Origin of the sequence: Paraburkholderia sp. CNPSo 3076, assembly GCF_026343935.1 — a bacterium.
Taxonomy (GTDB): Bacteria; Pseudomonadota; Gammaproteobacteria; order Burkholderiales; family Burkholderiaceae; genus Paraburkholderia; species Paraburkholderia nodosa.
In genome coordinates this window covers 1-57,010 of the sequence record NZ_JAPMAL010000032.1, presented here as the reverse complement: position 1 = coordinate 57,010, position 57,010 = coordinate 1, and the positions used below count along the sequence as shown (strand labels likewise).

The window sequence follows — 57,010 nt, the reverse complement described above, 5'->3', positions numbered from 1 at the left end:
TGACCGCGCACCAGTTGCTCGGCGCGGGTGCCGAAGCCACGACCGCGGAAGACCTGAATGTCGTGCTGGTGGGCAGCGAGGCGGGCCTCTATGGCGTGGCGGTGGACCGCTTCGCGGGCGAGCGCACGCTCGCCGTACAGCCGCTCGACGCGCGTCTGGGCAAGGTGCGCAACGTCTCGGCAGCGGCGCTGCTCGACGACGGCGAGGTCGCGCTGATCGTCGACGTGGAGGACATCGTGACGTCGGTTGCGCGTCTCGTGCGCGACGGGCAGCTCGCGGGCGTGGCGCGCGGCGGCGCGCACGATGGAGCGCGCGCACGCAAGCGCATTCTCGTTGTCGAGGACTCCTTGACGGTGCGGGAGCTGGAGCGCAAGCTGCTCGAAAAACGCGGCTACGATGTCACGGTGGCGGTGGACGGCATGGACGGCTGGAGCACCTTGCGCAACGCGCACTTCGACCTCGTCATCACCGACGTCGACATGCCGCGCATGGACGGCATCGAACTCGTCACGATGATCAAGGGCGACGCGATGCATCGCAACGTGCCGGTAATGATCGTCTCGTACAAGGATCGTGAAGACGACCGGCGGCGCGGCCTCGACGCGGGCGCCGACTACTATCTGACCAAGGGCAGCTTCCACGACGTAGCGCTGCTCGACGCGGTGAACGACCTGATCGGAGAGGCGGCGGGATGAAAATCGGTATCGCCAACGACATGCCGCTAGCGGTCGAGGCGCTGCGTCAGGCCATTGCGACACGGCCCGGCCATCGCGTGGTGTGGGTCGCCGCGAACGGCGAGGATGCGGTGCAGTTCTGCGCGGCGCAGGTGCCCGACGTGATCCTCATGGATCTCGTGATGCCGAAGCTCGACGGCGTGGAGGCCACGCGGCAGATCATGGCGCGCTCGCCGTGCCCGATCCTGATCGTCACGAGCAGCGTGGGCGCGAACGCCTGGCGCGTGTACGAGGCGATGGGCGCGGGCGCGCTCGATGCCGTCGATACGCCCACGCTCGCGGGGCCCGATACGCGCCGCACCATGGACCTGCTGCTCGCGAAGATCGAGCAGATCGGGCGCGTTTCGGGCGCGCTCGATCTCGCCGCGCGCGCGCCGGCGTTCACCGCTTCCGGCATGGCGAAAGCGCCGCTCATCGCGATCGGCGCCTCGGCGGGCGGACCCAGCGCGCTCGCCACCGTGCTCGGTGCGCTGCCTGCCGGTTTCGGCGCGGGCATCGTGATCGTGCAGCACGTGGACCAGTCGTTCGCCGCGGGCATGGCCGCCTGGCTCGACGGCCAGACGCCGCTCACGGTGCGCATCGCGCTCGAAGGCGAGCAGCCCGAGCCGGGCTGCGTGCTGCTCGCCGCGACCAACGATCATCTGCGCATGACAGCGGGCGGCAAGCTGGCTTACACTCGCGAGCCGGCCGACACACCCTACCGTCCCTCCGTCGATACGTTCTTTCACAGCCTCGTCGAGCGCTGGACGGGCGAGGCGATCGGCGTGCTGCTCACCGGCATGGGGCGCGACGGCGCCATCGGCCTGAAGGCGATGCGCGCCAAGGGCTGGCACACCATCGCCCAGGACGAGGCGACGAGCGCCGTATACGGGATGCCCAAGGCGGCGGCGGCGCTCTTCGCCGCGCGCACGATCCTGCCGCTTGGCGCCATCGCCCCCGAGCTTGCGAGCCGGGTGAAACCACCGCATCAACCTGGCGGCTAGACGCCAGCCATCACGAGACGCGACCGATATCATGACCGAGAAGTCCACTCATCCAACCAGCACAAACGTTGTCGACGGCATCGGACCAGACGTCGGCCTCGACGCGGGTCTCGACCCCAGCAGCGCCGACGACGCTTCGCTCGCCGTCGCGCTGGAGGCCGTGCGCAGCGCGCTGGAGCAAACGCTGCCCGCCGCCGACATGCCGATGATGGTGCTACTGGTGGACGACCAGCCGATCGTGGCGGAGGCCGTGCGCCGGGCGCTCGCGAGCGAACGCGAGATCGACTTCCACTATTGCGCACATCCCGACCAGGCCGTGCGCACGGCCGAGGAAGTGCGCCCGACCGTGATCCTGCAGGACCTCGTGATGCCGGGCACCGACGGTCTCACGCTCGTGCGCGCCTACCGCGCGAACGAAGCGACGCGCGACGTGCCGATCATCGTGCTCTCCACCAAGGAGGAACCCGCCATCAAGAGTGCGGCGTTCGCGTCGGGGGCCAACGATTACCTCGTCAAGCTGCCGGACAGCGAAGAGCTTATCGCGCGCGTGAAATATCATTCGCGATCCTACGTAAACATGCTTCAGCGCGACGAGGCCTATCGCGCGCTGCGCCGCTCGCAGCAGGAACTGCTCCGCGCGAACCTCGAACTGCGCCGCCTCACGCATTCGGATGGCCTGACTGGCCTCTCGAACCGGCGCTATCTGGACGAATTCCTGAGCGCCGAGTGGAAACGGGCGGAGCGCGAGCGCACGGAAGTGTCGCTGCTGATGATCGACGTGGACTACTTCAAGCCCTATAACGACACCTACGGCCACGTGGCAGGCGACAACGTGCTGCGCTCGGTGGCGACGACGATTCGCCGCGAGATACGTCAGCCGCGCGACCTCGTGGCACGCTTCGGCGGCGAGGAGTTCGCCGTCGTGCTGCCGGGCACGGGCAGCGCGGGCGCGCGGTTGCTCGCCGAGAAAATGCGCCGCGACGTGGTGGGGCTCGCGTTGCCGCACGTGGGCTCCGCCGTGAGCGAGCACCTCACGATCAGCATTGGTGTGGCGACGCTCACGCCCGCGCCGGGGCTCGCGGAAACGGCGCTGATCGAGGAAGCCGACGCCGCGCTGTACCGCGCGAAGCGCGACGGCCGCAATCGCGTGGCGTTTTCCACGCACGTGTCGGGGCGGTCGTAAAGGCGCGAAGTGCCTCAACCCGGCGTCCAGTCGTACATCAGGATCTTGGCGCGCGCGTCGTCCTCCACGAGCACCACGTAATCGCCGTTATCGCGCTGCGCGGCGCTCATGCCCATATAGATGTCCACCCAACCGCTCGTGTTGCCCACGTTCGCACCGGGCGTCATCGAACCGACGATCTGGCCGCTGCGCGCGTCGTACACGTCGATCTTCTGCGTGTATAGCTCCGCGATGAACACATAGTTGCCGGCTACGGCGATCCCCACCGTCGTCACCTGCGGGCTGCTGCCCGTGTTCCAGGGCAACGACGCCTGCCAGGTGAGCGTGGGCGAACCGCTCGACCAGTTTTCGTAACGCGCGAGCACGGGCCCGGCTTCCTTCCAGTGCGACGCATCCCACGGAATGTTCGCGGTGAAGCCGGTGATGTACATCGTGTCGGTTTCGGCCACGTAGACGATCCGCGCGATGCGGTTGAACGGCGCCGGCATCGGGAACATCTTCGACGATGCGTAGGTGTACTGCGGATTTCCCTGCGCGTCGAGCCCTTGCATCGGCATCTCGCGAATCCCCGAAAGGGGCGTGGCGAGCCACACGTTGCCGGGCGTGTCCACCCACCAGTAGCCGTTGCCGACGGTCGCGCCCGTCGAGGGGTTCGAGGCGATCTCGCTCGCGTCCACGTGGCCGTCGCCGTTCGCGTCGCGCCACATCCACTCGCCGTAGGTCGGCTGGCCGGCGGGCCAGTTGCCCGGCATCGGATTCTGGGCGAGCAGGCCCGAGGGAATCGCGACTTCGCCATCCGTTGCGGGTGAGAAGCGGTAGATGTTCAGGTAGTGCGCGTACTGGTCGAGCGTATAGAGGAATGGCTGGCCGTTGAAGCGGCGCACCATTGGCGAGCCGCGCACGCCGCGCGTGGAGTGCAGCGCGGGATCGTCGGGATAGGCGAAGCGGTTGAGCGTGAAGCCTGCATGGGTCCATTGCTTGCCGGGCGCCTGGCGGTAGTCGAGCGTGAAGCGCTTCGAGCCGGTGAAGACGTTGGCGGTGTTGGCGGGGTCGAAGGCGGCGGCATCGACGAAGGTCAGGCCATCGAGGCGCCAGCCCAGCGTGCGCGTGCCCATCGCGTAACTTTCGAGCACCGCTCCCTGGCCTACTAGCGCGGTGCCGTACGGCCGCGGCCCCTGGCCGTTTTGCGCGACGTACAGGTTACCCGCCTGGTCGTAGCCGATGCTGGTGATGCCGTTGAAGCGCCAGTCGCCGGGCGTGCCCTCCACGACGTGGAAGATGCCCTGGCGCGTGCCCAGTGTGCCTGCCGCCGCCATCTGGCCGCTCGACGTGCGGGCGTAGAGCAGAATCTGCTGCGAGGCGCCGTTGTCGGCAATCGAGAGCTGGCCGGAAGGCGCGAAGGCGAGGTCGGTCGGCAGGGTGCCCGCGGGTAGCACGGGCGCATCGTTGAGCGCGGTGCCGTCCTTGCGGTAGTGACCGATGCTCGGGCCGTTCGCGTCCTGCATGCCCTGGATCACCCAGAGCGTACCGTCAGTGGCCAGCGCAATGCGGCCCGGCGTGGGCACGGTGAAAGAACGCAGTTGACGCATGGTTTGTGCGTCGTAGACCACGATACGGTTGTCCGCGGTATCGGTAACGTACAACTCGGCGTCGGTGGCGGCGAGGCCGCGCACGGCGCCGTCGCTGCTGCCCGGCGCGGCGAGCACGCGCAGAAAGCTGTTTTTCGTCGCGTTCGCGCTGTTGCCGATGCCGCTCGCGAAGGGGGCGCCCTGCGTCACGTTCGAGCGCAGTCGGCGCGTCACGCCGAACCAGGTCTGGTTGGCGGGCGGATAGTCCGCGCCCACGAGCCCGTTGCTCTGGTTGCCAATCGACATCGCGGCGTACACGTAGGTGCTGTTCGCCGCGATGGCGTCGCCGCCCGCGTTGCCCCAGCCGTGCGTGTTGCCGGCCACGGCGAGCTTGTCGCCGCCGCGGTAGACGCCGATCTCGCTGCCGCTTTCGTCCCAGGGCGCGTTCGCGTAGACGGTGCCGTCGGGCGCGACGGCGATGGCCTGTACGTCTTGCTGCATCCACTTGCCGTCGCCGAAACCGAAGCTGTTGCCGATCCAGGACGTGGTGTAGTTGAGTGTGCTTTGCGCGACGCAGGGTTGAATGGCGAGACCTTGCAGCGCTACCGACAAGGCAATGAGGCGAGCAGCATTTTTCACTTGATTTCCCATCAATCACGAACCTGCCGCAGGGGGCGCGGCAGTTGGGCGTGATGCTCGCATGCGCTTTTAAGGAAATAATTCAAATATTATTCAGTGCGGGTAATGTGGCGTTTTTTATGCGGATGCGATGAATGGGCCGCCCGCATCGCGCAAAATCGCTCGAGCGCCGCGCAAAAAGGGGAATTTCGCCGCCCGGCGGAATAATCCGCGCCCGCCGCGTGTTAGCCCCCGCATCGCCACCCAATCAGCATCGATTCACGATCATGAAGTTTCGCGGGCCGCTCCACGAGCCGCCGGTTTCCGAAGCCGATATCCAGGCCTACAGCGACGGCACGCTCGCCGGCGCGCGGGCGGCGCACGTGCGGCGCTACCTCGCGGGCAAGCCCGGCGAATGGCATCGCATCCTGTTCTACCGGCGCCTGAACGCCCAGATCCGCGATGCTTACCCGGCGCCGGGTGTGCCGACGGCGCAGACGGCGCACTCGCGCACTGCTCCAGCCCGAAGCAGCCGGGTGTTGCGCTACGCTATCGCTCTCGCGGCTGCGGTGGCAATGGCGGGCGCCGCAGTGGCGTGGATCGACGTGACCGAGCCGTCGCAGCAAGTGCTGAACAACGCCGCGGTGATGGCGCTGATGGAAGCCGAAAACGCGCAGCCGGAGGCGCTGGAAGCGGGCGCGGCGCGTGCGCCGTTCGATTTTGGCGCGGCGGGCCTGCATTTTCTCGGCGGCGGCGAAGTGCGGGTTGGCCCGTTCGCGAGCGCGCAGCGCTATGTCTACGAGAACAACCAGGGCGAGCGCGTGGTGCTGCTCGCGAGCCGCGCCTGGCTGGCCGGCGCCGCGCCGCAGTGGAGCGCACACCGCGCGGGTCCGCTGCGGCTCCTGATGTGGCGCGAGCGCGGCACGCGCTGGGTGCTCGCGGGCAACGCCCAAACGCGCGGCTTGATGCGCGCGGCAGACCTCGCGACGCTCGCCGCGCAGCCGGCGCGCGAAGGCGAAGGATCGTGAACCCGCCCGACGATGCAAACCGCGCAATGACCCTTGCGGCAATCCAGGATGAAACATGGACATCCGTGACGAGCTGATAGAACACGTGCCGCGCCTGCGACGCTACGCGCGCGCGCTGATCAACAACCGCGAGCTCGCCGACGACCTCGTGCAGGACACGCTCGAGCGCGCCATAGCCCGCACGGAGCTGTTTCGTTCGGGCACCGACCTGCGCGCCTGGCTTTTCACGATCATGCACAACCTGTTCGTGAACCAGGTGCGAAAGTCGGCGGCGCGCGGTGCGCACGTTTCCGTCGACGACGACAGCGTGCCCGAAACCGATTACGCCGTGCCCGCCACGCAGACGGGCGCGCTCGAAGTGCGCGATCTGGACTTTGCGCTGCAGCGCCTGCCCGTGGAGCAGCGCGAGGTGGTGCTACTGGTAGGACTGGAGGAGATGAGTTACGCCGATGTCGCATTGGCGCTCGACATACCGATCGGCACGGTCATGTCGCGTCTGTCGAGGGGGCGTGAGCGCTTGCGGGCGCTCATGGCCGGTTCCGTCCCGCGTGCGAATCTGAAGGTGGTGCGATGAGCGAGCAACAAAATTCAGTCACGCAAGACGAGATCCACGCCTATGTGGACGGCACGCTTTCCGAGGCGCGCCGCGCCGATGTGGAGCGCGAACTCGAGCGCAACCCCGAGCTTGCCGCGCGCGCGAGCGACTTCTTCTCGCTCAACAACCTGCTGCACGAGCGTTACGACCGCGTGCTCAACGAGCCGCTGCCTGCGCGCCTGCGCGTGGCCGCCCCTGAGCCCGGGCCGCAAACGGTGCGAAACGCTCGCCCAGCCGCGAACTGGCCGCGCTTCGCGGGCCTCGCGGCGGCGCTGGTGCTGGGCGTGGGAATCGGGTGGGGCATGCACTACGGCATGAGCGGCACGGGCGGCCCTGCAGGCGCGGCTGGCGGCGGCGAGCTGCATACGGTGAGCGTGGACAGCACCATGCGCTTCGCGCAGCAAGCGGCGCTCGCGCATGTGGTCTACATGCCGACGGTGGGGCGGCCCGACACGATGGACGACAGCCAGGAGCAGGACTTCGTGAAGTGGCTCGCCAACCGGCTCGGCACCAACGTGCGCGCGCCGATGCTCTCGAAGAGCGGCTTCGAGCTTTCGGGTGGGCGCTTGCTGCCGGCCGACGACGGCGGCGAAGTCGCGCAGTTCATGTATCACAACGCGCGAGGCGAACGTGTGACGCTGTGTATCTCGCACCGCAAGACGAGCGCCAACACCACTGCGTTCAAGCTTTATCAGGATGGACCTGTGAATGTGTTTTATTGGGTGGATGGGGACTTCGGGTATGCGCTTTCGGGCGGGATCGATCGTAAGGAGCTACTGCAGCTTGCGCATGATGTTTATGCGCAGTTGACGCCGCGGTGAGGGGTTGGGTTTTTTCGTTGTTCCTGGCCGGTTTGGCCTTTCCTTGTGTTCGCGTACCGACGCGAAAACAAGAAAAAGCCAAAGCACCAGGAACCGCGCGCAGCGCCCATCACCTGATCTTCACCGCAACAAAGCTCCGCGCATTATTCCGCTGAATCAGCAGCGACATGCTCTTTGTCGCCTTCGCTTCCAGCGCGACAGCTTGCTCCTGCGATTCGACCAGCGTGTCGTCGAGCGACAGCACGACATCGCCTGCCCGCACGCCCGCGCTCGCAGCGGGTCCAGTCGAGGCTTCCACCATCAAACCAAGCGGCAACCCGGTCGTGCGCTTTTCCTCGGCGCTCAGCGCATGCGCGATCAGACCGAGGCGGTCGGCGGCATGGCGCGCGGCCGGTGCCGTCGCAGCGGCGGGCTGCACGTTCGGGTCCGTCATCACCGCTTTGACGGCGTGCACGTCAGACGGCGGCGCCTTGCTCACCGGATCCGCTACGGCGGGCGCGACTGGCGCGTCGGTCTTCTCCGCCGCCTGCGCGGCTTCGGTTGCCTGTGCTGCCGTCGCCCCAGCGGCCCCCGCTGCGCCTGTCGCCGCCGCAGGCGCATCCGCATCCGCCGCCTTCGCCTCGAACGCCGTGTTCGAGAAGCCGGCCACCGCGGGCTGGCGATTGCGGATCACCTTCAGCGACGCTGGCGTGGCCGGCGGCACAGCCGCGAGCGCGGCGGCGAGCGTCGCGGCCCGGTCGACGGGTTTGGTGCCGACCTGCACGATCACGTCGCCGGTCCGGATGCCCGCTTTGCCGATGGGCGAGCCGGGATCGACGGCGTCCACGAGCGCGCCGCCCGCATGCGGCAAGCCGAGCGCCGCCGCAAGCCCGGGGCTCACGTCCTCGACCTGCATGCCGAACGTGCGGATCGTGCCGCCACTGCCCGCGCTTGCTGCATTCGCCGCATTGGCGCTGCCGGCGGGCGCCGCCTTGCGCGCCTGCAACTGGGCGCGGAACTGGTTGGCGGCGTCGATCGGAATCGCGAAGGTCAGGCCCTGGTAGCGGCCGCCGTCCGCGTAAATCTGCACGCCGATGCCGATCACCTCGCCCGCGCGATTGAAGATCGGGCCACCGGAGTTGTCGGGGTTGACCGCGACGTCGGTCTGCAGGAACGGGAACGCCTTGCCGTCGGGGAGCGTGCGCGACGTCGCGCTGAGGATGCCCGTCGTCACGGTGTTCTGGTAGCTGTCCGGCGACCCGATCGACAGCACGGGTTCGCCGGCGTGCACCTTCGCTGTTTCGGCGAGCTTCACGAACGGCAGATCGTGGCCGTCGATCTGCAGCACGGCAACGTCGCTTTGCGGATCGACGGCGACGACCTCCGCCTTGAACTCTCGCTTGTCCGTGAGCCGCACGGTCACCTGCTCGGCGTTGTCGACGATATGCGCCGTGGTGAGCACGACGCCATCGGGGCTGACGATGAAGCCGGAGCCCGCGCCCGTCATCACGCGCGGCCCGCTGGCTTCGGCGTCGGACGCCGGCTTCGGCGCGCGCCGGAAGAATACGAAGAAAGGATCGTCGGCGTCGATGGCCTCCTGCTCGGGCGGCGCGGACGGGTCGTCGGCGCTGCGCGCGATCACGTGCACGACGGCTGGGCCGTAGCGCTCGGCGAGCGAGAAGAAGTCGGGTGCGGCCACGGCCGCCGGCGCGGTTGCTTCGGCGGTGGCCTTCGGCGCGGCGGCTTTGTCGCCAGTGGCCTTGTCGCTAGCGGCCTTGTCGGCGGCGGCTTTGTTCGCGGCGGCTTTGTTGGCGGGCGGCTTGGTGGAGGCCGGAGGCGGCGTTGCGGCGTTCGCCTCGTAACAGAAAGCGCTGGCAAGCGCGAGGGCGAGCGCCGCCGCAGGGCGCGAAGTGCGGGCGAAGATCAGGCGGAGCACAGCACACCTCCCAGTGGTCATCGTGCTGGCGGGCGGCATACGAACGCGGATAGCAAACGAGTGCCGACGACCATAGTGTAGTCACGCCACAAGACAATTGGGGGGCAGGGTTTGTCCTGTAGCGCACGCAAATCCGCACGCAGCCGTCATGGTGAATGCGCGGCGCATCGAAGATGACGCCTGGCTGACTTTGCGGCTGGCCAGGACGCTCAGGGAAGGAAGGGGCGGCGCCGACAAGGCGCGCGAGATGCCCCGCTCGTCGCGAGCGGGGCGTTCGGCGGTGGCGGGGGCTAGCGGGATCCGGCGATCGCTTTCAGCTACCCGAATACAGGTTGCAGAAGCTCACCGGCCCGACACACGTCGTGTGCGGTGCGCCGGCGTCGCTCGTGCCCTGCATGGGCGCGCCCATGCCGCTGGGTTCCTGCTGTTGATGCTGTGCCTTCGCACGCGCGACTTGCTGCGCGGAGATGGGGCTCACGTCGGGATACGAACTATCGGTCACGAATTGCGAACCGTTGGCCTGCGCTTCGATCAACTGTTCGCGCACCTGGGCACGCGTGAGTCCCTGCGCGGACGCGGTGGATGCGGCGCCGATGCAAGCCGTCACGACGAGCAAGGCGAAAAGCGGGCGGCGGATGATCATTTCGAACTCCTGATTAAATAGCATGGTTCGGCGACCGGCTGGAGCACGGTCGAATCAACGGAGACTGCAATGGGTATACCGCCGCGGGTTGGCAGTTATTCCCGTGGAGTTGTTGCCGCGGGGAGTTTTTCTACGTGAGCTGCACCTGGAGCCAATGCGGCAGGCCCGTGCCGATCAGGCTGACACCAAAGAGCGCGAGCGCGCCGGCCAGCAGAAGAGCGAGCGGACTGACCCGCGTTTTGAGCAGCACGCAAAGCGACACGACGGCAATGGCCTTCGCGGGCAGGCCGCCATTGAGCGACTTGAGCAGCACCCAGCCCGCCGCGAGCATCATGCCGGCCGCGATGGGGCGCAGGCCGCGCTCGAGCGCCAACTGCCACGCCGCGCCCTGATAGCGGCCCCAGATATGCGTCACGCCATAGATGAGGATAGCGGTTGGCAGCAAGAGCGCGGCCGTCGCCACGAGTGCGCCCCAGAACCCGGCAACCTGCCAGCCGATCAACGTGACGAGCAGTGAGCCCGGGCCCGGCGCCATGCGCGAAATCGCGAAGTCGGCGGCGAATTGCGAATGCGTCATCCACGGATGCACTTCCACGACCTGGCGCTGAATCTCGGCGACGATCGCCTGGCCGCCGCCGATCGTCACGAGTGAAAGTGGCGCGAAAATGGCGGCTAGCTGACCGAGCAGGCGTGCATTCATCGTGCACCCCGGCGGATCGCCACGTATTCGTAGAGCACGCTCGCGGCGCCGCCTGTCACAACGACCCACACCAGCGACAAACGCAGAATGCCGATCGCAAGAAAGGTCGCCGCCATGAGCAGCAGCGGCAGCACTTGCCGCCGCACGCACCGTGCGGTGACGACTCCCATCGACAGCGACAGTCCCGTGGCCGCCGCGGCGGCGCCGGCGATCAGAATCTGCGTGAGCGGATGGAAGATGAGCGCGCCAACGACGCTGCCAATCACGATGATCAGGCACGCGGGCGGCACGACGATGCCCGTTACGGCCACGGCGGCGCCACGCCAGCCCAGCAGCCGGTGCCCGATCCAGATCGCCATGTTCTTCACGTTGATGCCGGGCAGCGCCTGCGAGATGGCGAGTCCGTTGAGAAAGTCCTCTTCGCTGATCCAGTTGCGATCCTGGACGAATTCGCGCAACAGCCAGCCGCTCAAACCGCCGCCGAAGCTCGTCATGCCGATGCGGCTGAAGATCAGAAAGAGTCCGAACAGCGTGGGGCGCGGCGAGGCGTTTGGCGTGGAAGCGGTCACGGGGATGACGGAAAGCGGGTAATGCCGAACAGTTCGGCTATCGTCTCGTGCGGCCTTTCTTTCCGGTTTCAGCGCGATCGAGTCGATCTTTTACCGGTGTTCGAATGGTCACCGCGGCAACGGTCGCCAAAATTATAGCGCCGCAACACGTGTGACGCGGAGGGCGCGCGGTCACGCAAAATTCAGCGCGAGGCCAGGACCGTTATGATGGTCGAACTCGCAGCGGCTCGATCGCTGTGATCGCTGTATTCGCGCTGTCCGCCGTGTGCCGCCTGGCGTGACGTGAACAAAACGCCTTGTCGCCATTGCTCATGCCCAGGAAAAAGACCAGCGTCTGGCTCAAAGGTCTCGAACTGCTCACCCGCATGAGCGCACCGCGACCGAAGAAAAAGGCCGCCGCACGCAAGACGGCGCCCGCCAAGGCCACGCAGGTCGCGAGGCCGGCAGCGAAACCGGCGAGGCGCGCCGCGAAGGCGCACGTGGGGCGTGCGCAGCCGGCGGGCACGGCCGGCAGGTGGATCCGCTCCTATCATTCCGCGCCTCCCAGGGCCGGGCATCTCGTCAACCATCTCGCGTATGCGCTCTATTTGCCCACCGGCGCGGCCATGGCCACGGGCCTGCCGCTCGTGGTCATGCTGCACGGCTGCAAGCAGACGGCGGAGTCGTTCGCCGCGGGCACGCGGGTTTGCCGGCTGGCGGATCGCGCAGGCTTCGCCGTGCTGCTTCCCGAGCAGGCAAAAACGGCGCACGCACAGCGATGCTGGCACTGGCACGGCGATCATGCGCAGTCGGAGGCGCCAGCGGTCACCTCGCTCGTCGATGCCATCGTGCGCGAGCACGGATTCGATCGCGAGCGCGTGTACCTCGCGGGCATCTCGGCGGGAGCGGGTCTCGCGTCCGTGCTCGCCATGCGCCATCCGTGGCGCTTCGCGGCCGTGGGCCTGCACTCGGGGCCGGTTTTCGGTGCGGCCAGTTCCACGATGAGCGCGATGAGCGTCATGCGCCACGGCAGCCGCGAAGACCCGGTGCATCTGGTCGATGCCGCTCTCGACGTCGCCGCCCATCCCGGTGTGCCGGCCTTCATCGTGCAAGGCGAAATCGACGCGGTCGTGGCGCAGCGCAACGGCGTGCAGCTCGGCATGCAGTTCGCGCGCGTCAACCGGCTGCTCGACGCGCAGGGCGAATTGCGCGTCGGCGAGATCCGGACCTATAGCCGCGACGCGGTGGCGTACACCGACTATGTCAAGTCGGGCAGGCTCGTCGCGCGGGTGTGTGTCGTTCGCGGGCTCGGGCATGCATGGAGCGGCGGCGATCCGCGCGAAGCGTTTCATTCGGACCGGGGCCCCGACGCGATGGCGATGATGTGGCAGTTCTTCCGGCGGCAGCGCCGAAGCGCGGCAGATGACATGGTGTGAGCGGGCCGTCAGCGCTCGTTTGCGCGGCGCACTCTCGCCGGGAGCTGCGTGGCCGCCGCGAAGCACAGGAGATGCAGCCCGCAGAGCGCCGCGAACGCCAGCAGGAATTGCCGCGGTTCGGCAGCGGAAGAACTCGGCACTGCCAGGGAAATGGCGATGGAGATGAGCGTCGTTGCGACCGGTCCGCCAATTCGCTGCACGATATTCAACGCGGTGTTCGCCACCGGAAGCCGTGCCTTCGGCATGCGGGCATACGCGGCGGAAATCGAAGGAATGCTAATGGTTCCCTGACCCACGCCCGCGATAAAGAGACTGGCCAACGCGAGGCCCGTGGAGAACGCGTTGCCGGCCATCCACAGGAACGGCAGCGTGGCGACGAGCGCCAGCAACGCGCCGCCTGCCGCGAGCGCCCGGCAGCCCAGCCGCTCGGTGAGAAAGCCCATGCAGGCGAACGAAGCCATCATGCCCGCGCCCGTCGCCGCGAGCAGCCAGCCCGCGTGCGCGGCGCTCAGGCCGCAGCCCGCTATGAGGTAGAGCGGAACGGCCAGCTGCCGTCCATACATGATGCCGTTGGCGAAGAATTGCGTGACGGCGGGAACCGCGAACATCCGGTCCGCAAAGAGGCGCACGTCGATCAGCGCTGTCGTGGGCCGGCGCACCGAGTGCCACACGAATCCCGCGAGCAGCGCGGCGCCGGCGAGCAGAAACTCCGCGCCTCCGGCATGCATGGCGCTCTGGAATCCATAGACGAGCGCGGCGAGCCCGGGTGAGATCAAGGCGAAGCCCGCGAAATCGAAGCGGCGCTTTTGCGATTGGGCGGCGTCGGGCGCGAGCAGGAGCGCGGCGAGCGTGACGCCGAGAATGCCGACCGGCACGTTGATCAAGAAGAGCCAGGGCCACGCCGCCCGCGCCAGCACGGCGCCGGCAAGCACCGGGCCGAGGATCGGCCCGAGCAGGATGGGCAGCGTGGCGTAGCCCATCACGCGCTCCATGTTCTTGCCGGCGACGCGCCCGATCATCATCTGCGCCATGGGCGCGAGCAGCCCGGCCACCAGGCCCTGAACAATGCGCGCGCCGATCAGTTCCTCCATGGTTTGCGCCGCGCCGCACAGCACGGAGGCGAGCGTGAAGGTCGAGAAGGCGAAGAGATAGAGCCGCTTCGCACCGACGCGATCCACCAGCCAGCCGTTGAGCGGAAGCATGAGCGCCATGGCCAGCAGGTAGCCGCTCATGATCCACTGCGTCGTGGCAACGGGCGAGTGGAGCGCATGGCCGATGGCGGAGAGGGAAACGTTCACGAGCGTCGAGTCCATCTGCGCCATGAACGAGCCGATGGAGACGATCACGGCGACCTTCCAGACGCACCGGGGAATCCGGTTATCGGGAGCGCTGCTATCACGCGTGCCGCTCATCGTTCAGCCAGCCTTCTCATGATGTCGCCCGCCTTGAAAAGCGTGGCGCGCTCGTCTTCGTCTAGGTCCGCGATGGCCTGCGAGAGCCACAGCTGTTTCGCGTCGCGGGTCTGCTTGCGCAGTTGCCTGCCCTTTTGCGTCAGTTCGATGAGCAACTGGCGGCCGTCGGTCGCATGCGGCGTACGCTTGACGAGGGCCATTTGCTCGAGCGCCGCGATGGTGGCGCCCATCGACTGGGGCCGCATGCCTTCGGCGCGCGCGAGCGCGGCAATCGTGGCGGGGCCGTCGTTGGCGAGCCGCGACATGACGACGGACTCGGTCATCGAGAGAGCGCCCGCATCAGACTCGTTGCGCGTGCGCCGCACGAGCATGCCGATCGCCTGCATGAGGTCGATGACGGCGGGTTCAGGGGTTTTGGCAGACATGGCGATCCACGCGGATTCGGCTGGGGTATGTCAGCGCATCATGAAGATAAACAGCTAAACTTGCAAGTTTGACTGTTGAAAATTTGGGACGCGAGGAGAGGGGGCGCCGGCCTGTCAGTGCGGACCACAGGCCATTGAGGCGTATGCTTGCCATCAAACGACGGCATTCAACCCCGATGGAGACACGCATGGCGGCACTTCAAATCGACGATGTCCCGGCCGCGATCCGGCAGGCCAAGCGCATGTTGCGCGCGCAACTGCCGAATTATCGCGAAGTGTTCGAGGACGTCGCGCAGGCCATTGGCGAAGAAGCGCGGCACATCGCCCGGCTGCGCGAGGCAGGCGAGGCCGTGATTCCGGAGATCGCGTTCGCCGACATTCAGGCGCAGCGCGTGAGCGCCGAGGCGATCGCACTCGTGAAAGCGCGCGGCGCCTGTGTGATCCGCCGCGTGTTCGAGCCGGAGCAGGCCGCGCGCTGGGACGCCGAAATTGCCGATTACGTGGCGCGCAACGATCTCGACGCGCGTGCCGCCCAACGCGCGGCGCAGCGCAATGCCCTCCCGCCGCAGGCGAGCCGCCCATTGATCTATGGCCTCTACTGGTCCCGCCCGCAGGTGCAGGCGCGCGAGTCCGCCGAACTGACGGCCGCGCGCGTCTTCCTCAATCGCCTGTGGCGCCACGAGAGCGAAGGGCGCGTGCATTTCGATCCTGATGTCGTGCCCGTCTACGCCGACCGTCTGCGGCGCCGGCCGCCCGGAACGGCTGCGCCCGGCCTCGCCGCGCATTGCGACGGCGGTGCAGTCGAGCGCTGGGTCGACGAGAATTTCCGCCAGGTCTATCGCCACGTGTTCTCGGGCGACTGGCGGCGCTACGACCCGTTCGACGGCGCGTACCGCACGCACGCGAGCGAGATTCCCTCGCGCGTGGCCTCTTCGATGTTCCGCACCTTCCAGGGCTGGACCGCGCTTACGCCGCAGGGCCCCGGCGACGGCACGCTGCAGATCGTGCCCATCGCCAACGCCATGGCGTACGTCCTCTTGCGCGCGCTGCAGGACGACGTGGCCGAGGACGACCTGTGCGGCGCCCAGCCGGGCCGTGGGCTGCCGATTAGTGCCGAGTGGCATGCGCCGCTGATCGATGCGTTGATATCGATTCCTCAGATGCAAGCCGGCGACACCGTATTCTGGCACTGCGACGTGATTCACTCCGTGGAAGACGAGCACCGCGGCAGCGGCTACAGCAACGTGATGTACATCCCGGCCACGCCGGGTTGCGCGAAGAACGACGCCTATTTGCAGCGCCAGCTGCCGAGCTTTCTCGAAGGCCGCAGTCCGCCCGACTTTCCCGCCGAGCATATCGAAGCCGATCTGGCGGACCGGGCCGGTGTGGCCGATCTCACGCCGCTCGGCCGCACCCAGCTCGGCTTGCCCGGCGTTGCCTAACATGGGCACATGACCCGCGCGTGTCGGCGCATCGATTCGCGTGCTTGCCTGTAAAAGCACGCGTATGGCATGCTGTGCGCCGATCAACCGGCCATGACGACCATGGATTTCGCTTCGTCCGTCGCAACGTATGGCGCCGACCTGTCGGGCCTCATTTGCGGTTTTCGCTTCACGCCCGGCCAGCCTGGGCAGCCCGTCACGTGCGACGACGTCCTCGAGGCGCTGCGGCGTACGCACGAGAGCGGCGAGCCGCAGGCTGTGCGCGACGACACGTTTTACTGGCTGCACTTCAATCTCGCCCACGCCGCGGCGCAACCGTGGATGCGCGCGCATCTCGACGTGCCCGACGCCTTCTTCGAGATGCTCGTGGAAGGCTCGCACTCCACGCGTATCGAACACGTGGACAACGGCCTGTTCGCCGTGGTCAACGACGTGATGTTCGATTTCGAACTCACGCCCTCGCAGATCGCGACGCTCTGGTCGTACACGCACGAGCGCATTCTCGTCACGGCGCGCCTGAAGCCGCTGCGCTCGATCGACCGTCTGCGCGGCTACGTGCGCAACGGCGAGACGTTCCGCTCGCCGGCCGAGCTGCTGATCCACTTGATGCGCGACCAGGCCGACCTGATGGTGGAGATCGTGCGCCGCACGAGCGTCGACGTCGATCGCGCCGAGGACCAGTTTCTCGCCTCGCGCCGCAATGCGAGCCGCCATGAACTCGCGGCCATGCGGCGCATCCTGGTGCGCCTGCAACGCATGCTCGCGCCGGAGCCGGGCTCGATTTTCCGTCTGCTCGCGCGCCCGCCCCGCTGGCTCCAGACACCCGACATGCAGGACCTGCGCGAGGCGACCGAAGAGTTCTCGCTCGTGCTGGGCGACATGGCCGGACTCGTCGAGCGCATCAAGCTCCTGCAGGAAGAAATTGCCGCGCGGCTCGAAGAGCAGAACAACCGCACGCTCTTCACGCTCACGCTCGTCACCGTGCTCGCGCTGCCGATCAACATCGTCGCGGGCTTCTTCGGCATGAACGTGGGCGGCATTCCGCTCGCGGAAAACCGCCACGGCTTCTGGCTCATGGTGGTGCTGGTCGCGACCTTCACGGCGCTGCTGGGTTGGTGGGTGTTCCGCCGGCGCGGCGACAGCTGAGGCTTCCGGGGTTGCCGCCGGACTGCCCGGCGCGCGCTATATACCAGGCGCTCGAAATTCCTGTTTGAGCGCATGCCATGACCGTCCCCTCGTCGATGCCCGAGGCCGTGCCGCCCGCCACCGAAGCCGGGTGCGCCGGGGTGAGGCAGCCGGGCGGACCGTTGCGCATGATCGGCACGACCACGGACATCACCTCGATGCGCGAGATGGCCGAGCGTTTGCGCGAGAGCCCGGCACTCATCACGAACCTCACGAACGAGGTGCCGGGCCTCGTGTTCCAGCGCCGCCAGTTGGCGGGCGGGCGCGCGTTTTTCTCCTATGCTAGCGCGGGCATTGCGGAAATCTACGAACTCACGCCCGAGCAGGCCGCGCACGACACGGCGTGCATCGACGCGCTGATTCATCCCGACGATCTCGACGCGTGGCGCGCTTCGTTCGAGCACTCCGCCACGAATCTCACGCCGTGGCATCTGGAGTTTCGCGTGCAGTTGCCGCAGCAGGGCCTGCGCTGGCGCCAGGGCGATGCGAGGCCGCAGCGGCTCGCCGACGGCACGACGGTCTGGCATGGCTTCATCACGGACGTCACCGAGCGCAAGCGCATCGAAGCGGAGCTGCAGGAATTCGCGAGCACCGACGGCCTCACGCGTCTGGCCAACCGCCGTCATTTCATGGCGCGTGTCGAGGCGCAACTCGCGCACGTGCGGCATGGCGGCACGGGCGCGGCCGTGATGATGTGTGACCTCGACCACTTCAAGTCGATCAACGACCGCTGGGGCCACGCGATCGGCGACGACGTGCTGCGCCATTTCGTCGAGATCCTGCGCACGCAGCTGCGCGCGGGCGACATGGCCGGGCGCATCGGCGGCGAGGAGTTTGCGATCCTGCTGGCAGCCGCCGATCTCGAGGGCGCGCAAAGCGTCGCGCGGCGCATTCAGGAGCGCTTCGCGGCGCAGCCGCTCGGCGTGGAGGGCGATGTGGTGGCGCTGACCGTGAGCATCGGCATCACGCTCATGAGTGCCGCCGACGTGAGCGCCGAAGCCGCGCTCACGCGCAGCGACTTCGCGCCCTACCGCGCGAAAAAGGGCGGCCGCGACCGCATCGAATGCGCATGATGGGCGCGTACGTTAGCTGACGTTTGCGTGTGCGGGGCACCGCGCGCGCCCGCTGCTGGCGCGTTGGTGTATGTTGGCGTCATGCCGTAGCCGCCCTCCCTGACGGCCCTGGTGCGGAGGACGCCTTGCCCGAAGTCTCGCCCAACCCCGGCGCGGTCCGCTCGCGAGTCTCGCGTTTGCTCGTGCTGCTGGTCGTGGCGCTGATTCCGATCCTGCTGTGTGTGGTGCTCGGGCGTTACGAGGCCGAGCGCATCGCGCAGCGTGAGGCGAGCCTCGCTTCCGCGTTCATCGTCGGGCAGGTGGTCTCGATCGTCGAGACGGCGCAGAGCGCGGCGCGCTCGTTCGCGCCGCGTGCGAACGAAGCGTGCGAGACGCTCTCGCCGTCTCTCACGCGCAAGGCCGCCACCGTGCCCTATGTGCGTACGCTCAACATCCTTTACGACGGCCGCATCGACTGCTCGTCCGCGTACCTGCAACAGGCGGTTCCCAATGGCGGCTGGCTCAATGGCAGCGTGCCGGCCTCGGAGAACGAATGGCTCCTGATCGTCAACGACACGCCGATGGTGCGCAACCGCCCCTCGCTACTGGTTGGCGTCGCGGGTGAAGCGGGGCGCGCGGTCGTGGCGGTGGTGGACGTGCAGTATCTGCTGGACTTGCTGCATGGCGCGGCGCCGCTCACGGTGTTTCGCCAGGCCGAGCTGAGGGTGGGCGACGGCACCGTGTTGCGCGAAGCCATGGCGCTCGTGAACGTGCGCGGCGCGCCGTTGCTGGTCGATGTGCAAAAGCGCATGTCGGGCGCCACGATCGATTTGAAGATCTACGGGCGGCCCGAGCGCATTCTGGAAACCTGGCGTGGCCTGCTGGTGCGCTATATGCCGTGGGCGGTGGCCTTCTCCGCGTGGCTCGTCTGGCTCGTGCGCCGCTTGCAGCAAAGCGGGCAGTCGCGCCGCGAACAACTGCTGCGGGCCATCCGCGCAAACGAATTTCATGTCGAATACCAGCCGCTCTACGGCGTCGAGACGGGGCGCTGCGAGGGCGTGGAGGCGTTGCTGCGCTGGGTGCGGCCAGGCACAGGCGCGATCCGTCCGGACGAGTTCATTCAGGTGGCCGAAGAAGAGCACGTGATCGTGCCGCTCACGCAGCATCTGCTGAAGCTCATCGAGCGCGACGTCGCCACGTGGGACGTCGCACCGGGCTTTCACCTCGGCGTCAACTTCGCGCCCGAGCATCTGTCGGGCGGACAGCTCGTGAGCGACGTGCAGGCGCTGCGCGCGGCCGTGGCGCCGCACGGCGCGACGATCGCGCTGGAGATCACCGAGCGCACGCTGGTGCGCAATACCGAGCAGGCGCGCAGCAATCTGGTGACCTTGCGGCGCGAGGGCGTGAAGGTCGCCATCGACGACTTTGGCATGGGATATTGTTCGCTCTCGTATCTCGAGAAATTTCCGTTCGATATCCTGAAGATCGATCGCGGCTTCGTGCTGACCATCGACGCGCAAGGCAGCAAGGCGGCCGTGCTCGACGCCATTATCGACCTCGCGCATAGCCTTGGTGCGCGGCTCGTGGCGGAGGGGGTGGAAACGCAGGTGCAGCGCGACTATCTGTGCGCGCGCGGCGTCACCTATATCCAGGGCTTTTTCTACGCGAGGCCCATGCCGTCGGAGGCATTCGTGCGCTGGTATCGCCTGAACGGGGCGCATATGTCGCCCAATCCGCACATGACGGCAGGCTCATAGGGCACACGCGAAGCGTATTCCTGCCGGCGTGATTTGCTTAGCGCGAAACATCGGTTCTGCGAACGCGTGCGGCCCGGTAGCATCAACGCTTCGATGGCTGCGCCGTGTGGGTGCATGCCCCACGCCAACACGGAAGCGCTGAAGATGACTCGCCCCACGCCGCCCAGGCCCTATACCCGCCGCCACTTCCTCGCCACGCTGGGCGCGACGCTCGCCGGCGCGGCGCTGCCCGCCACCGCGTTCGCCAAATACCAGCCCGACCAGTTCCGCATCGGCTATCAGAAGGCCGCGAGCACGCTCGTGCTGCTCAAGGCCAACGGCACGCTCGAAACGCGCCTCGCGCCGCTCGGTATAAAGGTGTCGTGGACCGAGTTCCCGGCCGGCCCGCAATTGCTCGAAGGCCTGAACGTGGGCGCGATCGACTTCGGCTATGTGGGCGAGGCGCCGCCCGTGTTTGCCCAGGCCGCGGGCGCGGATTTCGTCTATACGGCGTATGAATTGCCCACGCCGCATGCGGAAGGCGTGGTGGTGGCGAAAAACTCGCCGATCCATGACGTGGCAGGACTGAAGGGCAAGAAGATCGGCCTGAATCGCGGCTCGGACGTGCACTGGTTTCTGGTCGCGCTGCTGCAAAAGCAGGGCCTTTCGATCGGCGACGTGCAGCCGGTGTATCTGGCGCCCGCCGACGCGCGCGCGGCGCTGCAAAGCGGCGCCATCGACGCGTGGGCGATCTGGGACCCGTTCCTGGCGGCCGTCGAATCGCAGGACGGCGCACGCCTGCTTGCCGACGCCAGCGGCGTGGTTAGCCATCATCAGTTCTTCCTGAGCCAGCGCGAATTCGCGCAACACCGCAAGGACGCGTTGGCGATCGCGCTGGACGAACTCGGCAAGACGGGGCAACGCGTGCGCGCCAACACGGCGGCCGCGGCCGCGAAACTTTCACCGATCCAGGGCCTCGACGCGGCGACGATCCAGACCGGCCTCACGCACTACGCGCATGAATACCGGCCTATCGACGCCGCCGTAATCGCGCAGCAGCAGAAGATCGCGGACACGTTCTACGACCTGAAAATCATTCCGCGCCGCGTGGTGACGAAGGACGCCGTGCTCGCATGATTGCGCGAGCAGGGACGCCCCATGCTCATGCAACGCCAGACGCTCAGTGCTGCGACGACCAGCCCTTGTAGCTGGCCACGTTGTCGCGCGTGACGAGTTGCGGCGTCATTTCGATCATCGGGTTGGCGGGCTTCTTGCCGTTCATGATCTCGTAGCCCACCTGCACGGCCGTTTGCGCCATCTTCCACGGGTCCTGGCTTGCCGAGGCCTGCACCAGCGTATCGCTCTTGAGCGCCGTTTCGATATCGGGAGCGCCATCCACCGACGTAATCACGATGTTGCTGCGATGCAGCTGCTTCGCGGCAAGGTCGCTGCCAATGGCCTGCGGATCGTTGATGGCGAACACGCCGGCAATCTTCGGGAAGCGCGTGAGGTAGCCCTGCATCACGTTCATGCCGCCTTCGCGCGAGCCCTTGCCGTCCTGATCGTCGGAGAGGATCTTGATGCCGGGCGTCTTGGCGAGCACCTGCTTGCAGCCGTTCACGCGGTCGATCACGGCCGAGACCTGCGGCCCGTTCTGGATGATCACGTTGCCGGTGTTGTTGATCTTCTTCGCGAGGTATTCGCACGAAATCGCGCCGGCCTTCACGTTGTCGGTCTGCACGGTGGCGTCGGCGCCCGCGGCGGCCACGTCCACGGCCATCACCACGATGCCGGCCGCCTGCGCTTTCTTCACCGCCGGCAAGATCGCCTTCGGATCGGTCGCGTTCAGGAGGATCATGTCCACGTGCGCCGAAATGAAATTGTCGATCTGCGTGAACTGCTTGTTGAGGTCGTAGTCGGCGGAAACGGCCGTGACCTTCGCGTTCGGGTTGATTTGTTTGGCCTTCGCTTCCGCACCCTGCACGATCGTCACGAAGTACGGATTGCCGAGCGAACCCACGGTAATGCCGATCGACTTGAGCTGCTTGTCGGCGGCGTGCGCGCCTTGCAGTGCGAAACCGAACGTGAGGGCGGCAGCGGCGAGAACGGCTTTCTTCTTGAACATGAGGTTGTCTCCTGAGGGGTCCTGTTTGGGTGCTTTCCGGGCGAGCGCAGCAGGACCGCCTGCGCTCGCGCCTGTTTCTGGCTGATGCTGTATCCGGTGCTGCTTACGTGCGGGCCGAGCCGCGCTGGCGGTAGCGGTCGAGCGCCACGGCGCCGACGATCACGAGGCCCTTGATGATGTACTGCCAGATGTCCGAGACGCCGAGCAGCACGAGGCCATTGGTCAGGACGGCGATGATGAGCGCACCGATCAGCGTGCCGATGATCGAGCCCACGCCGCCCACGAAGCTCGTGCCGCCCAGAATCACCGCGGCGATCGCGTCGAGTTCGTAGGACTGGCCCAGTTGCAGGCCGTTGGCTGCGTAGAGACGGGCCGCCGACATCACCGCGCCGAGACCCGCGAGCAGGCCCGACACGGCATAGACGAACATCTCGATGCCCCACACCTTGATGCCCGAGAGGCGCGCCGCTTCCGGGTTGCCGCCCACCGAGTAGATGCGCAGGCCGAGCACGGTACGGCGCAGCACGAACCACGAGCCGGCCACCACCACGAGCGCGATGATCACGAGCCAGGGCACGCCGAGCACCGTGCCGTTGCCGATGAACGCGAACGACAGCTGCGGGTTGAAGATCGTCGTGTCGTGGCCCATGAGGCGCGCAATGCCGCGCACCGCCGTGAGCGAGCCGAGCGTGACGATGAACGGCGGCAGGCGCAGGAGCGCGATGAGCGCACCGTTGATGAGGCCGAAGCCGAGGCCCACCGCGAGCGCCATGGGCACGCCGAGCCAGCCCCAGCCCACGATGTTCGAGCCGATCATGGCGGCCATGGCGGCGGCGGCCAGCACCGAGCCCACCGAGAGGTCGATGCCGCCCGTGAGAATCACGAAGGTCATACCGGCGGCGAGCACGATGTTGATCGACGCCTGCTGCGTGACGATCGAAAGATTCTCCAGCGTGAAGAAGCCGTCGTTGAGCAGACCGAAGCCGATACACAGCAGCACCAGCACCGGCAGCATGCCAGCGGTGCGCACGAGCGACTTCATGCGTTGGCGATGACCGTCGACCGCGACGCTGCGTGCGGGTTGAGCGCCTTGCGCGGGCTGTGTGGGCGAGGCCGCGACACCGTGCCGGGGAAGAATGCTTTTCATGTCGTACTCCTGAGGGACGTTTCTTGCGTATGCGGTGAGGGTCAAGCGGCTTCGTCGAGCGGGTGCTGCGAGCCGGTGGCGAGTTCGATGATCGCCTCCTGGCTGATGGGTTTGGCCGTATAGCCGCCAAGCTCGCCGGCGAACATGCCTTCGCGCATGACGAGCACGCGGTCGGCCACGCCGATGATCTCGGGCAACTCGCTCGAAATCACGATGATGCCCACGCCGGTTTTGGCGAGGTCGTTGATGATGCGGTAGATCTCCGACTTCGCGCCGATATCGACGCCGCGCGTGGGCTCGTCGAGAATCAGCACGCGCGGCTTCGTTTCCAGCAGACGCGAAAGCAGCACCTTCTGCTGGTTGCCGCCCGAGAGCGCGCCCACGTTCACGCGCGCGTTCGGCACGCGAATGGAGAGCGAGCGGATGGCTTCCTTCGCACGCTCGCCGCCGCGCGCGAGGTCGAGCACGCCCATGCGCGCGTCGCGCCCGGCCACGGCGACGTTGATGTTGTCGCGCACGCTCATGTCGAGAAAGAGGCCCTGATGCTTGCGGTCTTCGGTCAGGTAGACGAGGCCCGCGTTGATCGCGTCGCGCGGCGTGTGCACGTTGAGCGTCTTGCCGTCGATGGCGATCTCGCCGCGCACGCGCGGCTCTGCGCCGAAGATGAGGCGCGCAAGCTCGGTGCGGCCCGCGCCCACGAGGCCGGCAATGCCGAGCACTTCGCCCGCGTGCAGGTCGAGGCTGCAGCCGCGTACGCGCTTGTCGTCGGCCACATCGCGCACGGTGAGCACGACCTTGCCCGGATCGTAAGGCGCGTGCGCCTTTTTGTAGAAGCCCGAAATATCGCGGCCCACCATCATGCTCACGAGGCTTTCCGCGTTGAGCGCGTCGCGCATGAGCGTGCCCACGTAGCTGCCGTCGCGCAGCACGGACACGCGGTCCGAAAGCTCGTACACCTCGGCCATGCGGTGGCTGATGTAGATGATCGCAAGCCCTTCGTCGCGCAGCTGGTTGATGAGCTTGAAAAGGCGCTCCGTTTCGCGCGAGGAGAGCGGCGTGGTCGGTTCGTCCATCACGATGATGCGCGCGTCGCTATGCACGGCGCGTGCGATTTCCACGAGCTGGCGCTCGGCGATGGAAAGCGAGCCGACCAGCGTGGTGGGCCCGAAGCTCGCGCCGAGGCGCTTGAGCACGTCTTCGCAGCCGCGCTCCATGGCGCGGCGGTCGACCGTGCCGAAGCGGCGACCGCCCTTGCGCAGTTCGCGGCCCGCATGAATGTTCTCGGCAACGGAGAGATTGGGCGCGAGGCTCAGTTCCTGATAGATCACGGCCACGCCCAGCGCGCGCGACGCATGTGGCCCGTCGATCACGACCGGCTTGCCCTCGATGAGAATCTCGCCGCCGGGGTCGGCCTGATAGGCGCCCGAGAGAATCTTCATCAGCGTGGACTTGCCCGCGCCGTTCTCGCCCATGAGCGAGTGGACCTCGGCTGGGTAGACGGTCAGGCGCACGTTGTCGAGTGCGCGCACGCCGGGGAAGGTCTTGGTGATGCCCCGCATTTCCAGCAGCGGCGGTGTGGACTCAGAGGGCGACATGGCTCTCCTCCTGCGCTTGTGCGTAAGTTTGTGCGCCGGCACCCATGAGGATGCCCGCGCGCGGCGAAAAGTTGAAGAACATGGGCAGCGTGGCCGCGCCGAGCGCCCCCGCATCGGGACCGAAGGTGCCGCGCACCAGGGCGGGCGTGCCGCGCGCCTCGGGCGCGGTGGCCGCGACCGCGAGGCGCAGGCGCTGCATGAGCGTGTCGATGAGGCCCGCGTCCACGTCGGCGTCGAGCACCACGGCCGGCACGTCGAGCACGCAGAACGCCGAGCGCAGCGCGGGCGCGAGCGCATCGATGCAGTCGTCGAGCCATTCCTGCACGCCGGGGTGGCCGCGCGCGATGCACGCTTCCAGGTCGGCGCGGCTGTCGATCGTCTCGCCGCAATACTGCAGATGGCGGCGCAGCGCGATGAGCGACGCGCGCGACAGCAGGATGTCCCACTGGCCGGGCGGTTTGTGCGCCGAGGGCAGGCGGCTCGGCGGCACGGGCATCACCGCGAAATCGCCCGCGTTGCCGGTGAGGCCGCGCACGCAGTCGCCGTCGATGGCGATGCCGCCGCCGATCGCCGGGCCGAGAAACAGGTAGAGGAAGTCGTCGCGCTGCCGCCCGCAGCCGTAGAAGATCTCGGCGATGGCGGCGGCATTGCCGTCGTTCTCGCTGAACACGGGCAGCGCCGTGGCGCGCGCGAGTTCGCCCGCGAAATCCACGTCGTTCCACACGCGGAAGGTGTCGGCCGGCAGGCCCAGTTCGCGCAGCCAACTGCCGAGGTTGTACGGCTGCGCCACGCCGATGCCGGCGAGGCGGCTGCGTTCTTCGGTCGTGAGGAGGCCTAATAGCTCGGCGATGTCGCGCTGCACGATCTCCTGCGCGACCGAGGGTTGCGGCAGCAGCATGTCGCGCGAGCGGCGCTCGATCATCTGGCCTGCGAAATCCACGAGCACGGTTTCGATGTTGGTCCGGTCGAGCCGCACGCCGATGGCGAACGCGCCGCGCGGCGAGAGGCGCAGGAGCGAGGCGGGCTGGCCGCGCTGGCCGTCGCGCCGCCCGCTCACCTCGATCAGGCCATTGGCCGTGAGCGACGTGATAATGGTGCCCACCGCGGTGCTCGTGAGATTCGCGAGACGCGCGAGATCGGCCTTCGACGCCTCGCCCGCGCGACGCAGCGCCTGCAGCAGCAGGCGTTCGTTGAAGCGGCGGACGTTGGCGGAATTGCTGCCCTGACCGACATGCGGACTTCTCACGTGTCTCCTCCGGTCCCATTGCAAAACTGAAGAGGTCGGCGCGGAATGAACTGCGTGGCCGACTAAATAAATCAAGTTGATTTATTTAATGCCAGAAATCGGAGGCTGTCAGCCTGGGGAAATCCCGTTAAGGGTAATGGGGCGCGAAGAAGGGTCCCGGCACGATGCGGGCCCTGATGCAAAAGCTTAGGAGACTTTTGCCGCGAAGGTGAAGAAGCGGGGAGCGAGCAGCTGGCGTGCCCGCGCGCGCTGATGTGGCGCGCGGGGCGTAGAGGGAGAAGGAGTGGGACTGGGTGTTACGACTGCGCTTCGCTCGCATCGCGGCAAGCGAACCATCGGCGCGCCGCGCGTGGCCGCTTGGTGCTTTCTGCGCTTTCCGCTACTTCGCGCCACCAGCGCTCCCCACGATGCGGCTCGACCAGATCGAGCCGCTCGCCCATGCGCGGCGTGGAGAGCGTCACGCCGCGTGCGAGCGCGAGGCCGGTCACGCGTTCGAACGGGTCCTGCCAGCGATGCATCGCGAGATCGAACGTGCCGTTGTGAATCGGCACGAGCCACTCGCCGCGCAAATCCACGTGCGCCTGCACCGTTTCCTCGGGCTGCATGTGGACGTAGGGCCATTGCGGGTCGTACGCGCCGGTCTCGATGAAGGTCGCGTCGAACGGGCCAAGCCGCTCGCCTATCGTGCGAAAGCCGTCGAAGTAGCCGGTGTCGCCGCTGAAGAACACGCGCAGGTCGGCGTCGGCGATCACCCACGAGGCCCACAGCGTGCTGTTGCCGTCGAACAGGCTGCGCCCCGAGAAATGCTGCGCGGGGGTGGCGGTGAACTCGACGCCCTCGACGTTCGCGCCTTGCCACCAGTCGAACTGGCGCACTTTCGCACCGTCGATGCCCCATTCGATCAAGCGGTCGCCCACGCCGAGCGGCGTGAGGAACACGCCCGTGGTGGCGGCGAGCGCGAGCACGGTTTTGCGGTCGAGGTGGTCGTAATGGTCGTGCGAGAGGATCACGCCGCGCAACGGCGGCAGATCGGCAAGCGCGATGGGCGGCGCGTGAAAGCGCTTCGGCCCGAGGTTCTGGAACGGCGAGGCGCGCTCGGCGAACACCGGGTCGGTGAGCCAGAACTGGCCGCGCAGCTTGAAGAGCAGCGTGGAATGGCCGAGCCGGTAGACGCTGCGGTCGGGCGCGGCCTCGAGCTGTTCGCGCGTGAGCGCCTGAACGGGCAGCGCGCCCGCGGGTGTGGTGCCGCCCGGCTTGTGGAAGATCATGTTCCACATGATCTTCAGCGTCTTGCCGAGGCCCTCGGCCGGGCGCGAACGCACGTTGCGAAAGCGCTCGCCGTCGTGTTGCGGCGAGGTAGACGAGAGCTCGCGGCCGCGTTGTGCGGCGCTCAGGCCCAGGGTACGGCTCAGCGATGCGAAAGGCGAGGTCATGTCGGCGGCTGCCTTTGGAAACAGGAAGTAGACTGCACAGTGTAGTTTATTCTGGCGAAAAGTAAACTGTGTGGTGTAAGATTCTCAAATGGATTGCACCCCCGCCACCCCTCAGCGCCTGACCGACCGCAAGCGCGCCGCCATCGTCGCGGCGGCCATCGACGAATTTCTGGCTTCCGGCTTCGACGCCACGAGCATGGACCGTATTGCGGCGCGCGCGAGCGTCTCGAAGCGCACGGTCTACAACCATTTCCCGAGCAAGGAGGCGCTGTTCGCGTCGATCCTGTGCCAGCTCTGGGACGCGAGCGCGACCGCCGACGCGCCGTCCTACCGCGCCGGCGAGCCGCTGCGCGCGCAACTCGTCGAGCTGCTGATGCGCAAGTTGCGGCTCCTGAGCGACGAAGCGTTTTTCAAGCTCGCGCGCGTGGCGATTTCGGCGGGCATCCACTCGCCCGAACGCGCGCGCGACATGGTGGCCCGCATTGGCGAGCGCGAAGAGGACCTCACGGTCTGGGTGCGTGCCGCCGCCGCCGATGGCCGTCTGAAAACGACCGATCCGGCATTTGCCTCGCAGCAACTGCACGGCATCGTGAAGGCGTTCGCCTTCTGGCCGCAGGTCGCGATGGGCCAGTCCCCGCTCGACGACGCGCAGCAGCGCCAGGTCGCCGAGTCGTCCGCCGATCTCTTCCTCGCGCGCTATGCGTGAGCGCATGACCGCGCGCGGCCCCGACGCGCCATGGTTTTTCTGGAATAGACTCTTGCCTTTCAGGATCGCAGGCTGACTGAGAGGACACGCTCATGCCATTCATGCTGCTCATCGCCGAGCCGCGCGGCCAGCGCGACACGCGCGCGCCATCCGAAGGCGAGGCGCTCTACGCGCGCATGGTCGAGTTCGCCGGCGAACTCGCCGCCGAGGGCAAGCTGATCGACGCGCACGCGCTCACCGCCGACACCAGCGGCGCACGCGTGCAGGTGCGCGAAGGGCGCACGAGCATCGTCGACGGCCCGTTCGCCGAGGTGAAGGAGATGATCGGTGGCTTTTTCCTCATCGATTGCGCTACGCGTGACGAAGCGCTCGCCATCGCGCAGCGCTGTCCCGCGGCGCAATGGGCGAGCGTCGAAGTGCGTGAAACCGGTCCGTGTTTCCGCTGAGCCGGCGCCCCGCCAGGTAGTTTCCCCAGGCCCGTAAAAATTTTCGCTGTCCGTTGTCGATTTCCGTGCGCCCCGCGCGTCGTGTTCATGAGCGCACCCACGGGTGCCGCTTGCTTCGAACACCCCGAACGTCACATTCAGGAGAAGACAATGCGATTCATGATCATGGTGCGCGCCAACGCGTTGACCGAAGCGGGCGAGCCGCCCGACGACGTGGAGATATTCGCCGAGATGGCTCGCTATCACGAGGAACTGGCGAAAGCCGGCGTGCTGCTCGACGCCTCGGGCCTGCAGCCCAGCTCGCGTGGCTTTCGCGTGCACTACACGAACGGCAAGCCCACGATCGTCGACGGCCCGTTCGCCGAAACGAAGGAGCTGATTGCCGGCTATACGCTGATCCAGGTCCGCTCGCGCGACGAAGCGCTCGAATGGGCGCGCCGGTTCCCATCGCCCTTCGGCAAGCACGCCGAAGGCGAGGTCGAAGTGCGGCAGCTCTATGAACTCGACGAACTTCCGCAGTGCGAGGGCGTCGAGAGTTTTCGCCAGCTCCAGGAAGAGCGTAAGGCATCCTGAACATTTACCCGATCACCGTGAGGCCCCAATCATGCATAAGCACATCTTCGTCAATCTGGGCGTGCGCGACCTCAAGCGCTCGATGGACTTCTTCGGCCAGCTCGGCTTCAAGTTCGACCCGAAATTCACCAATGACCAGGCCGCCTGCATGGTGCTGGGCGAGAACATGTACGCCATGCTGCTCACCACGGATTTCATGCGCGGCTTCACCGACAAGGCGCTCGTGGACGCCCGCGAAAGCACCGAGGTGCTGACCTGCCTCTCGTGCGTGTCGCGCGAGGAAGTGGACGGGCTCGTCGAAAAGGCGCTCGCGGCGGGCGGCAGCTCGAAGCGCCCGCCAATGGAGTGCAGCACCGAGATGTACGGCCGCAGCTTCGAAGACCCCGACGGCCACATCTGGGAACTGATGTACATGTCGCCGGCGGCGGTCGAAAAGGGCGCGCACGGTTCGTGACACCAGCGCGCGACCCTCACGACCCATTCACGGCGACGCGCCGCGCGGTCGAGGCCGTGTGGCGCCTCGAGTCGGCGAAGGTGATCGCCCACGCCGCGCGCATCGTGCGCGACGTGGGCGTGGCCGAGGAAATCGCGCAGGACGCGTTCGTCGCCGCGCTGGAGCGTTGGCCCGCGAGCGGCATTCCCGAGAACCCCGGAGCGTGGCTCATGACCGCCGCGAAACATCGCGCGCTCGACCGGCTGCGTCGCGCGGCCTCGCATGCCCGCACGCACGAGGCGATGGGCGCGGACCTCGAAGCGCTCGAGGCGCACTTCGCGCCCGACTTCGTGGAGGCGCTCGACGCCGCGCGCGAGGACGAGATCGGCGACGATTTGCTGCGGCTCGTGTTCGTGGCGTGCCATCCCGTGCTGCCGAAGGAAGGACGCGCCGCGCTCACGCTGCGTCTGCTCGGCGGCCTTACCACGGCGGAGATCGCGCGCGCGTTCCTCGTGCCCGAGGCAACCGTCGCGCAGCGCATCGTGCGGGCCAAGCGCACGCTCGCGGCCGCGAAGGTCCCGTTCGAAGTGCCGCGCCTGGCTGACCTCGAACCGCGACTTGCTTCGGTGTTCGAAGTGATTTATCTGATCTTCAACGAGGGCTATGCGGCCACGGCGGGTCCGGACTGGACACGGCCCGCACTGTGCGAAGAAGCGCTGCGGCTTGGCCGCATGCTGGCGGAACTTGTTCCGCTCGAGGGCGAGGCGCACGGCCTCGTTGCGTTGATGGAACTGCAGGCTTCGCGCCTGCCCGCGCGCGTGGACCGGGCCGGGCGCGCCGTGCTGCTCGCCGACCAGGACCGTAGCCGCTGGGACGCGCTCCTGATTCGGCGCGGGCTTGCCGCGATCGCGCGCGGTGCGGCCTGCGCGGGTGCGCCGGGCCCGTACGCGCTGCAGGCGGCGCTGGCGGCTTGCCATGCGCGCGCACCGAGCGCGGCGGCGACCGACTGGGCGCAGATCGTCGCGATCTATGACGCGCTCCTCGAACTCGACGACTCGCCCGTCGTGCGCCTGAATCGCGCCGTGGCGGTGGGCATGGCGCAGGGGCCGCAAGCGGCGCTCGATCTCGTCGATGCACTGTGCGCAGAACCCGCGCTGCGCCACTATCCGTGGCTGCCGGCCGCGCGCGGCGATCTGCTGGAAAAGCTGGCGCGGCATGCCGAAGCGCGCGCGGAATTCGCGCGTGCGGCCGCGCTCACGCAAAACGCGCGCGACCGCGAAGTGCTGCTGGCGCGGGCGCAATCGTGCGCGCCGCGCACTTGAGGGTGTCATCGCCGGAAGGGTCACGCTTGCGCTTCTGAAATATCGGGGCACAACGCTTGCTACCTGTGCGCGCGGACCCACTCTCTTTGCGCGGCCCGGCGCGCAGGCTTCCGATGATTTCAAAAGCAACGCTTCTGGCGGTTTCATGCTCGGCCTTGCTGGGCACGGCGTGTGTGCATCTCGGCCCGACGCGCTTGCGCGCCGATCAGGTCGATTACGCAAGAGCACTCGGCGATGCAAAAAAGCGCGGAATACTCGCGGCCGTGATCGGGTTGCGTTACGGCGACGCGCCCGCCTTTCTCACGGTGAGTTCGATCATCGCCGCGTATCAATTCGATTCGACGGCGGGCGCGACCGGCAATGTCGGTTCGGGCTCGGAGCCGAACTATGCGCTCGCGACCGGCAGCGTATCCTGGTCGAATCGCCCGACCTTCACGTTCTCGCCGACCACGGGCGAAGCCTTCGCCTCCGCGTACATCCGGCCGCTCGCGCCGGAACTCGTGATGCCGCTCGCCGAAGGTGGCATGCCGGTCGATCTGTTGCTGCGTATCGGCGCGCAATCGATCGGCGGGCTGCAGAACGGCAGCGCGCTGGGCGGAGAGGGCAGCGCGGGCTCGGCGGGTTTCTTCCAGTTGTTGCAGGCGCTGCGGCGCCTGCAACTGGCCGGCGAGCTGGACGTGGAGTCGCGCAGCGAGAACGGCAAGAACACGGTGTATCTCGCGCTCGGCGCGACGAACAGCGCGCAGTCGCCGCAAGTTTCGGCGGACCTGGCGCGCGTGCGCGAACTGCTCCATCTCGCGGCGGACACGCGTACTTACGAGATCGTCTATGGGCCCTCGGCGCAGGGCGGCATTCGCATCCCGATGGTGACGCGTTCGGTGCTCGGCATCCTCACGAATATCGGCGCGCAAGTGCAGGTGCCGGACGCCCAGGTGCAGAGCGGCGCGACGAAACCGACCGTCGGGCTGATTGGGGGCGAAACGCGGCCGATCATCATCGTGCATCAGGGGCCGAAAGCGCCGGCGGACGCTTATGTTGCGATCGACTACGAAGGCACGGCGTATTGGGTCGAACGTTCCGACTTCGACTCGAAATACGCGTTCACGGTCCTGCAAAACCTCATGGCGCTCGCGGAGGCCGACACGAGCAACAAGGCGCCGGTCGTGACGATTCCCGCGAACTAGGCTTAAGCCGTCGCGTCATGCAAAACGCTTGCGCGCGAACATCGCGAGGTCGATACGGCTTTCGCCCTGGGTGATCCGCTCGGCCAGCGCCTCGCCGATCGCGCTGGCGAACTTGAAACCATGCCCGGAAAAGCCGGTCGCGATGTGCACATTCGGGCAGGTGGGCACGCGGTCGATGATGAAATGCTCATCTGGCGTCATGTCGTATTCGCAGGCGCGGCCCGCGCGCAGTTTGCCCGCGCCCGGTAAGTAGCGTTCCAGGAAGGCTTGCAGATCGCCGAGATCGCTCGGCTCGGCGCCGAATGGCGCCAATGGTGCGTCCGCCGCGAGGGTCTCGCCGGTGTCGTGGCGGCCCAGCTTCAGGCCGCTGCCGTCGAGATCGGGAAACCCGTAATAGCCGCCCACTTCCGAAGCGACGAAAAAGCCCGGGAAGCGTTCCGGCGCAAAGAGGCCGGGCTCGCCCTCGAACCACGCGAAACTCTTGCGCACGCGTGTGACCGGAACCTCGAGGCCGAGCGGCGCGAGCAGATCGCGAGTCGATTTGCCGGCGCACACGATCAGGTCGCGCGCGGTGAACTTTTCGTTCCTGTCGGTCCAGACGTTGACGCTCTCCCGCCCATGGCACTCGATGCGCGTGACGCGCGTATTCGTACCCAGCGTTGCGCCGAGCGCGGTCGCGAACTGGCGGTAGGCGCTGATCGCTCGCTCGCAATAGAGCACGCCCGCGCCGGGTTCGAAGTTTGCGACCTGCTCTGGCCGCAGCCGCCACGCGGGCCAGCGCTTGCTGGCAGTGGCGGCGTCGAGCGTTTCCAGCGGGATGCCGTGGCTGGCGGCGCTCGCCTGCACCTCGCGCAGGAACGCGTCGTCGGGCAAGCCGATATTGACGACGCCCGTGCGCACGAGAAGGGCAGTCTGCGTTTGCTGCTCGAGGTCTTCCCAAAGCTGCTGGGCGCGCAAGGCGAGCGGCACGTAGGCGGCGCCTTCGCCATAGGCGTGGCGAATGAGGCGCGTCGCGCCGTGATGCGCACCCTGATCGTGCGGCGGATCGCCGGCGTCGAGCAGCAGCACCTTGTTGCCGAGGCGGCTCAGATAGTAGCCGGCCGCCATGCCCATCGAACCGGCACCGACGATAAGCGTGTCGAAATGTCGATTGCTTGCGTTTGTGTCCTGCATGTAGTGCCCCGTGCGCGCCGCGGCGCGCGAACGTGTGCGCGCCCGGTCCCGCCGATCGGGACGGGGGCGCCGTAAAGGGCATTCATTGTCGGCGCTTCGCCCGCGCCTGTCGAGCGAGGCCCGGCGCGCGCAGGGTCAGGCCCGAGCGCGCCGCTTGCGCGGCCCCGTGGACATGCGTGTGACGAGTTCGGGCGGCGGCCCGAGCACCATGGGCGGCTGCTGGTCCGGTTCGTCGATCAGCCGGATCAGGCTGCGGATCGATAGCTCGGCCACGGCCTCGGTCTGGATCGCGACCGTGGTGAGGGCGGGGCGCATCTGATGGGCGAGCTGAATGTCGGTGATGCCGATCACGGATACATCGTCGGGCACGGCGCGGCCCATGCTGACCAGCGCCTGGATCGCGCCGATCGCGAGCAGGTCGTTGGTCGCGAAGATCGCGCTCACGCGCGGGTGTTGCGCGAGCAATTGCTGGCAGGCCGCGTAGCCGGAGTCGATCGAGTCGCGCACCTGCATCTGCGCCACGTTCGCCGGGTCCACGCCGCCTTCGCGCAAGGCCGTTCGGAATCCTTCCGAACGGGCATCCTGCAAGCCGCCGCAACCGTCGCCGATCAGCATGGCGATATTTCGGTGTCCCAATTCAAGCAGATGGTGCGCCGCGAGCGCGCCCGCACGCGCGAAGTCCACGGCCACGCACGGCAGCACGGGCGGATTCTCGGGGTGCTCCCACATCGCCAGCAGAATCGGGCCGTTGTGCATGGCCGAGATGCACAGTTCGTTCATGGCGATGTCGGTGTTCATCACGAGCACGCCGTCCGCGAAGGTGCCCGCGATCTGGTTCAGGTAGGCGCGGCCGATTTGCGCGTCGTCGTCGGTGTTGCAGACCATGAGGAAGTGGCCCGCCTTGCGCGCGGCGCGCTCGGCCGCGAGCACGAACTCGGGATAGAACGGGTTGGAGATGTTCGAGAGCATGAGCGCGAGCGTGGACGAGCGTCCCTGCGCAAGCGCGCGCGCATTGAGGTTGGGCCGGTAGCCCAGCTCGGCGATGGCCTGCAGCACGCGCTCGGCCGTCTCGGGGCGAACCTTCTCGCGGTTGCGCAGCACGTTCGAAACGGTAGCCGCCGTGACGCGTGCACGCCGCGCGACTTCTGACAAGGTGACCATGTCGGACCTTTCCCATATTCAGGGAAGATGATTCAAATGTTGCAATGCTGCGGCCGGGTTTGCTACTTTTCTCCCACAACATCGACGGAGACAACGAATGCGCGACTATGCCGGATTCGAATTTAAGCGGTTAAATGCCCGCTGCGCAAGGGCTAAGCGAAGTTTTCTGCATAAAAATTTAAGCGCTTAAATTTCCAGGGGAGAACATGGCGACGATACAGCTCTCGGGCGTCGGCAAACGCTACGGCGATCATCCGCCGGTGGTGCGGCGCGTCGATCTCGACATCGGGCATCACGAGTTTTGCGTGTTCCTCGGGCCTTCCGGCTGCGGCAAGTCCACGCTGCTGCGCATGATCGCGGGCCTCGAGGAGTTAAGCGAAGGCGAACTGCGCATCGGTTCGCGCGTGGTGACGGACGTGCCCGCCGCCGAGCGCGGCGTGGCGATGGTGTTCCAGAGCTACGCGCTCTTTCCGCACATGACGGTGTTCGACAACATCGCGTTCGGCCTGAAGATCGCCAAGGTGCCGAAAGCCGAGATCGAGCGGCGCGTGCGCGACGCGGCGGGCAGCCTGCAACTGGAGGCGCTGCTCGACCGGCATCCCAAGGCGTTGTCGGGCGGGCAGCGGCAGCGCGTCGCCATCGGGCGCGCCATCGTGCGCGAGCCCGGCGTGTTTCTGTTCGACGAGCCGCTTTCCAATCTCGACGCCGCGCTGCGCAGCCATACGCGCATCGAGATCGCGCGCCTGCACCAGCGTTTCACGGATGCGAGCGTCGTCTATGTCACGCACGACCAGGTCGAGGCGATGACGCTCGCCGACCGCATCGTGCTGCTGCATGCGGGCGCCGACATGGAAGGTTACGGCAGCGTGGCGCAAAGCGGCGCGCCGCTCGATCTTTATCACCACCCGAAGTCGCGCTTCGTGGCCGGGTTCATCGGCTCGCCGCGCATGAACTTCATCGACGCGACTGTCAACTCGGTGGATGAAGAGGGCGTGCGCGTCACGCTCGAAGGCGGGCAGACGCTGCTTGCCTGCGTGAACGGCAGTGGCTTGCAACGCGGTCAACCGGTTACGCTGGGCGTGCGGCCCGAGCATTTGCGTCTCGACGGCGACGATCAGTCGATTGCGTGCGCAACGGTACTGGCCGAACGTCTGGGCGAGCATAGTTATCTGCACGCGGATCACGCTGCGGGCACGCTCGTCGCGAAAGCGCCCGCCGATTCGCCCATTGGCGTGGGCGAGCGCATACGCTTGCATGTGCCGCCGCCGGCCTGTCACCTGTTCGACGCCGAAGGTGTCGCGTTGCAGCGGCTTGCGGTGGCGCGTGCGCCGGCGCTGGCCTGATTTCGTTATACCCCGCCGGTAGAGCGGGTCACCGGGCCTGGCGGCGGGAGCGCCGTCAGCTTACAAAGGCAAAGCAGGAGACAACAGATGTTCGCTTATCGTTCAACGGTATTCGGTACGCTGGCTCGCGCATCGGCGGCCATCGCAGTCGTTGCGGCTACAACGTTTGCAAGCGCGACCGCCGACGCCGGCACACTCAACGTCAACGTTTCGGCGCGCGCCAACCAGCGCTCGACCTGGCAGGACGCCTTCGACAAGTTCAAGAAGGCGAATCCCGACGTGGACCTGAAGGTCTCCTATATCGATGAGGAAGCCTATAAGGTGCAGATCGGCGGCTGGCTCGCGACGGATCCGCCCGATCTGGTTTCGTGGCACGACGGCGAGCGCATGGCCTACTACGCGCAGCGCGGCCTGCTCGAAGACCTCTCGGCGGATTGGGCGAAGAACGGCTGGAACGACCAGTACGCTTCGGTCAAGGGCGCGTCGACGTGGAACGGCAAGCAGTATGCCGCGCCGCTCGGCTACGACGCCTATGGTTTCTTCTACCGCAAGGACCTGTTCGAGAAGGCGGGCATCAAGTCCGAACCGAAGACGCTGGACGACCTGGTCGCCGCCTGCAAGAAGCTCAATGCCATCGGCGTGCAGCCCATTGCGGTTGCCGCGCGCGACAGCTGGACGCTGGCCGCCTGGTTCGACTATCTGGACCTGCGCATCAACGGCAACGAGTTCCACCAGCAGCTGATGGCCGGCAAGGTGCCCTATACGGACCCGCGTGTGAAGAAGGTGTTCACGACGTGGAAGTCGTTGATGGACGACCACTGCTTCATGGAAAACGCACTGTCCTACGACGTGGATTCGATCGCGCCGGTGCTCGTGAGCGGCAAGGCGGCGATGATGCTGATGGGCACGTTCTTCTCGGCCAGCTTCCCGGCGAACATGAAGCAAAACGTGGGATTTTTCCGCTTCCCGGTGATCGACGCGAACGTGCCTGTGGCGGAAGATGGCCCCGTCAACGTCTTGCTGATTCCGGCGAAGGCGAAGAACAAGGCCGACGCACGCCGCCTGCTGGCCTTCATGGAAACGCCGGAGATCAATGCCCAACTGGCGCGCGGCTGGGGCCAGCTGCCGTCGAACAACAAGGCGGCCGAGCCTGACGATCCCATCTCCAAGGTGGGTTTCCAGACGCTCGCGAACACGAGTGGCGGCATCGCGCAGTTCTACGACCGCGACATGCAGAAGGAAATGGCCGACGAAGGCATGAAGGCCATGCAGCAGTTCTACAGCGATCCGTCGCAGATCGACACGCTGCTCGCGCGCCTCGAAACGACGCGTCAACGCATCTACAAGAAGTAACGCCGCCGCGTGGCCGGCGCGCTTCGCGCCGCCGGCCGCGCATTCCTCGAACCCCGACGAGGCTTCACCATGTCCGATACCCTGGCGCGCCCCATTGGGGCCGCGCGGCAGCGTCGCGTCTCTACCGTGCGGCGGCAGCAGAATCGCGCCGCGTTGTATTTCCTGCTGCCGGGCTGCGTGCTCTTCTCGCTCTGCGTGATCTACCCGACTATCAGCAGTATCACGCTCAGTTTTTACGACTGGGACGGCATGAGCGCGAAGACGTTCGTCGGTCTCGCCAACTATGTCGAGCTGTTCCATTCCGACACGTTCTATACCGCGCTCAAGAACAATCTGCTGTGGCTCGTGTTGTTCCTGCTGGCGCCGTCGGTTGGCCTCCTGTTCGCGCTGTATCTGAACCAGCACGTGCGCGGCATACGCGCCGTAAAGTCGCTGTTCTTCGCGCCGTTCGTGCTCTCTGGCGTGGTGGTCGGTCTGGTGTTCTCGTGGTTCTACGATCCCACCTTCGGGTTGCTCAAGATGATCGTCGGGCATGGCATACCCGTGCTGGGCGAGCCGAAGCTCGTGACGTTGGGCATTATCTTCGCCGCGCTCTGGCCGCAAACCCCGTTCTGCATGATCCTGTATCTCACGGGCCTCACGGGCATCAACCCGGAGATCGTGGAAGCCGCGCGCATGGAAGGCGCGAAAGGCTGGCGGCTCTTCTGGCACGTGGTGCTCCCGCAGCTTCGCCCGGCCACGTTCATGGCCATCGTGCTCACGGTGATCGGCGCGCTGCGCAGCTTCGACCTGATCGCCGTGATGAGCGGCGGCGGCCCGTTCGACAGCTCCACCGTACTCGCGTACTTCATGTACGACCAGGCGATTAAATACTACCGCGAAGGCTATTCGGCGGCGATCGCCGTCGTGCTGTTCGCCATCATGCTCGTTTATATCGTGTTCCATTTGCGCCGCATGCTGCGCGAAGAACGCTGAATTACCCATCGATTTTTCGTCGATGCCCTCGGAGTCGCTGCCCATGTATCCGCTTCCCGTCGATCGCTGGAAACCCGCGAATCGCACGCTCTACAAGATCTCGTTGCCCATTGCGCTCGTCATCTGGCTGCTGCCCATGCTCGCCGTGCTCGTCACGTCGATCCGGTCTACCGAGGAATTGCAGCAGGGCGACTACTGGGGCTGGCCGAAGCACTTCGCCTTGCTGGAAAACTACGGCGCGGCGCTCACGCAAACGCCCATGCTCCATTACTTCGCGAACAGCGTGCTGATCACGGTGCCTTCGGTGATCGGCGCCATCGCGCTGGCTTCGATGGCGGGCTTCGCGCTCTCCACGTATCGGTTTCGCGGCAACACGGCGGTCTTGTTCGCCTTCGTCGCAGGGAACTTCGTGCCGATCCAGATCCTCATGATCCCGGTGCGCGACATGGCGCTGCACGTGGGGCTCTACAACACCGTGTGGGCGCTCATCATCTTTCACGTGTCGTTCCAGACCGGATTCTGCACGCTGTTCCTGCGCAATTTCATCAAGCAACTGCCGTTCGAGCTGATCGAGGCCGCGCGCGTGGAAGGGGCGAGCGAATGGGCCATTTACTGGCGCATCGTCATGCCGCTCGTGCGGCCGGCGCTCGCCGCGCTCGGCATTCTCGTGTTCACGTTCGTGTGGAACGACTACTTCTGGGCGCTGTGTCTCACCCAGGGCGACGACGCCGCGCCGATCACGGTGGGCGTGGCCGCGCTCAAGGGGCAGTGGACCACGGCATGGAACCTCGTGGCGGCGGGCTCGGTGCTTGCGGCGCTGCCCTCGGTGCTGATGTTCTTCGCCATGCAGAAACACTTTGTCACGGGGCTTACCTTCGGCGCGAGCAAGGGCTGATCGAGCCCGGCCGCAGCCGAAGGCCCTTTTTTGTCTCATTCGTATTACTGATGTTATTCCGAGGCGGATTGTCACTCATGCAAATCGGTGTCTGCTACTACCCCGAACAATGGCCGCGCACGATGTGGGCCGACGACGCACGCCGCATGGCCGAACTCGGCATTACGCATGTGCGCATTGGCGAATTCGCCTGGAGCCGCATGGAGCCGCGCGCGGGCGTGTATGACTGGGCATGGCTCGACGACGCAATCGAAACGCTCGCGGCCCGTGGCCTGAAGATCGTGCTCGGCACGCCCACGGCCTCGCCGCCGAAGTGGCTCGTCGACGCGACGCCCGACATGCTCCCCGTGCGCGCCGACGGCACGCTCTGGAACTACGGCTCGCGGCGCCACTACGACGTTGCGAGCGAGGCCTATCGCGCGCATTGCGTGCGCATTACGGAGGCGATGGCGCAGCGCTACGGCGCGCATCCGGCCGTGGTCGCATGGCAGACCGACAATGAGCTGGGCTGCCACGACACCGTGCCGAGCTGGTCGAGCGCCGCGCAGCGCCGCTTTCAGACGTGGCTTGCGAAGCGCTACGACACGATCGAGGCCCTCAACGAGGCATGGGGCAACGTGTTCTGGAGCATGGAGTACCCGTCGTTCGAAGCGGTGGGGCTGCCCGTGCGCACGCCGACCGACGCCAACCCGGCGCACCATCTGGACTTTCGCCGCTACATGTCGGACGAAGTCGCGAGCTTTCATCGCGAGCAGGCGGACGTGCTGCGCCGCCACGCGCCAAACGCCGACGTGTTGCACAACTTCATGGGCTTTTTCACGACCTTCGACCACTACCGGTTCGCAGCGGACAAGGCCATCGACGTAGCGACGTGGGACAGCTATCCAATCGCGCGCACCGAAGTGATCGGGTTGCCGGAAGCGCAAAAGGCTCGCTACGCACGCACCGCGCACCCCGACGTCTCGTCATTCGATCACGACCGCTACCGCACGATAGGCGGCGGACGCTTCTGGGTGATGGAGCAGCAGGCGGGGCCAGTAAACTGGGCGCCCTGGAACCCGGTGCCCGCGCCGGGCATGGTGCGCCTGTGGGCCTACGAAGCGTTCGCGCACGGCGCCGAACTCGTTTCGTACTTCCGCTGGCGGCAGTGCCCGTATGCGCAGGAGCAGATGCATTCGGGCCTCAATCTGCCGAATAACGAGCTGTCTCCCGGTGGCCGCGAGGTGGAGCAGGCCGCGCGCGAGATCGCGGCGAGCGACGTGTTGCGCACGCTCGGGCCGGCGGGGCATGCTCAGGTGGCGCTCGTGTTCGACTACGAAACGCAGTGGATGTTCGAGATCCAGCGCCACGGGGCGAGCTTCGACTTTCAAACGCTCGCGTTCGACTACTACAGCGCGCTGCGCGAACTCGGCCTCGATGTCGAGATCGTTTCGCGGCACGCGGATCTTTCTGCATACCGGCTCGTAGTGGTGCCGTCGCTGGCCGTGATCGACGACGCTTTCGTCGATCAGATCGAGCGCAGCGACTGCCTGTGGGTGTTCGGACCGCGCAGCGGCTCGAAGACCGCGCACTTCGCCATTCCCGGCGATCTGCCGCCCGGCGCGTTGCAGCGCGTGCTGCCCCTGCAGGTGCTCGAGGCCGAATCGCTGCGGCCCACGCTCGCGCCAGCGGTCTCGATAGCCGGCGTACAAGGCGAGGCATTGCATTGGCGCGATCACGTGCGCGCCAACGGCGCCACGCGTGTTCAGGCGCAATTCGACGACGGCTGGCCAGCGCTGCTCTCGCATGGCCGCGTGCGCTACGCCGCTGCGTGGTTCACGCGCGAGCAGCATCTCGCCATGCTCGACGAAGCGGCGCGCGGCGCGGGCCTCGCAACACAGCGCTTGCCGGAAGGCTTGCGCGTGAGCCGACGCGGTGGACTGTGCTTCGCCTTCAACTTTGGCGAGCAACGTGCGCAGGCGCCGGCCCCCGAAGGGGCGCAGTTCGTGCTGGGCGCGCGCGAGCTTGCGCGAGGCGACGTGTGCGCATGGCGCGAAAGCGCGCTGAGCCGCAGCTAGCCCGAGCGAGTGTTCCGCGTCGCGTTATGCGCGCGCCGCGGAACACCTGCGCGTATCAGAACAGATGCCGGATGCCGATGCTCGCGCCTACCGTCGAGCCGGAGACTTCGAAGAGCGCGTTGTTGATCGACAAGCCCGTGTCCATGCGCCCATGGTTGTTCACGTAGCCGACCTGGCCATAGAGTGTCGTGCGCTTGGAGAGGAAAAACTGCAAACCGCTCGACGCCAGCAGCGAGTGGTTGCTGCCGTCGTTGCCGTCGCGCGTGTACCAGACGCCCGCGTCGACGTCGAGGTAGGGCGTGATCATGTAGCTGAGTCCGCCGGAGTAGACGCTGTTGTCGAACGAGTGCGAAACCTTGTACAGCGCATAGGAAGCGGAGATCGTGAGCGAGTTCGGGAAGCGATAGCTCGCACCGATCGTGCGGCCCGCGAATTCCACGGTACTCGGCACTGGCGTGGCGGCAGCGCTGCCTCCGGCGTTGCCGCTATACAACGCGCCTGTGAGCGTGAAGCCTGCGATGTGGTAGCGCAGGCTCGCCGAATACTGGCGTCCCGCCTGGAAGTTGCCCGCTGCGCCGCCCATGGCGAACATGCCCATCGCCTGGATGCCGGCGATTTCCGGCGACGTATACGTGAGCGCGTTGCTGTTGAAGAGGCCGGTCACATAGACGTTGTTCACGTAACTCACGAGACCACTGCCGAAGTACGACATGCCGCGCGGGTCCGTCTGGTAGAGCGAGAGGAAGAACGGTGAGTACTGCAGACCAGCCTTGACCGTGCCGTAGGGGCTTTCCATGCCGACCCACGCCTGACGCCCGAAGAAGTTGCCGTTGGAATTGCCGAACTGGCCGTTCGCGATGCTAATGCCGCTTTCGAGTGCGAATACGGCGCGCATCCCACCGCCCAGGTCCTCGGCGCCGCGCATGCCGAAGTTCGAGCCGGACATGCCGCTGTCCGTGAAGGAGAACTGGTGACCGGCGTTCTGGCCCGTCTGCGTATTCATCGTATGGCTCGTGTAGAGGATCGATCCGTCGACGATGCCATACAGGGTGACGCTGCTCTGTGCGCTCGCGACACCCGCTGTGCCCATCAAACCGGCCGCCGCGAGGCAGCGGACCAGCCATTTCACGCCGAGTTTGTCGCGTTGTAACATTTCGTCATCCTTAGTGTTATTTATGGATTGAGATCGATGTGACACGGTGCTGCGCACGCTTCAGGCAATGCTCCAGGCAAAGCCGCAGATAAAGCTTCGGGAAAAAGGGCGCCAGGGTTCCTCGCGGAACCGCACGAAACGCAATGCTGGGAGTGCTGCTCGGAGTCCTACGCGGAGTACTGTGCGTAGTCCTGCGGTCTGGCGCGGCGGCCGGGGTCCTCTCGCGTGCGCAGGAGCAGCGTGGACGAGCGCGTGGTCATCGTGGGCCTGCGGCAAGGCATGAGCCGGATTGAATGCGCGTTCACCGATCGCTTCTCCCCTGACGAGAGGTGTGCAACGTTGACGGAATGCTACGTTCGATGGAGGCTATTTTTGTACGACCGTGCGGAATCTGTCACCCTGGGAGAAACGATCACATTTGCGCATCAGTTTGTTGCAGCCGGCGCATAACTCACCCCGCCGGATTCTCCTCATCCTGCGCCGGCGGCGCGCTCCCCGCGGGCGCGCCCAGAATGCTGACCTGGAACACCGGCGTGCCTGCGAGCGATTCGAGGCTCGGGTCTTCGGGGTAGGCGAGCAGCAGCGGGAAGACGACCGATCCGCCGATCACGGCGCGGCGGCTGTTGTCGGGGGGGCGCAGGCCCCACACGTCCTGATAGACGAGCGGCACCGTCTTGCCGTCGCGCTCGGTGTTGCCCAGGTAGAGCATGACATGGCCGCCTATATAGATGAGCGTGCGCATGGGCGCGCCGTGCTGCACGAGCCAGTCGAGGCGTTGCGCGGGCGTGGACGCCGAAAGATCGGTCATCGCCCCGGCGTTCATTTGCGTGGACGAATGGCGCGGCAGCCACACGCCGAACGCCGCGAAAATGCTCTGCGTTTCGGCCGAGCAGTCGTTGTCGAGGTTCGTGTTGCCCCAGCCGTAGGGGCGCCCGATCAGCGCCTTCATCAACTGCGCGAGATGGCGCGGCGTGGCCGCGAGCGGCGCGGGCACGATGGCGTTCGCATCGAGCGCCGCCGTGCGGATCGCCGCGCGGCCGTCTACGTCGCGGGCGGGCACGAGCACTACGCCCGGCTTCGCACCCGAAGCGGGCCGCAGCGGCAGCAGCGTGCCGGCGGGCGCGTCGAAGCGGAACACGCCGCCGCCGTCGCGCAGCGCGGCCCAGGCCACGACCACGACGCCGAGCGACTGGTGCGCCGCCGCGCGCCACGTCGAAACGAAGGTGTCATCGACGCTCGCCACGCCGTCGCTGCGCACCCAGCCCTGCACGTCCGGCGTCTGCACGTAGCGCCAGGCGCCGTCGGCGCTCGTGCCGAGCACGTAAAGCGGCGTGCCCGGCCGCACGGCGCTCACCTGCAGGTTGTCGAAGGGATAGCCTTCGCCCGCGATGCGATGTGAATAGAAAGACGGGTCGATGGTGGGCAGTTCGCGCACGTACAGCGCCGTCGTGGCGATGGCGCGACGCGTGGTGTCGAAGCCGCTGGCCTGTTCGAACTGGTTGACGTTGGCGTTGCGCTCGATGGCGTCGATCCACGCCTTCGTGTGAGGCCGGAAATTCATGCCGTAGCCAATGCGGCGCGGCGCCTTGCCGGTGTTGTCGAAGTCGGCGAGGCGGCGCGTTTGCAGCGCGGCAATGTCGCTGCCGCCGTCGCGATACACGCGCTGCTCGACAAACGCGCGATTCCACGGCGAGGGATCGTTTGGACTCGCACCGAAATAGCGCGCGACGAGCGCATCGAATTGCGCGCGCTGGACGTCGGGCGAGAGGAAGGGCTTGTCGTAATCGGCGCTGGCCGGATCGATCCAGTGGTCGACGTTCTGGTCGTAATGCTCGATCGGGAAGAGCGTGACCGTATCGGGCGGGAGCGCTTGCGCGGCCTGACTCTGCGAGGCCGGCCCGGTTGCGCATCCCGGCAGCACGCACGCGGCGGCTAGCGCCAGGGCGACGAAGCGGGCGCGCGGCGCCCGGGCGAAAACGGCAAGGCGAAAGGAAGAATCGAGGGTGGTGCGCATGGGCGAGCGGGCGGTTCGACAACCCGTGGATGATACAGGACGCGCCGCGCCCGCCGCCCTCGCTGTTGCCCACCGGGGCCTGTTTTCGGCGTGAACAGGCCCGCGTCAAACCATCACTGCTCGATCTGCCGGTTCCAGCGCGAATCCCACTGCGCGCGGTGCTCGTTGATCACGTCCCAGTCCATCACCGTCACCTTTTTCACGAGCTGGTCGAGATTGCCCAGGCTCTTTTGCATGTCGGGCGGCATGGTGGCGTTCTGGTTGGTCGGAATCTGCTTGCCGGCGGCGGCCGCCTTGCTTTGCGCAGGCGCTGCAAGCAGGAACTGCGCGAGCTTTTGCGCGAGTTGCGGGTCGGGATTGTTCTTCACGACGCACAGGTCCACGAGCAGCAGCACCGCGCCTTCCTTCGGGTTGGCGTACGCCACGGGCAAGCCCTTGTCCTTCAGGTCGCCCACTGCGGTGGGCGTGAGCGGGAAGATGCCGGCCTCGCCGGTCTGGATCATCTCCGAGAGCTTGGCCGAATTCGGAATATATTCGACCACGTTCGGCCCCACCGTGCTCGCCCACTTCGTGAAGCCCGGCTCGACATTGTTCTCACTGCCGCCCATCAGGCGGTTGATGGCGAGAAAGCCATGCAGCCCGAAGGTGCTGCTCGAAGCCGACTGGAACACCACCTTGCCCTTGTATTTCGGATTGGCGAAATCGAGCCACGAAGTGGGCGGCGCCCAGCCTTTATCCGCGAACACCTTCGTGTTGTAGCCAATGCCCGTCATGCCGAGCTGCACGCCCGCGCCGACGTCGTCTCTCATGCGCGCGAACGGATACAGTTCCTTGAGCACCGGCGCATCGTCGAGCTTCTCGCACACGCCCATGCTCACGGCGCGCGCCATCACGCCGTCGTCGAGAAAGGCGACATGCATTTGGGGGCTGTTGCGGTTGGCGAGGAGCTTCGCGAGCACGTCGGAGGACGTGCCCGGCACGACCACCACCTTCACGTTGTTGGCCTTCTCGAAGTCGGGCAGGACCTGGCTCGTGTAGGCCTTCTCCATCGGGCCGCCGTTCATGCCGATGTAGATCGTCTTCGTTTGCGACCAGGCGCCAGGCGAGATGCCGAAGGCGACGAGTGCGGCTAGCGAGGCCAGGGTGCGTGTGAGTTTCATCGTGGGGACTCCTTATTTGATTGGGAGAGCGGCATGAACGGAAGACTGCGTGAAGCGGCCGATAGCGAACGCTTCGATGGGCGTGCTCGTCGCACCTTCTGTGACGAGTTCGGCGAGGACTTCGCCCACGCCGGGCGCCAGCAAGAAGCCGCCGCCCGAAAAGCCGAACGCATGCAGGAGGCGCGGCGTGGTGTTGCTGAAACCAATGATCGGGTTGCTGTCCGGCGTCTCGCCTTCCACGCCGCTCCACGTGCGGATCAGCAGCGCGTCGCGCAGGCCGGGCACCAGGGCGCACGCGTCGCGCATGACGGCGCGCGTGGTGGCGGTGGAAGGCTGCGCGTATTCGCCGTCGCCGTGCCCGCGTCCGCCGCCGATCACGCAGTTGCCGCGCTCGACCTGGCGCGCGTAAACGCCGCCGCCGTACACGCCCAGGTTGTGCTGGATAAAGCGCGGCAGCGGTTCGGTCACCCACATGTTCGGATAGATCGGTTTCATCGGCACGGTTTCGCCGAACGCACCCGCCACCGTATTGGCCCAGGCACCCGACGAGTTGATGAGCCAGTCGGCGCTGATGCGCTCGTTGCCCGCGCGCATCTGGAAACGCCGGCCGTCGAAGCTCAGGTCGCCGAGCGCGGCCTGCTCCTGCACGTGCGCGCCCGCGTGCCGCGCCGCCGCCGCGAAACCGGGCGAGACAAGACGCGGATTCGCCTGGCCGTCGCTCGCGCAGAGCGCCCCGCCAATCGCGGCCTTGCCGAGCCACGGGTAGCGACGGCGAAACGCTTCGCCGCTCATGACGAGCGACTCCACGCCGAAATCGCGCGCCATGGCGGACCATGCGTGGAGCGCCTCGAGATCGCTGTCGCGGCGCGCGAGGCGCAGGTGCCCCGACACGACGAATTCGCCGTCGCTGCCGATCAGTTCGGGCAAGCGGCTCCACACACGCCGGGCGCGCACCGCAAGCGGCAGTTGCTCGGCGCTGCGGCCGTGGGTGCGCACGCCGCCGTAGTTCACGCCGCTTGCCTGCGCGCCGCAAAAGCGCCGCTCGAACAAGCCGACGCTCACGCCCTTGCGCGCGAGCGCGAGCGCCGCCGATGCGCCGACGAGCCCGCCGCCCGCAACCACAACCTGGAAATGGCGCGTGTCACTCATCGTGGGCTTCCTCTTCGATGACCTGCACGCCGTCGTCGAACAGCATTGGGGAAATGGGTATCGGCTTGATGGGCGCCTGGCTGCGCAAGCGGCCCACCTCGTGCAGCGGCTTGCCGGTCTCCGTGCTCAGCAGCGCCATCGCGGATTCGCCGCACATGCGCCCCTGGCAGCGCCCCATGCCGATACGCGTGAGCGCCTTCAGGCGGTTGACCTCGGTGGCGAAACCGTTGCGGATGCAACTACGCAGCGTGCCCGCATCGACTTCCTCGCAGCGGCAGATGGTCAGATCGTCGGGCCAGTTAGCGGCGCAGTTGGCCGGCGGGGCGAACGCCTGCTCGATGCCCACGCGAAAGCGCGTAATGCGCGCGAGGCGCTTCTCGATTGTTGCCGCATCAGGCAACGCGGCATCGTGCTGTGGCGCTTCGATGCCCATGTCTTCGAGCACCGCGAGTGCGGCGCGGCGGCCCGCGAGTTCGGCGGCATCGGCGCCTGCAATACCCGCGCCGTCGCCGGCGAGATAGACGCCGGGCACGGAGCTGCGGCCCGCTGCATCGCGTTCGGGCAGCCAGCAGCGGTTGAGGGCGTCGAAGGCGAAGCGGCAGCCCGCGAGATCGGCGAGCTGGGTTTCGGGCCGCAAGCCGTAGCCGAAGCCGACCGCATCGCAGGCAATGGCGTGCTCCTTGCCGTCGGCCGCGCGCCAGCGGACGTATTGCACCGCCGCGTCGCCTTCGATGGCCTCGAGCGAGACGCCATGCTCGATGCGCACGCCATGCGCCTTGAGCCACGCGACGTAATAAACGCCTTTGGCGAAGGTGCCCGGCTGGTTGAGCAGCTTCGGCGCGGCGGCGGCCTGGCGCGCGAACGGGCTCGTGTCGAGCACGGCGGCCACTTGCGCGCCCGCTATCGCATATTGATAGGCGACGAGGTAGAGCAGCGGCCCGGTGCCGGCGAACACGGTGCGCTGGCCAATGGCGCAGCCCTGCGCCTTCAGCGCGACCTGCGCGCCGCCGAGTGTGTAGGCGCCTGGCAGCGTCCAGCCGGGCAGCGGCACGATGCGGTCGGTCGCGCCGCTCGCGATGATTAGATGCGACCACGGCACGCTCGCTTCGCGGCCCTCGCGCAACGTATCGAGCCGGCCCGGCTCGCACGACCAGGCCAGCGTGTCGGGCCGATAGTCGATCTTTGGGAGCAGTTCGGCCATGGCGCGATGGATCGCATCGGCCTTCTTCGCCTCGAAGCCGTAGAGCGCGGTTTTCGTGCGCGAGAAGCCCGCACCGTCGGCTGGCTGGCGATAGATCTGGCCGCCCCAGCGCGCGTTTTCGTCGATCACGGTGGGCCGCAGTCGGGCGGCCACGAGTGTTTGCGCGGCGCGCACGCCGGCCGGTCCCGCGCCGACGATGACGATGCGATCAGGCCTCGCCGTGCTCATCGCGCACCCCCATCATAAGATTCGGTATCCGAAGCGATTCGCGTCAGCACACGCATGCCTTCGCGCAGCGGCGTGGAGCAGGCGCGCAGGCGCGTGCCGTCTTCGCTGCGCACCCAGCAGTCCTGGCAAGCGCCGATCAGGCAGAAGCCCGCGCGCGATTCCGTGCTGAACTCGCTGCGGCGCACATGCCGCTGGTGTGTGAGGATCGCGGTGAGCAGCGTATCGCCCGCGAGCGCCTTGACTTCGACGCCGTCTAAAACGAAGGCAACGCTCGCGCGCGCGGTCTCGGCGACGCGGACGAACTGGGCAAGGGGAAGCGGCGTGACGGTGCTCATGGAAGGTCGGTGGCGCGGCAGCAGGAATCGAAAGAGGCGGGCGGCGTTCAGTGCTGCCCGATCAGAATGCGGTTGAGCCCGTACACGCGGTCGAGCAGGAACATCGCGCCCGCCGTGATGAAAATGACGAGCGCGGAAACGGAAGCCATCATCGGGTCGATCGACTCGGTTGCGTACATGTACATGCGCACGGGCAGCGTGACGGTTTGCGGCGAGGTCACGAAGATCGACATCGTCAGTTCATCGAAGCTGTTGATGAACGCGAGCAGCCAGCCGCCCGTGATGCCGGGCACGATCATCGGCAGCGTGATGCGGCGAAAGGTGGTCCACGCGTTCGCGCCGAGCGACGCGGCCGCATGCTCGATGCTGCGGTCGAGGCCGCTCACTGAGGCGAGCACGAGCCGCATGACGAACGGCGTGATGATGATCATGTGTGCGAGGATCAGCCACGCGAACGAGCCGGTCGCGCCGATCAGCGCGAAGAAGCGCAGCAGCGCGATGCCCAGCACGAGCCCCGGGATCACGAGCGGCGAAAGCAGCAGCGCGTTGAGAAATCCACGGCCCGGAAAGCGCGCGCGGCCGATAGCGAGTCCCGCGGGCAATGCGATGATGAGCGAGAGCGTGGCCGAGGCGAACGCGAGCTTGAGGCTGTTGAAGAACGCGGTGATGAAGTCGGGGTAGTCGAGAATGGCGCGGAACCAGCGCAGCGAGAGGCCGTGCGTGGGAAGCGTCAAGGTTTCGTCGGGCGTGAAGGCCACGAGGATGACGATGACGAGCGGCGCCAGCACGAACAGAATGACGAAGCTATGGAAAGTGAGGGCGAGCGGTCCGTTTTTGCGCATGATGTTGTGTCCTGGGGCCCTAGCCCATGCTGCGCGCGTAGCGCCGTTCGAGCACGCGGTAGTAGGTGAGCATCACCACGAGATTGGCGACGAGCAGCAGCACGGCGATGGTCGCGCCGAGCGGCCAGTTCATCGAGCTGAGGAACTGGTCGTACACGGCGGTGGCCGCCACCTTCAGACGCCGGCCGCCCAGCAGGCCCGGAATCGCGAAGGCGCTCGCCGACAGGCCGAACACCATGAGGCTGCCCGAGAGAATGCCCGGCATGAGCTGCGGCAGCACGATACGGCGCAGGGTGGTGAACGGCGACGCCATGAGCGAAAGCGCCGCGTTCTCGGTTTGCGGATCGAGCCTTTGCAGCGCGGTCCACACCGGAATCACCATGAACGGCAGCATCACATGCACGAGCGCGATGACGATCGCGGTGGTCGTGTATTCGAGCTTGAAGGGCCCTGCGCCGAACAGGCCGAAGAACTGGTTCACGAGACCGTTCATATTGAGCAGCATGCTCCAGCCGAACGCGCGCACTACCACGGAAACCAGCAGCGGCGCGAGGATCGCGAGCAGGAAGAGCGAGCGCCACGGGTCGCGCATGCGCGAGAGGATGTAAGCCTCGGGCGTGCCGATCACGACGCACAGCAGCGTGGTGAGCGCGGCAATGCCGAAGGTGCGCAGGAAGATCGTGTGAAAGTACGACGAGCCCAGCACTTCTACGTAGTTGTGCAGATCGAATGCGGCGATGGGGCCGCTCATCGGATCGAAACGGTAGAACGTGAGCGCGAAGGTCATGGCGAGCGGCACGAGCACGAGCGCGGCGAACAGCAGCAGCGCGGGCGCGCTCATGAGCCAGAGCGGCACGTAAGCCTGCCAGCCGGCGCGCACCGTGGCGCGTGGGGCAGGCTGCGAAGCGCGGAGCGTGCTAGACACGGGCGCCCTCCTGGTGGATGAAGCGGATCGCGTCGCTATGCCAGTCGATGCCCACCTGGTCGCCTTCGGCAAGCGGCTCATTGCCCTCGTTCTGGCAGCACACGAGCATTTCGCCCGCGCGGCTGTCGAGCCGGTAGAGCCACTGGCTGCCGAGGAAGAAGCGGCTCGTCACGCGCCCGGCGAGCCGGCCCGAGCCGCTCGCGCACAGCTTGAGCTTTTCGGGGCGGATGCATAGCGTGATCGCGTCGCCCACCCCCACCGCGCGGCCGCGTTCGGGCAGTTGTGCCGTCGAGCCCGTTTCCGCGAGATCGTGGCCGAGATCCACGCGGATCGTGTCGCCCTCGCGGGCGACGATGCGGCCAGCGAGCATGTTGGCCTTGCCGATGAACTTCGAGACGAAGTCGTTCTCGGGCCGCTCATACGCGCGATAAGGCGTGTCGACCTGGGTGATGCGGCCGCTTTCCATCACCACCACGCGGTCGCTGATCGAGAGTGCTTCGGACTGGTCGTGCGTGACCATCAGCGTGGTCGTGCCGATCTTGCGCTGAATGGCGCGCAGTTCGAACTGCATGTCTTCGCGCAGCTTGGCGTCGAGATTGGACATCGGCTCGTCGAGCAGCAGCACGGGCGGAGCGATCACAATGGCGCGCGCGATCGCCACGCGCTGGCGCTGGCCGCCCGACAGCTCGCGCGGAAAGCGCTGCGCGTAGGCGTCGAGGCGCACGAGCGCGAGCGCCTCGCGAATGCGATCGCGGCGCTCGGCTTTGCCCACGCCGCGCATTTCGAGGCCGAAGCTCACGTTCTGCTCCACGCTCATGTGCGGAAAGAGCGCATAGCTCTGGAACACGATGCCGAGGCCGCGCTTGTTCGGCGCCATGTGCGTGATGTCGCGCCCGTCGAGCGTGATGCGCCCGCGCGTGGTTTCCACGAAGCCTGCGATCATCTGCAACGTCGTGGTTTTCCCGCAGCCCGAAGGGCCGAGCAGTGAGACGAACTCGCCTTTTTCCACCGACAAATTGACGCCGGCGACCGCCAGCAGGTCGCCAAACGATTTCGATACATCGGTCAGGGTGAGGAACGACATGGTGTGGCCTTCCAGTGCTTGGGGTGCGCCGGCACCCGTTGAGCGAATTGCGGTGCAGGGCGTTGAGTCGACTGTAGCTAGCCAAATTTTCGGTCGTCAATTTAAAATTCCATCAAACGATAGAAATCTGATTTATATTCCATTTGACGGAATACGTGAGTGGCCCAGCGCGGCGGATATTTCATCCCGTGAACTACGGGAAATTCCTGGATGAGCCCACAACAAGCACGACGGCGTATGGCGATCGAACCTTTCGGACAGCACGCCAATTCGTACGAGTTTTCAGCGCTTATTCCGCTGAATGGAATAGATCGAGGTCGATATGACGGCAGTGGAAGAGAAAAGTGGAACGCCGGCCGACGATGCCCGCGGCGCGGGCGTATTGCAGCGCGCATTCGCGGTGATCCGCGCACTGGGGGCAAGTCAGGCGGAAGGCAGCCGCGTGACCGCGCTCGCCAAGGCCGTGGGTCTGACCCAGGCCACTGTGCATCGGCTGCTGCAAGGGCTGATCGCCGAAGGCGTGGTCGAGCAGGACGAAGGCACGAAGCGCTATCGGTTAAGCGTCGATTTTTTTGCGCTCGCGGCGCAGGCGGGCAATCCCAGCGGCATGCGCACGCTATGCCGGCCCGCGTTGCTGCGCCTGTGCGCGAGCCTTGGCGATACTATTTTCCTGCTCGTGAAGAGCAGTTTCGATGCGGTATGCCTCGACATGTGCGAAGGTCCGTTTCCGATCTGCTCGTTCACGGGCGATATCGGCGGGCGCGTCGCGCTGGGCGTGGGTCAGGGCAGTCTTGCCATTCTCGCGTTCCAGCCCGAGGCCGAGCGTGAGGAGATCATTCGTTTCAACGTGCCGCGTTTACGCAGCTACGGCGTGCTGGACGAGGTGTATTTGCGCACGGAGATCGAGCGCGTGCGCAAGCTCGGCTACGCGGGGCGTAATACGGGCGTGCTCGAGGGCATGGCGGGCGTGGCCGTGCCGATTCTGGACCAGAACGGTTGTGCCGTGGGCGCATTGAGCGTGGGCACGCTGGCTGCGCGTCTCACGGAGGACCGGTTGCCGACGATAGTGGAACTGCTCAAGCGGCAGGCCGAGACCATCGGGCCCCAAACGAACCCTTTCGACGTGGCGGTGCGCCGCCCCATGCATGGGCTCACGCGAGCGATGACGACACAACCATTGGCTTGAGCGATGCAGGGCAGGATTGAGCCGGTAGAATGCATTCCTAACTAAATTACCTGATCGCGAATCGTTCTCGTTAGGTAATCGGTGTGCAAACGTTCAGCAGGTGCGTGCATTGCTGCATTGCGAAATCGAGCAGTATGATCGGACGAAAATTGACCAGGGAGATAACCTATCCGCATGCGTCTTGGTTTTGGCGTAAATGGGCAGGTGGCTATTCGTAGACTGAAGGCGATGTACGAAATGGCAGTCCGCCGCCATGGAGCTTCGCAAGCCATCGCGGCGCGAGCAGGTGACCCCGGAAACGAAAACAGAAGCGCCCGAAGCGCGGTCTTGCGCGTAGTCTTGCAAGACCCGGGAGGGACAAAACGACCCGCCGCGTGCACTGTCATATTGCGTACATGCCGTTGCCATTCGACGAGAAGTCATTGAGGAGCATGAGTGCTGGGGGAGATGGAGCGCATGTGTGATCCCGCGGCGCTTGCAGTCAGAATTTACCGGTGATCGATGACGACCATAAACGACCGGACGTTGCCCGTTCTCGAGGCGCCGGCTGCTTCTGCTACGCCGGTGCCGGTACGCGCGGCGCCTTCGATCTTTCATGAACACTGGTGGCTCGACATCGCCACGCAAGGCGACTGGAAGCTTGCGGTGGTGAAGCAGAACGACGAGGTCATCGGCGAGATGCCGTACGCGATGCAGCGCACGCGGCTGTGGCGTGTCTCGCACCTGCCGCCGCTCACGCGCACGCTCGGGCCGGTCATCAAGTCCGTGACGGGCAGCGGGGCCCGCCAACTGCATCATGAACTCGACGTCACCGGCAAGCTGATCGAACAGTTGCCCGACTGCGACAGCTTTTTTCAGGTACTCGACCCGCGCATCGACGACGCCCTGGCGTTCGCACTGCACGGCTTTACGGTGTCGGCGCGCTATACGTTCCGCATCGACCGGAATACTACGGCCGACGAAGCGTGGAAGTGTCTGAACAGCAAGACGCGCAACGTGATCCGCAGCGCCTCCCGTGAACTGACCGTCGTGCCGGACATCACGCCCCAGGAGTTCATCGCGTTCTACGACTCGAATCTCGCGGCGCGTTCGCGTACCAACGCATACGGGGATGCGGTCATGCGCGACCTCATCAACGCGTTCGTCGAGCGCAAGGCCGGGATGCTGCTCGGCGCCTATGGGCAAGGCGGGAAGCTCGTGGCGGCCGTCGGCCTCGTCTGGGACCATCACGCAATGTATTACCTGCTTTCGTCGCGCGCGCAGGACGCGCACAGCGGCTCGATCAGCCTGCTGCTGTGGACCGGCATTGGCCGCTCACTCGAGCGCAAGCTCATCTTCGACTTCGACGGCTTTTCGAGCCCGTCGACATTCAGCTTCCTCAACGGATTCGGCGCGACGCTCACGCAGCGGCTGGGCGTCGAGCGCCACGGCACGGTTTATTTGCTGATGCGTACGCTCAAGCGGAAGGTCGCGCCCGGGCGTGTGTTCGCCCCCAATCTCTGAGCGGCGGGGCGTCGCGTAGCGAGCGATATGGCGCGCTAAACGAGTTCGTGCCGCGCGGGGTCGCTTGCGCGGCGGGTCGTGACCTCGGCAAGCTCCAGCGCGCTCGAGGCGAAGAGCAAGGGCGTCCAGCGCCGGATCGTGCTTTGCGCGCCGGCGGCGAAGCGTTCGCGCAGCGCGGGCTCGCCGCCCAGCTCGCCGATACGCTGCGCGAGGGTCGAGACGTCGCGCGGTTCGACCACGAAACCGTTCACGCCGTCGATCACCACTTCGCCAGCTACGCCGCAGGTGCGCGTGACGATGGCAGGGCACCCGGCCGCGAACGCTTCGTTCACGCACAGGCCCCATTGATCGAATTCGCTCGCGAGTACGACGAATTCCGCGAGCGCATAGAGATTCGGCATTTCCTGGTTGGCGAGCGAGTTGAGTATCGTCACGTGCGGCGTGAGGCCGAGCGACACGATGCGCGCGCGCAATTGCGCTTCGAGCGGACCCTGACCTACCAGAACGAGGCCGATATTTTCGTTGTACACGCCGGATTTGCGGTAGGCGTCGATCAGCACGTCGACGTTCTTGCGCGCGACGAAGCGGCTCACGCACAACACGTAGCGCTGCGGCAGGCCGAAGCGCGATCGCACGGCCTCGGGGTTATCGCTCGCGGCCTGCGCGAGATCCGAGAAATAGTCGACGTCGATCACATCGAAACCGATGCGGGATCGCTCCTTCGGTATGCCAAGTGATTGCGCATAACGGCGATGCTTCTCGCCCGCGACGAGCGCGCCGTCGAAGCGGCTCACGATGAAACGCTTGAGCCGCTCCTTGGTGCGCTGGCGCAGTCCGTCGTCGGCCTTCGAGTCCGACATGTAGATGAGCTTGAAGCGCCGCGTGAGATGTCTGAGGAAACAGAGCACCGCCGAATAGCCGGTGCTGTAGCCGAGCGTGATGACCACATCGGGCTCGAAGTTGCGCACCTTCGCAATCAGGCGCGCGGTGTCGCGCGCGCCGAGGCCGTCGCTGTCGGCGCCGTTCTCGACCAGCGTTTCCGCCATGCGCGGCCGGTTCGCGAAGAATGCCGCGCGGCGTTCCTGAGGGAAGCCGTAGACGCCCGAGCGTGCGAAGACCTCGAGCAGCGCCACCTGATGGCCGCGACTGGAGGCCGCGCTGACGAGAGCCTCATAGCGAGGGACGTGATAGTCGCCCAGGTTGCCGATGACGAAGAGGATGCGCATGGACAATGACGGCTCACGGTGGCGCTTGGTTGGGCGGGCAGCGCACCAGGGGTGCCTGGCCTGCATGAAATCCCGGCCAGTCGTCCTGACCTGCCGGGCAGCGTTGGCCGCGCCACACCGCTCGCACATTCGCGGCGGGGACCCGCAGTCACGCCGTTTGCTGCATCGTAACCCGATTGTGAGACGTTTTTACGCGATGTCGGCGATCAGCGAAAACTTGTCCGATATGGCGGAGGCGTTGCAAAGCAGATGAAAACCTGTCGGTCAGTTCTTCCGAGAAATACGCAAGGCGCACGCACGTAGTGGCACATGACTTGCATCCCTTGGGGTCGATTGACGCGATTTCTGGGTGCCGGAGGGCGGGTTGTGCCTCGCTTGTAAGCGATTGTCATCACAACGGACATCAATTGGCGCGGTGCGATGAAAACTGTCATATCAATTCGTCACACTGGAGGTTTGGCATGTTTCAATACGTCGGAAGAAGGGAAAGCGCTTAAGGTCAGCATCAGATTTTCGGCTTAATAATGAAAACGCTGTTTCTGCAGGCCCCGTCGTATGACGGCTTCGACGGTGGCGCGGGCTCGCGCTACCAGGCAAAGCGCGAGATCCGCTCGTTCTGGTATCCCACCTGGCTCGCGCAGCCCGCGGCCCTCGTGCCCGACAGCCGCGTGCTCGACGCGCCGGCCGACGGCCTCTCCGTCGAAGAGACGCTGAAGATTGCAGCCGCATACGACCTCGTCATCATCCACACGAGCACGCCGTCGTTTCCGACCGACGCGCTGTTCTGCGAAGACCTCAAGAAGCGCAAGCCGTCGATCGTCATCGGTCTGGTGGGCGCGAAGGTGCAGGTCGATCCGCACAATTCGCTCACGGCCACCGAGGCGGTCGACTTTGTCTGCCGCGAGGAATTCGACTTCACCTGCAAGGAAATCGCCGAAGGCATGCCGCTGGCCGAGGTCAAGGGCATTTCGTGGCGCGCGAAGGACGGCTCGATCGAGCACAACGCAGGCCGTCCGGTGCTCGAGGACATGGACTCGCTGCCGTTCGTCGCGCCGATCTACAAGCGCGACCTGAAGATCGAGAATTACTTCATCGGCTACCTGAACTACCCGTACGTGTCGATCTACACGGGCCGTGGCTGCAAGTCGCGCTGCACGTTCTGCCTGTGGCCGCAGACCGTGAGCGGCCACGTCTACCGCACGCGCTCGGTCGAGAACGTGCTCGAGGAAGCGAAGTGGATCCGCGAGAACATGCCGGAAGTCAAGGAGCTCATGTTCGACGACGACACCTTCACCGACGACCTGCCGCGCGCCGAAGCGATCGCCATCGGTCTCGGCAAGCTCGGCATGACGTGGTCGTGCAACGCGAAGGCGAACGTGCCATACAAGACGCTCAAGGTGATGAAGGAAAACGGCCTGCGTCTGTTGCTCGTGGGCTTCGAGTCGGGCGACGACCAGATTCTCGTGAACATCAAGAAGGGCGTGCGCACGGACTTCGCGCGCCGCTTCAGCGCCGACTGCAAGAATCTCGGCATCAAGGTTCACGGCACCTTCATTCTGGGGCTGCCGGGCGAGACGCAGGACACCATCAAAAAGACGATCGAGTACGCGAAGGAAATCAATCCGCATACGATTCAGGTGTCGCTCGCAGCGCCCTATCCGGGCACGACGCTCTACAAGCAGGCCGTGGAAAACGGCTGGATGGAAGAGAACAAGACCATCAACCTGGTGAGCAAGGAAGGGGTGCAGCTCGCGGCGATCGGCTATGCGCATCTGTCGCGCGACGAGATCTATCACCACCTGGAGCAGTTCTA

The 57,010-nt window shown here is 66.3% G+C and carries 50 protein-coding genes (1 of these 50 cut by a window edge); 26 read left to right on the top strand and 24 right to left on the bottom strand.

The annotated features are described in order from the left end of the window. The 3 genes from M3A49_RS31835 to M3A49_RS31825 form a co-directional block, all read left to right on the top strand. A protein-coding gene (locus tag M3A49_RS31835; RefSeq protein ID WP_266232510.1) for a hybrid sensor histidine kinase/response regulator crosses the window boundary here: on the top strand, positions 1-695 show its 3' portion. It extends 1,591 nt beyond the left edge of the window; the window shows 695 of its 2,286 coding nt (coding positions 1,592-2,286); its start codon lies off the left edge, out of view; it ends in the stop codon at positions 693-695. Then, positions 692-1,717 (top strand): chemotaxis response regulator protein-glutamate methylesterase, encoded by a 1,026-nt coding sequence (locus M3A49_RS31830; protein ID WP_266232509.1) that lies wholly within the window; start codon positions 692-694, stop codon positions 1,715-1,717. The genes M3A49_RS31835 and M3A49_RS31830 overlap by 4 nt, the downstream gene beginning before the upstream one ends. 199 nt (positions 1,718-1,916) lie before the next feature. Next, positions 1,917-2,900 (top strand): diguanylate cyclase, encoded by a 984-nt coding sequence (locus M3A49_RS31825; RefSeq protein ID WP_266232550.1) that lies wholly within the window; start codon positions 1,917-1,919, stop codon positions 2,898-2,900. Positions 2,901-2,914: 14 nt separating this feature from the next. On the opposite strand, the gene M3A49_RS31820 is transcribed toward M3A49_RS31825, so the two are convergent. Continuing rightward, on the bottom strand, positions 2,915-5,119 hold the full coding sequence (locus M3A49_RS31820; RefSeq protein ID WP_416339051.1) for a hypothetical protein: 2,205 nt from the start codon (positions 5,117-5,119) through the stop codon (positions 2,915-2,917). Positions 5,120-5,373: 254 nt separating this feature from the next. Here M3A49_RS31820 and M3A49_RS31815 point away from each other — a divergent pair, with 254 nt between their 5' ends. From M3A49_RS31815 to M3A49_RS31805, 3 genes are read left to right on the top strand one after another with little or no spacing between them, the layout of a single operon-like run. Then, complete coding sequence (locus M3A49_RS31815) at positions 5,374-6,114, top strand: transcriptional regulator (RefSeq protein WP_266232508.1); 741 nt, start codon at positions 5,374-5,376, stop codon at positions 6,112-6,114. 55 nt (positions 6,115-6,169) lie between these two features. After that, positions 6,170-6,688 (top strand): sigma-70 family RNA polymerase sigma factor, encoded by a 519-nt coding sequence (locus M3A49_RS31810; RefSeq protein ID WP_028205375.1) that lies wholly within the window; start codon positions 6,170-6,172, stop codon positions 6,686-6,688. Continuing rightward, positions 6,685-7,530, top strand: a complete 846-nt coding sequence (locus tag M3A49_RS31805; RefSeq protein WP_266232507.1) for an anti-sigma factor family protein — start codon at positions 6,685-6,687, stop codon at positions 7,528-7,530. The genes M3A49_RS31810 and M3A49_RS31805 overlap by 4 nt, the downstream gene beginning before the upstream one ends. 109 nt (positions 7,531-7,639) lie before the next feature. On the opposite strand, the gene M3A49_RS31800 is transcribed toward M3A49_RS31805, so the two are convergent. From M3A49_RS31800 to M3A49_RS31785, 4 genes are all read right to left on the bottom strand, one after another. Further along, a complete protein-coding gene (locus M3A49_RS31800) occupies positions 7,640-9,445 on the bottom strand; it encodes a trypsin-like peptidase domain-containing protein (protein WP_266232506.1) in 1,806 nt (601 codons plus the stop codon). A gap of 313 nt (positions 9,446-9,758) precedes the next feature. Continuing rightward, a complete protein-coding gene (locus M3A49_RS31795) occupies positions 9,759-10,088 on the bottom strand; it encodes a DUF4148 domain-containing protein (RefSeq protein WP_254357190.1) in 330 nt (109 codons plus the stop codon). 130 nt (positions 10,089-10,218) lie between these two features. Next, a complete protein-coding gene (locus M3A49_RS31790) occupies positions 10,219-10,788 on the bottom strand; it encodes a chromate transporter (protein ID WP_266232505.1) in 570 nt (189 codons plus the stop codon). Continuing rightward, a complete protein-coding gene (locus M3A49_RS31785) occupies positions 10,785-11,357 on the bottom strand; it encodes a chromate transporter (RefSeq protein WP_266232504.1) in 573 nt (190 codons plus the stop codon). The genes M3A49_RS31790 and M3A49_RS31785 overlap by 4 nt, the downstream gene beginning before the upstream one ends. Before the next feature lie 311 nt (positions 11,358-11,668). Here M3A49_RS31785 and M3A49_RS31780 point away from each other — a divergent pair, with 311 nt between their 5' ends. Next, on the top strand, positions 11,669-12,772 hold the full coding sequence (locus M3A49_RS31780; protein WP_266232503.1) for a PHB depolymerase family esterase: 1,104 nt from the start codon (positions 11,669-11,671) through the stop codon (positions 12,770-12,772). 8 nt (positions 12,773-12,780) lie between these two features. On the opposite strand, the gene M3A49_RS31775 is transcribed toward M3A49_RS31780, so the two are convergent. Continuing rightward, entirely contained in the window at positions 12,781-14,184 is a 1,404-nt protein-coding gene (locus tag M3A49_RS31775) for a DHA2 family efflux MFS transporter permease subunit (RefSeq protein ID WP_266232502.1), read from the bottom strand. Then, positions 14,181-14,609 carry a MarR family winged helix-turn-helix transcriptional regulator gene (locus tag M3A49_RS31770; protein ID WP_266232501.1) on the bottom strand — a complete coding sequence of 143 codons (429 nt, stop codon included), beginning with the start codon at positions 14,607-14,609 and terminating at the stop codon, positions 14,181-14,183. The genes M3A49_RS31775 and M3A49_RS31770 overlap by 4 nt, the downstream gene beginning before the upstream one ends. 188 nt (positions 14,610-14,797) lie before the next feature. Here M3A49_RS31770 and M3A49_RS31765 point away from each other — a divergent pair, with 188 nt between their 5' ends. The 5 genes from M3A49_RS31765 to M3A49_RS31745 all read left to right on the top strand — a co-directional run bounded on the left by M3A49_RS31765 (position 14,798) and on the right by M3A49_RS31745 (position 21,161). Beyond that, positions 14,798-16,051: a DUF1479 domain-containing protein gene (locus M3A49_RS31765; protein ID WP_266232500.1), complete on the top strand. Its 1,254-nt coding sequence runs from the start codon at positions 14,798-14,800 to the stop codon at positions 16,049-16,051. A 102-nt stretch (positions 16,052-16,153) separates the two neighbouring features. Further along, positions 16,154-17,197, top strand: a complete 1,044-nt coding sequence (locus M3A49_RS31760) for a transporter (RefSeq protein ID WP_266232548.1) — start codon at positions 16,154-16,156, stop codon at positions 17,195-17,197. A gap of 77 nt (positions 17,198-17,274) precedes the next feature. Beyond that, a complete protein-coding gene (locus M3A49_RS31755) occupies positions 17,275-18,309 on the top strand; it encodes a GGDEF domain-containing protein (RefSeq protein ID WP_266232499.1) in 1,035 nt (344 codons plus the stop codon). A 125-nt stretch (positions 18,310-18,434) separates the two neighbouring features. Further along, a complete protein-coding gene (locus M3A49_RS31750) occupies positions 18,435-20,045 on the top strand; it encodes an EAL domain-containing protein (protein ID WP_266232498.1) in 1,611 nt (536 codons plus the stop codon). Between the two features lie 144 nt (positions 20,046-20,189). After that, positions 20,190-21,161, top strand: coding sequence for a sulfonate ABC transporter substrate-binding protein (locus tag M3A49_RS31745; protein ID WP_266232547.1), 972 nt, complete (start codon positions 20,190-20,192; stop codon positions 21,159-21,161). A gap of 43 nt (positions 21,162-21,204) precedes the next feature. On the opposite strand, the gene M3A49_RS31740 is transcribed toward M3A49_RS31745, so the two are convergent. The 5 genes from M3A49_RS31740 to M3A49_RS31720 all read right to left on the bottom strand — a co-directional run bounded on the left by M3A49_RS31740 (position 21,205) and on the right by M3A49_RS31720 (position 27,570). Beyond that, on the bottom strand, positions 21,205-22,149 hold the full coding sequence (locus tag M3A49_RS31740) for an ABC transporter substrate-binding protein (protein WP_254357200.1): 945 nt from the start codon (positions 22,147-22,149) through the stop codon (positions 21,205-21,207). A gap of 103 nt (positions 22,150-22,252) precedes the next feature. Beyond that, on the bottom strand, positions 22,253-23,296 hold the full coding sequence (locus tag M3A49_RS31735) for an ABC transporter permease subunit (protein ID WP_266232497.1): 1,044 nt from the start codon (positions 23,294-23,296) through the stop codon (positions 22,253-22,255). A 41-nt stretch (positions 23,297-23,337) separates the two neighbouring features. Next, positions 23,338-24,891 (bottom strand): sugar ABC transporter ATP-binding protein, encoded by a 1,554-nt coding sequence (locus M3A49_RS31730; RefSeq protein ID WP_266232496.1) that lies wholly within the window; start codon positions 24,889-24,891, stop codon positions 23,338-23,340. Beyond that, positions 24,878-26,137 carry an ROK family transcriptional regulator gene (locus M3A49_RS31725; RefSeq protein ID WP_133187242.1) on the bottom strand — a complete coding sequence of 420 codons (1,260 nt, stop codon included), beginning with the start codon at positions 26,135-26,137 and terminating at the stop codon, positions 24,878-24,880. Before M3A49_RS31725 ends, M3A49_RS31730 begins: the two co-directional genes overlap by 14 nt. Positions 26,138-26,433: 296 nt before the next feature. After that, positions 26,434-27,570, bottom strand: coding sequence for an MBL fold metallo-hydrolase (locus tag M3A49_RS31720; RefSeq protein ID WP_266232495.1), 1,137 nt, complete (start codon positions 27,568-27,570; stop codon positions 26,434-26,436). A gap of 88 nt (positions 27,571-27,658) precedes the next feature. Between M3A49_RS31720 and M3A49_RS31715 the strand changes: the two genes are divergently transcribed. The 6 genes from M3A49_RS31715 (at position 27,659) to M3A49_RS31690 (ending at position 32,234) form a co-directional block, all read left to right on the top strand. Further along, positions 27,659-28,276 carry a TetR/AcrR family transcriptional regulator gene (locus tag M3A49_RS31715; RefSeq protein WP_266232494.1) on the top strand — a complete coding sequence of 206 codons (618 nt, stop codon included), beginning with the start codon at positions 27,659-27,661 and terminating at the stop codon, positions 28,274-28,276. A gap of 92 nt (positions 28,277-28,368) precedes the next feature. After that, positions 28,369-28,722: a YciI family protein gene (locus M3A49_RS31710; RefSeq protein ID WP_266232493.1), complete on the top strand. Its 354-nt coding sequence runs from the start codon at positions 28,369-28,371 to the stop codon at positions 28,720-28,722. 150 nt (positions 28,723-28,872) lie between these two features. Continuing rightward, positions 28,873-29,295, top strand: a complete 423-nt coding sequence (locus M3A49_RS31705) for a YciI family protein (RefSeq protein ID WP_028205356.1) — start codon at positions 28,873-28,875, stop codon at positions 29,293-29,295. Between the two features lie 31 nt (positions 29,296-29,326). Beyond that, positions 29,327-29,749: a VOC family protein gene (locus M3A49_RS31700; protein ID WP_266232492.1), complete on the top strand. Its 423-nt coding sequence runs from the start codon at positions 29,327-29,329 to the stop codon at positions 29,747-29,749. Further along, positions 29,746-31,050, top strand: a complete 1,305-nt coding sequence (locus tag M3A49_RS31695; RefSeq protein ID WP_266232491.1) for an RNA polymerase sigma factor — start codon at positions 29,746-29,748, stop codon at positions 31,048-31,050. The genes M3A49_RS31700 and M3A49_RS31695 overlap by 4 nt, the downstream gene beginning before the upstream one ends. A 113-nt stretch (positions 31,051-31,163) precedes the next feature. Further along, positions 31,164-32,234, top strand: coding sequence for a hypothetical protein (locus M3A49_RS31690; RefSeq protein ID WP_266232490.1), 1,071 nt, complete (start codon positions 31,164-31,166; stop codon positions 32,232-32,234). 15 nt (positions 32,235-32,249) lie between these two features. On the opposite strand, the gene solA is transcribed toward M3A49_RS31690, so the two are convergent. Together solA and M3A49_RS31680 are read right to left on the bottom strand one after the other, a co-directional pair. After that, positions 32,250-33,407, bottom strand: a complete 1,158-nt coding sequence (gene solA, locus M3A49_RS31685) for an N-methyl-L-tryptophan oxidase (RefSeq protein WP_266232489.1) — start codon at positions 33,405-33,407, stop codon at positions 32,250-32,252. Positions 33,408-33,542: 135 nt separating this feature from the next. Beyond that, the gene (locus M3A49_RS31680) at positions 33,543-34,568 is read right to left on the bottom strand and encodes a LacI family DNA-binding transcriptional regulator (protein ID WP_266232488.1); all 1,026 of its coding nucleotides are present in this window, start codon (positions 34,566-34,568) and stop codon (positions 33,543-33,545) included. Between the two features lie 206 nt (positions 34,569-34,774). On the opposite strand from M3A49_RS31680, the gene M3A49_RS31675 reads away from it, so the two are divergent. The 5 genes from M3A49_RS31675 (at position 34,775) to M3A49_RS31655 (ending at position 41,191) form a co-directional block, all read left to right on the top strand. Continuing rightward, positions 34,775-35,911 (top strand): ABC transporter ATP-binding protein, encoded by a 1,137-nt coding sequence (locus M3A49_RS31675; protein WP_266232487.1) that lies wholly within the window; start codon positions 34,775-34,777, stop codon positions 35,909-35,911. Positions 35,912-35,998: 87 nt separating this feature from the next. Then, entirely contained in the window at positions 35,999-37,264 is a 1,266-nt protein-coding gene (locus M3A49_RS31670; RefSeq protein ID WP_266232486.1) for an ABC transporter substrate-binding protein, read from the top strand. 69 nt (positions 37,265-37,333) lie between these two features. Then, positions 37,334-38,239: a carbohydrate ABC transporter permease gene (locus M3A49_RS31665; RefSeq protein WP_266232485.1), complete on the top strand. Its 906-nt coding sequence runs from the start codon at positions 37,334-37,336 to the stop codon at positions 38,237-38,239. Between the two features lie 43 nt (positions 38,240-38,282). Further along, positions 38,283-39,134 (top strand): carbohydrate ABC transporter permease, encoded by an 852-nt coding sequence (locus M3A49_RS31660; RefSeq protein WP_266232484.1) that lies wholly within the window; start codon positions 38,283-38,285, stop codon positions 39,132-39,134. 77 nt (positions 39,135-39,211) lie between these two features. Further along, positions 39,212-41,191, top strand: coding sequence for a beta-galactosidase (locus M3A49_RS31655; protein WP_266232483.1), 1,980 nt, complete (start codon positions 39,212-39,214; stop codon positions 41,189-41,191). A 55-nt stretch (positions 41,192-41,246) separates the two neighbouring features. Here M3A49_RS31655 and M3A49_RS31650 read toward each other — a convergent pair whose 3' ends face one another. From M3A49_RS31650 to M3A49_RS31610, 9 genes are all read right to left on the bottom strand, one after another. After that, entirely contained in the window at positions 41,247-42,344 is a 1,098-nt protein-coding gene (locus M3A49_RS31650) for a porin (RefSeq protein WP_266232482.1), read from the bottom strand. 451 nt (positions 42,345-42,795) lie between these two features. After that, positions 42,796-44,358 carry an SH3 domain-containing C40 family peptidase gene (locus M3A49_RS31645; RefSeq protein WP_266232481.1) on the bottom strand — a complete coding sequence of 521 codons (1,563 nt, stop codon included), beginning with the start codon at positions 44,356-44,358 and terminating at the stop codon, positions 42,796-42,798. A gap of 113 nt (positions 44,359-44,471) precedes the next feature. After that, entirely contained in the window at positions 44,472-45,518 is a 1,047-nt protein-coding gene (locus M3A49_RS31640) for an ABC transporter substrate-binding protein (RefSeq protein ID WP_266232480.1), read from the bottom strand. Between the two features lie 12 nt (positions 45,519-45,530). Beyond that, the gene (locus tag M3A49_RS31635) at positions 45,531-46,667 is read right to left on the bottom strand and encodes an NAD(P)/FAD-dependent oxidoreductase (RefSeq protein ID WP_266232479.1); all 1,137 of its coding nucleotides are present in this window, start codon (positions 46,665-46,667) and stop codon (positions 45,531-45,533) included. Further along, positions 46,660-48,096, bottom strand: a complete 1,437-nt coding sequence (locus M3A49_RS31630; RefSeq protein WP_266232478.1) for an NAD(P)/FAD-dependent oxidoreductase — start codon at positions 48,094-48,096, stop codon at positions 46,660-46,662. Before M3A49_RS31630 ends, M3A49_RS31635 begins: the two co-directional genes overlap by 8 nt. Beyond that, on the bottom strand, positions 48,093-48,431 hold the full coding sequence (locus M3A49_RS31625) for a (2Fe-2S)-binding protein (protein WP_266232477.1): 339 nt from the start codon (positions 48,429-48,431) through the stop codon (positions 48,093-48,095). Before M3A49_RS31625 ends, M3A49_RS31630 begins: the two co-directional genes overlap by 4 nt. A gap of 47 nt (positions 48,432-48,478) precedes the next feature. Next, the gene (locus M3A49_RS31620) at positions 48,479-49,273 is read right to left on the bottom strand and encodes an ABC transporter permease (RefSeq protein WP_266232476.1); all 795 of its coding nucleotides are present in this window, start codon (positions 49,271-49,273) and stop codon (positions 48,479-48,481) included. 19 nt (positions 49,274-49,292) lie between these two features. Then, positions 49,293-50,198 carry an ABC transporter permease gene (locus tag M3A49_RS31615; RefSeq protein ID WP_266232475.1) on the bottom strand — a complete coding sequence of 302 codons (906 nt, stop codon included), beginning with the start codon at positions 50,196-50,198 and terminating at the stop codon, positions 49,293-49,295. After that, positions 50,191-51,282 (bottom strand): ABC transporter ATP-binding protein, encoded by a 1,092-nt coding sequence (locus tag M3A49_RS31610; protein WP_266232474.1) that lies wholly within the window; start codon positions 51,280-51,282, stop codon positions 50,191-50,193. The genes M3A49_RS31615 and M3A49_RS31610 overlap by 8 nt, the downstream gene beginning before the upstream one ends. Before the next feature lie 322 nt (positions 51,283-51,604). Between M3A49_RS31610 and M3A49_RS31605 the strand changes: the two genes are divergently transcribed. Together M3A49_RS31605 and M3A49_RS31600 are read left to right on the top strand one after the other, a co-directional pair. Beyond that, positions 51,605-52,468, top strand: coding sequence for an IclR family transcriptional regulator (locus M3A49_RS31605; protein WP_266232473.1), 864 nt, complete (start codon positions 51,605-51,607; stop codon positions 52,466-52,468). Between the two features lie 501 nt (positions 52,469-52,969). After that, positions 52,970-53,971 carry a GNAT family N-acetyltransferase gene (locus tag M3A49_RS31600; protein WP_266232472.1) on the top strand — a complete coding sequence of 334 codons (1,002 nt, stop codon included), beginning with the start codon at positions 52,970-52,972 and terminating at the stop codon, positions 53,969-53,971. A 35-nt stretch (positions 53,972-54,006) separates the two neighbouring features. Here M3A49_RS31600 and M3A49_RS31595 read toward each other — a convergent pair whose 3' ends face one another. Next, complete coding sequence (locus M3A49_RS31595) at positions 54,007-55,197, bottom strand: glycosyltransferase family 4 protein (RefSeq protein WP_266232546.1); 1,191 nt, start codon at positions 55,195-55,197, stop codon at positions 54,007-54,009. A 524-nt stretch (positions 55,198-55,721) separates the two neighbouring features. Between M3A49_RS31595 and hpnJ the strand changes: the two genes are divergently transcribed. After that, on the top strand, positions 55,722-57,010 hold a 1,289-nt coding region (hpnJ, locus tag M3A49_RS31590; RefSeq protein ID WP_266232471.1), incomplete at its 3' end, for a hopanoid biosynthesis associated radical SAM protein HpnJ.

Excerpts from the sequence above, each read along its gene's own strand:
- M3A49_RS31635 (WP_266232479.1), bottom strand. The coding sequence starts at position 46,667 with ATGAGTGACACGCGCCATTTCCAGGTTGTGGTTGCGGGCGGCGGGCTC.
- M3A49_RS31650 (WP_266232482.1), bottom strand. The coding sequence starts at position 42,344 with ATGTTACAACGCGACAAACTCGGCGTGAAATGGCTGGTCCGCTGCCTC.
- M3A49_RS31775 (WP_266232502.1), bottom strand. The coding sequence starts at position 14,184 with ATGAGCGGCACGCGTGATAGCAGCGCTCCCGATAACCGGATTCCCCGG.
- M3A49_RS31760 (WP_266232548.1), top strand. The coding sequence starts at position 16,154 with ATGGATTTCGCTTCGTCCGTCGCAACGTATGGCGCCGACCTGTCGGGC.
- M3A49_RS31805 (WP_266232507.1), top strand. The coding sequence starts at position 6,685 with ATGAGCGAGCAACAAAATTCAGTCACGCAAGACGAGATCCACGCCTAT.
- M3A49_RS31820 (WP_416339051.1), bottom strand. The coding sequence starts at position 5,119 with ATGGGAAATCAAGTGAAAAATGCTGCTCGCCTCATTGCCTTGTCGGTA.
- M3A49_RS31720 (WP_266232495.1), bottom strand. The coding sequence starts at position 27,570 with ATGACCTCGCCTTTCGCATCGCTGAGCCGTACCCTGGGCCTGAGCGCC.
- M3A49_RS31765 (WP_266232500.1), top strand. The coding sequence starts at position 14,798 with ATGGCGGCACTTCAAATCGACGATGTCCCGGCCGCGATCCGGCAGGCC.
- M3A49_RS31600 (WP_266232472.1), top strand. The coding sequence starts at position 52,970 with ATGACGACCATAAACGACCGGACGTTGCCCGTTCTCGAGGCGCCGGCT.
- M3A49_RS31745 (WP_266232547.1), top strand. The coding sequence starts at position 20,190 with ATGACTCGCCCCACGCCGCCCAGGCCCTATACCCGCCGCCACTTCCTC.
- M3A49_RS31795 (WP_254357190.1), bottom strand. The coding sequence starts at position 10,088 with ATGATCATCCGCCGCCCGCTTTTCGCCTTGCTCGTCGTGACGGCTTGC.
- M3A49_RS31780 (WP_266232503.1), top strand. The coding sequence starts at position 11,669 with ATGCCCAGGAAAAAGACCAGCGTCTGGCTCAAAGGTCTCGAACTGCTC.
- M3A49_RS31665 (WP_266232485.1), top strand. The coding sequence starts at position 37,334 with ATGTCCGATACCCTGGCGCGCCCCATTGGGGCCGCGCGGCAGCGTCGC.
- solA (WP_266232489.1), bottom strand. The coding sequence starts at position 33,407 with ATGCAGGACACAAACGCAAGCAATCGACATTTCGACACGCTTATCGTC.
- M3A49_RS31755 (WP_266232499.1), top strand. The coding sequence starts at position 17,275 with ATGACCGTCCCCTCGTCGATGCCCGAGGCCGTGCCGCCCGCCACCGAA.
- M3A49_RS31730 (WP_266232496.1), bottom strand. The coding sequence starts at position 24,891 with ATGTCGCCCTCTGAGTCCACACCGCCGCTGCTGGAAATGCGGGGCATC.
- M3A49_RS31790 (WP_266232505.1), bottom strand. The coding sequence starts at position 10,788 with ATGAATGCACGCCTGCTCGGTCAGCTAGCCGCCATTTTCGCGCCACTT.
- M3A49_RS31830 (WP_266232509.1), top strand. The coding sequence starts at position 692 with ATGAAAATCGGTATCGCCAACGACATGCCGCTAGCGGTCGAGGCGCTG.
- M3A49_RS31605 (WP_266232473.1), top strand. The coding sequence starts at position 51,605 with ATGACGGCAGTGGAAGAGAAAAGTGGAACGCCGGCCGACGATGCCCGC.
- M3A49_RS31825 (WP_266232550.1), top strand. The coding sequence starts at position 1,917 with ATGCCGATGATGGTGCTACTGGTGGACGACCAGCCGATCGTGGCGGAG.
- M3A49_RS31810 (WP_028205375.1), top strand. The coding sequence starts at position 6,170 with ATGGACATCCGTGACGAGCTGATAGAACACGTGCCGCGCCTGCGACGC.
- M3A49_RS31660 (WP_266232484.1), top strand. The coding sequence starts at position 38,283 with ATGTATCCGCTTCCCGTCGATCGCTGGAAACCCGCGAATCGCACGCTC.
- M3A49_RS31815 (WP_266232508.1), top strand. The coding sequence starts at position 5,374 with ATGAAGTTTCGCGGGCCGCTCCACGAGCCGCCGGTTTCCGAAGCCGAT.
- M3A49_RS31690 (WP_266232490.1), top strand. The coding sequence starts at position 31,164 with ATGATTTCAAAAGCAACGCTTCTGGCGGTTTCATGCTCGGCCTTGCTG.
- M3A49_RS31740 (WP_254357200.1), bottom strand. The coding sequence starts at position 22,149 with ATGTTCAAGAAGAAAGCCGTTCTCGCCGCTGCCGCCCTCACGTTCGGT.
- M3A49_RS31705 (WP_028205356.1), top strand. The coding sequence starts at position 28,873 with ATGCGATTCATGATCATGGTGCGCGCCAACGCGTTGACCGAAGCGGGC.
- M3A49_RS31680 (WP_266232488.1), bottom strand. The coding sequence starts at position 34,568 with ATGGTCACCTTGTCAGAAGTCGCGCGGCGTGCACGCGTCACGGCGGCT.
- M3A49_RS31675 (WP_266232487.1), top strand. The coding sequence starts at position 34,775 with ATGGCGACGATACAGCTCTCGGGCGTCGGCAAACGCTACGGCGATCAT.
- M3A49_RS31640 (WP_266232480.1), bottom strand. The coding sequence starts at position 45,518 with ATGAAACTCACACGCACCCTGGCCTCGCTAGCCGCACTCGTCGCCTTC.
- M3A49_RS31670 (WP_266232486.1), top strand. The coding sequence starts at position 35,999 with ATGTTCGCTTATCGTTCAACGGTATTCGGTACGCTGGCTCGCGCATCG.
- M3A49_RS31645 (WP_266232481.1), bottom strand. The coding sequence starts at position 44,358 with ATGCGCACCACCCTCGATTCTTCCTTTCGCCTTGCCGTTTTCGCCCGG.
- M3A49_RS31595 (WP_266232546.1), bottom strand. The coding sequence starts at position 55,197 with ATGCGCATCCTCTTCGTCATCGGCAACCTGGGCGACTATCACGTCCCT.
- M3A49_RS31710 (WP_266232493.1), top strand. The coding sequence starts at position 28,369 with ATGCCATTCATGCTGCTCATCGCCGAGCCGCGCGGCCAGCGCGACACG.
- M3A49_RS31625 (WP_266232477.1), bottom strand. The coding sequence starts at position 48,431 with ATGAGCACCGTCACGCCGCTTCCCCTTGCCCAGTTCGTCCGCGTCGCC.
- M3A49_RS31620 (WP_266232476.1), bottom strand. The coding sequence starts at position 49,273 with ATGCGCAAAAACGGACCGCTCGCCCTCACTTTCCATAGCTTCGTCATT.
- M3A49_RS31735 (WP_266232497.1), bottom strand. The coding sequence starts at position 23,296 with ATGAAAAGCATTCTTCCCCGGCACGGTGTCGCGGCCTCGCCCACACAG.
- M3A49_RS31715 (WP_266232494.1), top strand. The coding sequence starts at position 27,659 with ATGGATTGCACCCCCGCCACCCCTCAGCGCCTGACCGACCGCAAGCGC.
- M3A49_RS31610 (WP_266232474.1), bottom strand. The coding sequence starts at position 51,282 with ATGTCGTTCCTCACCCTGACCGATGTATCGAAATCGTTTGGCGACCTG.
- M3A49_RS31655 (WP_266232483.1), top strand. The coding sequence starts at position 39,212 with ATGCAAATCGGTGTCTGCTACTACCCCGAACAATGGCCGCGCACGATG.
- M3A49_RS31630 (WP_266232478.1), bottom strand. The coding sequence starts at position 48,096 with ATGAGCACGGCGAGGCCTGATCGCATCGTCATCGTCGGCGCGGGACCG.
- M3A49_RS31700 (WP_266232492.1), top strand. The coding sequence starts at position 29,327 with ATGCATAAGCACATCTTCGTCAATCTGGGCGTGCGCGACCTCAAGCGC.
- M3A49_RS31770 (WP_266232501.1), bottom strand. The coding sequence starts at position 14,609 with ATGTCTGCCAAAACCCCTGAACCCGCCGTCATCGACCTCATGCAGGCG.